Origin of the sequence: Paenibacillus sp. 2KB_22 (assembly GCF_052115745.1) — a bacterium.
Taxonomy (GTDB): Bacteria; Bacillota; Bacilli; order Paenibacillales; family Paenibacillaceae; genus Paenibacillus.
Map to the genome: position 1 here is coordinate 173,015 of NZ_JBFRHG010000004.1, position 57,671 is coordinate 230,685.

The window sequence follows — 57,671 nt, forward strand, 5'->3', positions numbered from 1 at the left end:
CGGGATTGCACACTTTCGGATGCGATATGGATTCCTGACACCGCATCTTCGAGCAACTTGCTGCCGGTTACACTACTGTCGGCCAGTTTGGCACTGATGACGGACCCATTTTGCAGATGAATGGCACTTACTGCTTCCTCTTCCAGATGGATTGTGCCGATGCTTCGCTCCTGAATATGGTCAGCATGAATGGCGTCTGCTTGAATATGCGCGGATTCCACGCTTTCGGATGCAATATGAATCCCCGATACCGTACCTTCGAGTAACTTGCTGCCGTTTATACTGCCGTCCGCCAGTTTGGCACTCGTTACAGATCCATTTTGCAAATGAACCGTACTTACGGACTCCTCATCCAGATGAATTGAGCCAATACTGTACTCTTGAATATGATCAGCCAGGATCGCTCCTTCTTGGATATGACGGGTTTGCACACTTTCGTTGGCAATGTGAGTAGCCGATACTGCACCTGCGGCTAATTTGCTGCCATCAACACTACCACTTGCTAGTTTGGATCGTGTTACAGATTCATCCTGCAAAATAATCGTACTTACCGCTTCTTCTTCCAGATGAGACGTTCCGATGCTGCGTTCATGGATATGATGAGGCAGAATTTCACCATCTTGAATATGACGGGAATGTACAGCTCCTTGCTGCAAGTGAACAGCACTTGTCGACTCTGCCTGAAGATGCAAACCACTGATCAAACCTGGCTGAAGATGCGCCGCTGTAATGGATAAAGGGGCAAGATGGTCTGTTTCGACAGATCCAGGTGCCAAGTGATGTGATGTGACCACCTGTTCAGCAATATGCTCCTCATGAATGATGTCTGCCTTCAGATGCTGTGAGCTTACAACTTGAGTTCCCAAATGTTCAGATTTCACGCTGCCTTCAGCCAGATGCACGGATTGTACAACGGATGGCTGCAAGTGCTCGCTACCTACAGCAGCCTGTTGCAGTTCTGTTCCGGATACCGAGTCTGCTGTCAGATGATCCGCACTTACGGACCCGTGCCGAAGTTTGTTGCCCGTAATACTGCCATCAGCGAATAGTTCCGGTGAGCGTATTTCTTCTGACAAATGTTCCAGGGAAACGGCATGCTGCTTCAGGTGATATCCGCGAATCGTTCCTGCTGGAATATGTTTGGCGTTAATACTTTCTGCCATAATTTTGGAAGAAGTCACGCTCCCGTCCGCCAGTTTAGCCGACGTAACAGCAAAATCTGCCAGTTTATCTGTGGCAACACTCTCTGGTGAGAGCTTGGGGGAGGTAACTGCATGATCTGTTAGATGAGGTGGAAAAATGGACCCACCAGCCAGCTGGGCTGAAGTTATACTACCAGGAGCCAATTTGTCTGTTGTGACTGCCGCCCGTGCAATAGCATCCGTTTCAACACTGCCTGGTTGAAGATGAGGTGCCCCTACAGCATGTTCCGTCAGGTGATCTGATTTCACTGCATAAGGTCTCAGGGCCTCGGAACCCACGCTCCCTGGAGCCAGATGTGTGCCTGTGACTCCACCACTTGCAAGATGTGAGGATATGACACTTCCCGGGGCAAGCGCCCTGCTATTAACCGATGCCGTTCCAAGCTTTTCTGTTGTCACACTTCCATCCGCGAGCTTAACGTCTGTAACCGCAGCATCCTGCAATTCATACGTACCTACGGCCGACTCTGCAAGATGCCGCTCACTCACCACGTCGTCAGCAAGAGCATCTCCAGACACGCTTCCGGTAGACAGATGAGTTGCCTCGATGCTTCCACTTGCAATGTGAATGGAGTGAATTGCGGAATTATCCACATGTACTGGCGTGATTCCCCGATTTGCAATGTGTTCCGCACGAATGGACCCTTTGGCAAGATGTTTACCCTGTACGGCTTCATCTGCAATTTTGGAAGAAATGACACTCTGATCCGCGATCTTGGAGGCCGTAATGGACTGCTCCAGCAACTTTGCTGTTCCAACAGACTGGTCTGCCAGTTTGCTGCTGGTTACTGCACCTTCCGTCAAATGTTCACTGCCCACTTCTCCATTGCCAATCTGCTCCTTGCCAACGGCATGAGCGCGAATCTGGCTTGAACCGATCGAACCGTCCAGTAGATGTCTTCCACTTAATGAACCCTCAGCTAAATGCCTTGTTTGTATGGACCCATCCTCAATCTGGTCACTTCCAATACTGCCATTGGATAGTTGTGAACGGCCAACAGCCCCTTCTGCAAGATGTGACTGTTTAACAGCACCTGCCTGAATATGGTGAGACTCGATGGACAGTTCTTCGATTTTGCTGCCTGTGACAGCAGCTTCACGAATTTTGGATGTAGTCACTGCATCGTCAGCCAGCTTGGAGGTATTCACAGCTCCTCCCGTGAGATGCCTTGTATCCACGCCACTAATCGCGATCTTGTCTCCAGTCACGGCATGATTCTTGATTAATTCTTCCGTTACCAGCATACGGCTGAGATGTCTTGTGCCGATAGAACCATCGGCAATTTTGGCCGAATCGATGACCTGGTTGCCAAGCTTCTGAGAAGTAATACTGCCATCTCTGATTTTCTCACCAGCAATGGAAGCATTTCGTATTTTTTGACCAGATACAGAGCCGTCAATCAGGTGCTCCTCAGATACAGACGCTTCCGCAAGTTTCGCGGAAACAATGGCCCCGTCTGCAATGTGAATACTGGTCACCGCATAATCCTGCAATGCTTCACTGCCGACCGCATCCGGTTTCAGCTTGGAGGCATCCACAGAGAAAGGAGCCAGTTTGCTCTCCGTAACAGCAAATTCACTCAAGTCGTCCGTGTAGATGTAATGTCCGGTATGACCCGGCATCTGGTTCTGATTCAGGATCTGCAGCCTATCCCTGTTTGTGATCTCCTGCTTGTTGATGTCCTGCTCTTCTACCAGAGCAGGCGGAGCCACGCTGCTAACCTGAATCTGCTTTTCCACGCTATCTTGCGTCTCAACTTCCTTACTTTCAGACGCTACGTGGTCCGTCTTGATTTTGGCTGCGATCTCTAGCTCTTCCAGCTCGTTCGTTGTAGCAGGTAGTTCCGTTGATTCGTATAGGAATTCTTCCGATGCCTGAACAGCCCTCGAATCCCTTTTATTCGTATTCAATCGTTCTTCCCTATTCACAGTGAAACCGGAATTCATCTTGTCTGCCCTGCGATCAGTCAGTTCCAATTCCTTGAATTTTGGGCTCACATGCCGCAGTTTCGGCGTCGGAACCTTCTTTTTGCCATTTTTACTCATGCAGCTTGCTCCTTCCTCAAACGTTCATCTCCGGCATCATATGCTTCCATATGGGCATCTGCCACTTCATTTATGACTTTTGCGGATGCCAAAGCACCAATGTATATGCACCAAGACAGGAAGGTTCGATGATCTTCATGGAAATAGGCGTGTCAGGGCAGCAGAGGAAAGGCGGCTGTCCACGCCCCCGTCCCAGTCATGTCATAGAATATTATGTCTATGTCGTGTCTGAGATCTGGCTGAAGTACATCTTTCACCGTCTTTTCGCCCCCTGCTGCGTCACTTTCCCATGACGTGCCCCGGCACGCATGTGGAAAACTTCCTTGCTTGGAACGAAAATTCGGCAAAACCTGCTTCCTTCGGAGTTTTCAGACATGACCTGAGCTAACGCTCGTGCATAGCGATGCACTTACACACCGGTCTGCGTTATCGCGATGTCTGAGCCATGCGGTGACAGGCCGGCATTCCATGAATGGACGATCCATGGTCGCGATAACATCGAAGGAGGAACGGTCATGCTCCAAGAAACGATCGGCATTATGTTCGATTCACGCATGTACCGGGGGATACCGGCCGGAAGGACCGGTCAGGAATCACTCGCGAATTATGAACAGGCAGCAGCCAGTTATGGATTAACCCCCTGCTTTTTGCGGCTGGAAGATATTGATTCCGATCAAAAAACATGTCTTGCCTATGTGAAAAAAGAAGGCAGATATGTTCGCGAGCGCATGCTATTGCCCTCCGTCATTCATAACCGATCACTTCAGCTTCGCCGGACGGAACAGCATCAGATCAGCAAGCTGATGTTGCAGGGTATCCAGGTATTCAACGTTCGTAACCGGTACCGTAAAGATCACATTCATGACATGCTTCATCAGGATCTCATCTTAAGAGAACACCTGCCCCATGCAGTTAAAGCTACGCCAGATTCTCTGGCCTATATGATGGAACATTATAATGACCTGGTCATCAAACCATGCAGCGGTAGCATCGGTCATGGTATAATGCGAGTCTTTGAGCGAGATGGACAGTGGAAACTAACCTGTGAGACGAAGGCTGCACGCAAAGGATGGGCTACCTTCCGACTGAGCAAAGGACAGCTTCCTTCCTCCACCCTAAGGCGGATCTTTCGTCATGCCTACCTCATTGAAGAGCGTATCCCACTGGTTCGTTATGAGGGCAGACCGGTCGATCTGCGGGTGTCCGTACAGCGTGGCAGCGATGGTTTGTGGGGAATTACAGGCATGTTTGCCAAAGCGGCTCCTGCTCATACGTTTGTCACCAACATCGCCCAGGGCGGTAAAGTCATGAAACTTGCAGAGGCCCTTGGTGGGGCAGTGGAATCCGAATTCGACCTAGCCCGACTGGAGCACAGGATTGAATTCGTTGCCCTCCGAATTGCCCAGATATTAGCGGCCAGTCTTCCACATCTGGCTGATCTGGGCCTTGATCTCGGGATAACGCGCAGTGGTCAGATCTATTTTATTGAATGCAATGGTCGTGATCAGCGTTACGGATTTCGCAAGGCGGGAATGTCGGAACACTGGAAGACAACGTACAGCAAACCCATGGCTTATGGGCGTCTGCTGCTGGAACAGAATTCGAGAATTCCGAGACAACCGCAGACATACGATAGGAGATCATATTGATTTCGTGTGCATTCTGTGTCAATATTATGCAGAACGGCCGGTCTTGCCGGCCTTGAAGTTCGCATTAACCCTAAGGGGGATATTCATGGCAAAAACGCTGTTGCGATTAATGACCGAGCTTTCTTCGCGCAAATGGATCTCCCGGACTGTGGGAGCCTTCTCCAAAAGCCGGGGAAGTAAGGCATTTATCCCTTATTTTGTCCGGACCTACGACATCCCTGTTCAGGAGGCCGAGAAAGATTGGAAGGAATACCGTTCACTGAACGATTTCTTTACCCGCAAGTTAAAGCCGGGCATGCGCCCGTTGGAACTTTCAGAGCATGCACTGATCAGCCCGGTAGATGCCAAGATTACGGCAGCCGGTCCAATATCTGCAGGGACACTCCTGAATGTTAAGGGACAAAATTATACACTTGCTGAATTATTAAACCATTCTCCCCATTTGGAGAAGTACAAGCACGGGTACGGATTCGTTCTCTATCTCAGCCCTCGCGACTATCACCGCATTCATGCACCTGTCAGCGGCCGCAAAATAGAGAGCGAACACATCAAGGGCAAAGTTTATCCCGTGAATGACTTTGGGCTGACCCATATGAAATCCGTGCTTAGTCGAAACGAACGGCTCATTACGTATATCGCACACGATTATGGTGAAGTGGCGGTTGTCAAAGTGGGTGCGATGAACGTGAGCAGCATACAATATGCTAACACGGACACAAGTACCTGGGCACAAGGCGATGATCTGGCCTATTTTGAATTCGGTTCCACTGTTGTTCTGCTCACGCAGAGTGGCACATTTGAACCAAAACCGGGTTTACAGCCAGGTGATTCGGTCAAAATGGGCGCATTGCTTGGACGTTTGAAACCGAAGAAATAATGGGTCCATACGCAAATAAAGAGGATGGCGCAGCACCTGTAACCAGGTATTGCGCCATCCTCTTTATGTCTTCATATTGATCCATGTATACATGCAATACGAAGCTTCGCTCCGTCGTTATTGGTCTACTGAGTTCTCCTCAAAACCACACATCTTGCAAGTCCTCTGCCGGTTTGAAGCGACGCAGACGGTTCCGGAAAATATTGCATCCCTTCGTAGAGCATCCCCGGTTGCGGACCCGACGTTTTCCGTTCATCACAAGTTCCCCCTTTTTGGTCATCTGGAATGCTAGATAATTACCCTTGCGTTCCAGACTTGAAACGTTGTCATGTTCTTCCCATCCGAATTTTAACGAATTTCGGACGGGCTTTTGCCTGTATACTGCTTGAACTGACGACTGAAGAAGAAAATATCCCGGTATCCCAGAGCATCAGCCACTTCGGTCACATTCATGCCGGTATGCACCAGCAGATGTTCCGCCCGTTCAATACGCATGCGGATAATATAAGATTGCACCGATGATCCAACCAATTCCTTGAACTTGATCGAGAAGTATCGAGGCGATAAGCCAGCCCGGGCCGCCAGATCTTCCACCCGATGTGTAATCCCTGGATGCTGACGCACATAATTGGCGACCTCCTGGATGACATCGGACAACTGGTTGCTTACCTTTTTCTCCACAGGTTCTTCTGTATCGGCGCGCAGTAAATGAATCATCAATTGCTTCAGAATCAATCGACTCTCTTCATCACGTCCGTACACATCCGATAAGAACAGTCTTACATAACGTGCCAGCAAGTGCTCAAACTCCACCGTTTCCTGTACCTCGCGATAAGACTGAGGCACATCAGTCACAGGTCCGTCCACATCAAAGTGAATATACGTGAGTACCAACGGTTTTTGTTTATTATGTGTTGCAGTAGGATGATCTCCTGGCCTGAACAAAAAACAACTACCCTTGCCAACTTCATACGACTGGTCATTCAGTACAAGCGTTCCTTCACCACTCCATACATAAAATAAATCATAGTTTTGCATCGGTTTTTCCCGCTTCTGCCACTTCCAGCCCGGTTCACAGACAATTTTGGCGACAGCGGGCAAAATAACAAATGATGACGGCGATGCCTGCAGCATGTCGCCACTCCCCCTTGATAGTTAATCTCTCTGCATATGGCATCATTCTGATCTGAATCTCACATCTTCAATCAAGGCCATATGTATTTCATCTATATAAGTTGAACTAAAGAATATTTACACTTGTCACTTCGATGACAGAACAACCTTCCGATCGCTGTTATCCCCAGATTTTTTTGATTCACTTTTACAAGGTGAAAATCTGGCGATAGCGTATGCTTCCGATGTAGCTTTCTTTCAGAAAGCTTTTAGGCGAGCGCTCCGCTTCTTCAGGTTATTTCTGCCCTCTACGTTTTCGTGTAAATGGTTAGTTCAACTTTTATAGTGTCATTCAATACAACTTGCTCATATATGATCTCTGCTCTTACAGGAGCGAAATGTCTTATCCCATTATACAGCGGAATTCACCGAAACGAAAATGTGCACTTCTCCCAGGCTAGCCGCATTCGCCGGATTCCCTCTGTCATCTCTTCTTTCTCCAGATGTGCAAAAGCAAAGCAGGCCGCCGGATGACCTGAAGTCAGCCGATATCGCTCTGCATCACGAAACAGTATGCCATCCTCCTGAGTGAGCTTTTTAAACCGCTGATAACTGTCTGCATCCCCATTCCAGGTAGCGTAGATATGCAGTCCTGCATCACCAAGCTGCATCTTGAATGCTTCCGGCAACTGTAGCTCCATCTCTCGGACAAAAAAATCATGCCGTTCCCCGTATAAACGGGTTAACCGCCGTAAGTGCCTCAGGTAACCTCCTCTGGTCATAAATTTGGCCAGTGCGCGCTGCTCTAACAGCGCAGGAGGTACCGGCTCATACAGCGCCTTGGCGGCGAGGAGAGGTTCCACCAGGCCAGGTGGCAGTACGGCATAGCCAAGTCGGAACGAAGCAACCATCGTTTGTGAGAATGAACCGACATAGATGACGCGTTGTTCACGATCAAGCACTTTGAGGGGTTCAATTGGTCTTCCACCCCATCGGAATTCACTGTCATAATCATCTTCAATAATGACCGCATTCCGCTTCGAGGCCCACGCAAGCAGGGCACGTCTTCTGTCCAACCCCAGCACGGCACCTGTTGGAAACTGCCGGGTAGGGGTGACAAATAACGTCTGTGCCTCCCAAGGCTGCGGAATAATGCCTGCAGCATCCACATCCGCCGGGATGATGTGCCCACCACAGGACTTGACGGCATGGGCAATACCCGGATAACCCGGATTCTCCAATACAACTGCTGCATTCTCCGTAATCAGCAGTTGAGACAGTAGGGTGATGCCTTGCATTGACCCACTGAACAATACAATCTGAGATGCTTCTGCCTGGATACCACGTGTCCATCTGAGATGGGAGGCGATGGCCTCACGCAGTTCCGGATCACCGGCTGCACCGCTAGATTCTCGCCAACCACTGCGATGAACAGCAGCGAGCGCACTCTTCCACTCCCCTAGCGGGAAATGTTCAGCAGGCATGCGCTGCATTTGAAAATCAATGACGGACGGCTTCGGTGAAGACATTGGAGTCCGCAGGACTTCATGTTGCGTATTCAATCTCTGTACCCGCTCGCCCCAGGGGGACAGATTGAGAACGGCTTCCTGTTTCTCATTTTCCTGGGCGGATAATGTTTCGGTTACAAAGGTACCTCTTCCCCGATGTGCATGAACATAACCATCCGCAAGCAGCATGTCGTATACCTGAGCTACCGAACCACGTGACATCTCATATTGCCTTGCCAACTCACGGGTGGAAGGAAGTCTCGTACCTCCCACCAATGTGCCTGCATGAATGGCATCACGTAACGCATGGTACAATGCCTCATACTTGTATCGATGCTGAAGTTCATAGGTATCCATCGGCAGCCACAATTCCATCATGCACCTCTCTCCATTCGTCTTCATTATGTGATCCTGACCAATTGGCCTACTAAAGTGAATCTAAATTGGATCTATTTCATTGTCAATGTATGAACTATTGTTATCCATAAGATATGGCGTTCTATTATACATTTCATTGATGGGGGAATACACATGAGACGGAAAGAATTCACAGTAGATGAAGAACAAGAGATTACGGCATTTCTGGATCAGTGCTCCTTCGGGTTTCTGGGAACGGTCAGTCCGGATGGACAACCACGGGTTACACCGCTGAATTTCGTTTATATGGACGGTTGCTTTTATTTCCACGGCAGTCTGGCTGGCGAGAAGATGAAACAGATCAAACAGGATTCCTCAGTCAGTTTCACGGTGGCTGAAGAATTCTCCCTGATTCCATCCTATTTCAGTGATCCTGAGCTTGCTTGTCCGGCGACTTCATTCTTCAAAAGTGTCATGGCCTTCGGTCAGGCAGAACTGGTTAAGGATCTGGACATTAAGGGTAAAGTGCTGCAACGATTCATGGAGAAACTTCAACCGCAAGGCGGATATGTACCGATTGACGCTACTGACTCGCGTTACACAGGTAACCTCAAAGCTGTAGCCGTAGTCCGTATTATTCCAGAACGGATCAGCGCCAAGTTTAAATTTGGACAAAACCTCTCCAGTGAACGATTCGATCATATAAGTGGTCAGTTGGAACAGCGCAATGAAGGAAGGGATACCGAAACGGCTGAAATGATGCGGAAATATTGTCCATTTCATCAGCAATAAATTTCATTTTATAAGTATTCCTCCAAGGTTGAATTCAACGATAACTCACGCCAAAACCCTCTGCAACAACGCGGTAAAGCGATATAACTGTCATATTGCGTAATTTCCGTGACGGGGGCATGTCAAGGTGATATAATGTTAGGCAGTTGAATCACAAAGACTTGGAAGGATGAAAAGAATGAATCCACTGGCTGAACAGTTGAACGAAAGTATTCAGACAGGCAGCAGTCACGTCTACTCCATGCTGTCACAGCTTGGCAAAGAAATTTATTTTCCTAAAGAGGGGATTTTGAGTCAATCTGCTGAAGCAGCAAGCTTGGCCAAGACCCATAATGCCACGATTGGTATCGCCCTGGAGGGTGGTGTGCCGATGCATCTTCAGGTTATTCAGGAGAAGTTGTCTGCATTCCAGCCAAAGGATCTGTATCCTTATGCTCCACCTGCAGGCAAACCTGAATTGCGGACCGTCTGGAGAGACAAGATGCTGAAGGAAACGCCTTCCCTGGAAGGCAAAACGTTCGGCAATCCGATTGTAACCAATGCATTAACCCATGGACTAAGTATCGTAGCCGACCTGTTCGCCGATGAAGGGGACGCTGTCATATATCCGGATAAAAACTGGGAAAATTACGAGCTGACCTTCGGAATTCGTCGTCATGGCCAGTTGGTTCATTATCCCCTGTTCGATGATCAGTTGAATTTCAACAGTGAAGGTCTGCTTCAGGCGTTGCTTGATCAAAAGGACAAAGGTAAAGCCATCGTGCTGCTCAACTTCCCGAATAACCCTACAGGTTATACGCCTGGTGCCGAAGAAGCAGATGCCATTGTAAACACGATTCGTCAGGCAGCTGAAGCTGGCGTTAACGTGGTTGCTGTAACAGATGATGCGTACTTCGGGCTGTTCTTCGAAGATTCCATTCATGAATCCCTGTTTGGCAAACTTGCCAATATTCATCCACGTGTGTTGACCGTTAAAGTGGATGGTGCAACCAAGGAAGAGTTCGTATGGGGCTTCCGCGTTGGATTCATTACGTATGCCCATGAAGATGCAGCCGTTCTGCACGCATTGGAACAAAAAACACTCGGTATTATCCGGGCAACGATCTCCAGTGGCCCGCATCCTTCCCAGACTTTTGTACTGGATGCGCTCAAGGCACCGGAGTTTGAAGCACAGAAGAAGGAGAAGTTCGAGATTATGAAAGGCCGCGCCAATAAAGTGAAGGCCATTCTCGATAGCGGCAAGTATGAAGATGCATGGGATTATTATCCGTTCAACTCCGGTTACTTCATGTGCCTGAAGCTGAAAGAAGTTGGCGCTGAAGAACTTCGAAGCCACTTACTTCACAAATACGGCGTGGGTACAATCGCGCTAGGTGAAGCGGATCTGCGAATCGCATTCTCCTGTATTGAAGAATCCGGATTGGAAGATCTGTATGAAACCATCTATCGTGGAGTTCAGGATCTGCGGACGACTTAGTTAAAACAGACCTGAACCCTGAATGATATAAGAACCCTCTGTATGCCGGGACGACGTTACATGTCTCCGAATATACAGAGGGTTCTTTTGGTTCTTTTTGTGTTTTACAACTCGCCAGATATCACTCGCCATACCCGGACAGCTGCCCAAAAGCTCGAATTTCCAGCTTTACCGGGCATCGGCCCAATCAGCCTAACCCCAAGGCACATAATATACGATGTACGCAAGGGCGTGCCAAACAACCACTTGAAAGGGGAATGACCATGTCTGGAGTTGAAGATACAAGAGGCGGTTATGGATGCGGCGGTTACGGAGGATTTACTAACACAGGTGCCATTCTCGTTCTGTTCATCTTGCTCGTTATTATCACGAAATCGTTCCTCTGTTAGTACTGAACACAAGCGTGGGAAGTAAGTGATCTGAGTACAACATGAAGACGGGTATTCCGGGACACAGCTCGGAATACCCGTCTTTATTGGTTGTTAATAATCACTGTCCATCTCGAACCACCATCTGGGCTGGCGAGAGGTAGGTTACGTGCGATCGATCGTTCACTCGTCTTCTTCTTCCTTCAACCACTTGTTGCCTTGCGAACGGCGCATGATCACAATCACCAGTATCCCCAAAATAAGGGCTACTCCGGTGACAGTCAGTCCACTCGCTCCGGCAGCCAGCATAGGCAGCCACATGAGCAACGCAGCCAGCGCATGTAGATGGAATATGAATCCCAACACCTGAGAACGACGACTCTCTCCCGAGATCGGATAGATCATGATCCAGAACGATTCACTATGACTGCGACGCAGCGCACCAAGCTGTACACCTGCAAGCAACAGGAAGAACAGATACACGCCTACACCAAAGTAGCTGCCTGCTGTCCACCAGGATAGTAACATGCCCAATACAACTAGGCGCAACACGATTGAGAACACTTCGGTTCGAATAAACGTTTTGGTTATTAAGTAACGGTAAGCTTTCCCCGCGTTCCATGGAAGACCGCTCCCCCATTTGCTGAGCCAACGACGCGAACTTACTTTCTGTCCGGATGAAGGTACATCCACGAACCAGCCGAGCGTCCGCATAACCCTGCCAGCCTGCCCCTGCTCCACCTGAATCAGTCGTTCCCACGCTACCCGATGTTTCACCGGTATACGCAAGGCGACGATATAGACGACAGCCAGTAACAGCAGGAACCATACGCTGCGCTGAGGTGGTTGCCACAGCCATGCACCAACCGCCAGCACTGCCAGAGCCCAACGCAAGAGACGATATCCTCTTGATGCTCCGACCTGAACCATTCTTAGCTCTTGCCATGCTCCATAACTGGACAGCCCTTTCCACAGCAGCAGGAATACGATGAACCAGCCAAATGGCCGTGCATCCAGATCTGCTCTAACATAGAGAGGCCACAGTGTAACAAACACAAGCAGCAGGCCCAGACTTTTATAGATGATGCCCCGGGCAAAGCTGTTCTTCAAATATTCCTGCATCCGGTATTCCTGTGGCCGCAGGAATACAATATCTGCCGGAAGCAGATATGTACGATAACTGCTAAACAGCACCAGTGGCGCCAGCAGCAACAATGCAATCCAGCGAATCGGGAATTCTGCGGGAATGTTCTGAACAAACGATGTATACCAGGCGGAGAACGCAATGACGAGAAATAAAAAGACCATAGCTACACCGCTCTGGATTACATATCCCAGATAAGGAAGAATTCCGTTCCAGAATCCTGTGCGTCTTTGCTTCCATAGCAGCTTGAGATCCATGCTCAATCCCTGCCTTGTACGAGGGAATAGAACATGTGCTCCAGCGTGGCATCCGATTCCCCGAATTGAAGGCGCAATTCATTCAATGTCCCTTGAGCAATAACCTGTCCACGATGTAGAACGATAAAACGGTCACAGTAATTTTCAATCGTGGACAGAATGTGTGAACTCAGCAGGATGGATGATCCCGAAGCTTTCATCTCAAGCATAAAATCAAGCAAGGAGCGAATACCCAGCGGGTCCAGCCCCAGGAAAGGCTCATCAATAATGTACAGTGGCGGTCCTGCCACAAAAGCACACATAATCATGACCTTTTGCCGCATGCCCTTGGACAAGTGAGTCGACAGACTTGTACTTTTTTCATTCATACGGAATAATTGCAGTAATTTCTCCGTACGTTGCTTGAAGTCAGCCTCCGACACATTGTACGCTCTTGCCGTAAACTCCAGGTGCTCCATTACCGTCATCTCATCATACAGTTCGGGTGATTCCGGTACGAATGCCATGGCCGATTGGTAGATCTGCGCATCCTCATCCCGTTTCTTGCCCATCACTCGTACTTCGCCTTGTTGAGGTGTCATCAAGCCGAGGATATGTTTCATGGTTGTACTTTTGCCAGCACCGTTTAAGCCGATTAGTCCGACCATCTCTCCACGTCCGACTTCCAGATCGATGCCATGAAGGACCGGCCGCTTGGCACTATAACCTCCGCTTAGCCCGCTGATTTGCAGAACAGGCGATTGAACGTTTTCCATCTATCCCTGCACCCCTTTCGTCAGATTCTATTCTTCGGAGCGTGGCGTTTTGTCTTTACTCCACTTGGGTGCTCCCTTGTTTTTACGATCCTGATCTCGCTCCGTGCGTCCTGCATTGCCAGTAGGTTTGCTACCCGATGGACGCGAATTGGAGATAGTAGCTCGGGTACCGCCATTGCGGCTGCCTTGACCTGGTTTGCGATCTCTGGATTGTCCTGGTTTTCTGGAGAACGAATGTCCCTCAGGACGCGTATCCGGACGCGGATCAGCCTCCAATACTTTACCGCCGAAGAGTACACGTTCTGACAGTTCGATTCCGAGCTCCCGAGCGAATTTGCGCATAATGAAAATCTGAGTTTCATCCACAATGGATAGTACAATACCCGAACGTCCCATTCGGCCTGTACGACCTGCACGGTGAACATAGTGCTCCGAGTCAAAGGCAGGGTCATAGTTAATGACCATTGGCAAGCCTTCGATATCCAGTCCTCTGGCAGCTACTTCGCTGGCAATCAGCAACTGAAGTTTGCCATTACGGAAGGCAGACAATACGTTACTTCGGGTCACTTTGTCAGCATCCCCATACAGCGCAGCAGCAGACAAGCCCAGATGATTCATTTTTGCTTCCACTTCACCAATATCTTCGGTTGCATTCACAAATACGATTGCGCGATCCGGATTGTACTGTCTAACCAGACGACGCAGCATATCAATTTTGTTACGGTTTTCTTCTACAAAATAATAATGCTCAAGCCCCGCAGCCGTAGCGCGATCTGGTTCAATTCCGATCTGAACAGGCTCTTTCATCTCACGCTTCGCGAGTCCAGCCGTATGCTCATCAATCGTTGCGGACAGGAAGATCAGCTGACGGTCCCGTAATGCGCTCTTGAGTACAAAGTTCACGTCACTTACACCGCCAAGTTGGAACACTTGGTCCGCTTCATCGATAACAATCGTGGAGACGTTGTGCATTTTCAGTTTTTTTAGTGTAATTAATTCCTTCAGTCGTCCCGGTGTGCCCACAACCAATTGTGGATGCTCACGCAGCTTCTCGATCTGACGTTTTGCCGCTGCGCCACCAATCAGACCCAATACACCAATTTTGCGTTCTTCCGCGTAGCGCTGTGCCTCACGTACAATCTGCATCGCCAGCTCTTGTGTAGGTGCAATAACGAGTTTCTGCGTACCTTTGATATCCATTTTGATGGATTGTAACATTGGCAGCAGATATGCCAGCGTTTTCCCTGTTCCCGTCTGGGATTTGGATACGACATCTCGGCCTTCCAAAATAACCGGTATGGTTTGAGCCTGTACAGGTGAAGGTTCGTTAATGCCATGTTTCGCCAGAACGGCCTCCAGATCCTGTTCCACGCCAATTGAAGCAAATGTTTGATTCGTCATGTATGTCCATCCTTTTAAATTATTCATTTTGATGCTAGCCCTGCTTGTACGGATATAACCGAAGCCTGTCATCACATTACCTTTCATTATATGCGAAAAAAGCCCGTGTACCAAATCTTATTCCAGAATTGAATGTACACACGCCAAAAAAAGAAAAGCCCCTCGGAGGAGCCTTTCTTTCATTCCGTATATGATGCCTCGTATCACATTTACTTCTGATTCATTACACCGTGCGACAATCGATCTGCAAGACGAGGAAATAGCTGGTACAACCATATGCCAGCAGAAGCAAGTCTTGGCAGATTCACTTCTTCCTTGCGCTTTTTCATTGCCCGAATCATATGACCCGCAACGTCTTCCGGTTTCAACATCATCCAACGTACATTGTTCACATAATTGCCAGATGGGTCAGCCCGATGGAAAAATGGTGTATCAATCGGACCTGGATTAATCGTTGTCACCATGACGCCAGTCTTGCGAAGCTCTTGACGCAGCGCATTACTAAATCCGAGTACAGCATGTTTCGTAGCTGTATAGGAAGCGGATTTGGCTGTACCGATTTTGCCAGCCATCGAGGCCACGTTCACAATCTGACCTTTGCCTCGTTCCAGCATTTGTGGAAGCACTGCTTTGGTGCAGCGGACAATGCCCATGTAATTAACGTCCATCATCTCATCGAATTCCTGTACAGACATCTCTGTCATCGCTGCGAATTTCCCGTAACCTGCGTTGTTCAACAAAATGTCGATTCGTCCGTATTTATGCAATACCGCCTCCACAGCTGCCTGAACCTGCTCACTATCCGTAACATCGAGCGTGAGTAATTCATGCGGCCCTTTCAGCGAGGCACCAATCTCTTCCAACTTGTCCCGCGAACGGGCAGCCAGAATCGGGATGGCTCCTTCTTCTATCAGCATCTGCGCACACAGCGCACCGATACCACTCGATGCACCTGTAATAAACACTACCTGATCTTTCAGCATACCCGATGTCCTCCCGTATTGAACACATATTGCCTCTTGAGGCATATGGCTCTATTCTACGAGATCATGACCTGAATATCCATCTCACCGATGCCATCCATCAGCAAAGGAATGCTCAGTGCTTTCGTTGCACTAAATGTAGTCAGATGTTCGGATTTCATCACTTGTGGAGGTGTAATATCGACCACAACACCCTGGTTCGACAGGATGGTGCTGGCATTACCACTGATCATATTACCCAGTTCCGAAATAGCACTTTTGCTCATTTCATCCATTTCTGTAATGACAAAACCGCCCATCATCGCAGATACAATTTTCAATGCAACTTGTTCATTGATTCCAAATACAATGTTTCCGCTAAGTTGCCCGGTCATTCCGATCACGATCCAGACATGGTCTGCAATGTACTCTACATTTTTCACGCCAAGACTCCCGGTGGAAGGCGAAACCTGGATGAGCTGTTCGAATACGTTCCGTGCCGATTCCAGGAAAGGATTAATCACTTCCGCTTTCACTGTCTATGTCCCCCTCACACTGGGTTATTGGTCACACACCAAAAGTCCCATATTCATTAAATTTATTATACTTTATCACGTACAAGAATTCATTAAGAATTCGTTAAATCATGTGTACTATAATTTATCGTCATCCGTGGGGCAAATGTTTATAGCTGATTCTAGCGAATAAACGGAGCTTTTCACTTCTTTTGAAGAAAGCATTTCGATCATCGTGCGTGGCAAAAGGCATTTAGGACTTTATTACTGCTTTCACTCAACTGTTAAAAAAATCAAATTCTTGTATTCGCGTTTTTTTCACAGTCTCTTGAACTACTTTTGCTCCTGACAATTACCTTCATTGCTCTGCTGTCCTGAATCACCTATAATTTATGATAACGGAACAATAACCAGTTACGGGATTTCATCGCATTACATCTACATATCGAAGATACTTTTCCTGCAAGGAGGTCACCTATGAACATAAGCCAACTGGAGACACTAATTACCATTTCCAAAACGATGAGCTTCCGCAAAGCGGGTGAACTTCTAAACTTGACTCAGCCTGCCGTCTCGGCCCAGATCAAAAGTCTGGAGGACGAATTCAGCACCGTTCTTGTGGATCGTAACCAACCCGTTACCCTTACAGACCGTGGACAGGTATTTCTGGAGCACGCTGAACGGATGCTCGACATCGTTGATGAGTTGAAACAAAAATTGTCTGATCTCGATGAAACGCCTCAGGGACGTATCGTGTTAGGCACAACGACTTCCATTGCTATTCAGATCTTGCCAAGGGTGTTATCCTATTTCCAAGATCAATTCCCGCTGATCAAAACCAGTATTCAATCCCTTCCTTCATCACAGATCTATACCCAGGTCGAAAATGGTCTGGTTGATATTGGTATCGGTTATCTCACCGAGCGTAATCCCAACCTGAATACATCTGTGCTGTACTATGACACATTTGAACTCGTGGTATCTCCTTCCCACCCACTGGCGAAGAAAAAACATGCTGCAGTGGATGTGCTCCGGAGCACACCCTTGATTCTGTTGTCCCCTGATACCGTAGGGCGAAGATTTACGGAAACCATCTTCAAGAAACATAATATTGAACCTAATATTGTAATGGAGTTATCCAGCAGCGAAGAGGTGAAACGGATGGTCGAGATTGATCTCGGGGCAGCTGTCATCTCCAAACAATCTGTTGCGCATGAGTTGCGTCAAGGTACATTGCGTATGATACCCTTAAGTGAGCTGGAGGTCAGTCATCCTGTTGGTGTCATCTATAAGTCCAGCCGATACCTCAACTCAGCGATGCAACAATTCATTAGTGATCTCAAAGGCATGCCGGAAACCCAATTCATCAGTTCAGAATGACAATGAGCCATGAGAAAGGAAGGATTCCATATGAAATTTGATCTTCATACACATCATTTTCGTTGTGGTCACGCAGACGGCAACATCCGCGATTATATAGAGGCAGGTATTAAGGCAGGGCTCCAGGCCATCGGTATCTCGGATCATACGCCATACTTTGGCAGTGAACTTGAGCAGGCATTTCCACGGATCGCAATGGGCAAGTCTGAATTGCAGCATTATGTGAAAGAAGTTCTTGCTCTGAAAGAAGAGTACGCTGGTAAAATCGATGTGTTACTCGGCATTGAATCGGATTACTTCCCTGTTCATGCAGATTTGTACCGTACTACACTAGGTCAGTATCCTTTTGACTATATTATTGGTTCAGTTCATCATACCGAAGATGTAAGCATCTTCAACAAAACGCGGTGGAACGGACTGAGCGATGCTCGCAAAGTTGAAGTGAAAGAAAGCTATTATTCATTAATCCGGCAATCGGCACGCAGCGGTATGTTCCAGATTCTTGGACACATTGATGCGATGAAGGGTAATTATCCACCATTCTCCGAAATTATCGCTGATCAGGCCATTGATGAAACGTTGCAGGTCATTGCAGAATCCAATGTAGCGATCGAAATTAACACATCTGGCAAAACCAAACTCAGCGGTGGCTGGTATCCCTCGGATGCCATTCTGGAACGCGCCCATCATTATGGGGTGAAGGTGACATTTGGGTCGGACGCTCATAAACCGCAGCGGGTTGCAGATGAGCTGGATGACGTTCGTACACGTCTGCTGGAGATCGGATTCACTGACTGGGTATACTTCAAGCAGAAACAGATGCAGGTTGTGCCACTGTAAAATAGAGCAAACACAAATCCCCCCACAGCGCGCTTGTTCGCGACGTGGGGGGATTTGTAGTGCCGTATATAAGAAAATATAATTATATTTTACACGATAACGGAGAGGACAGAAATAACGTGAAGAAGCGAAGTGTCCGCCTAAAAGCTTTCTGAAAGAAAGCTGCATCGAGAGCATCATACGCTATCAAGGGATTTTCTTTTTCAAAAGGAATCAAAGAATCTGGGGTTAACAGCGATCGGAAGGTTATTCTGTCATCGGAGTGACTGTGTAAATACTCCACAGTTAACTTATATGGACAAAAAAAATGAACCCGCTCGCGCGGGTCCCAACAGCATTATCTATTATCAAAAAGGGGGTCATGAGATAAGTTTACCCCCTGTCTGTTAGAGTTCAATTGCAGCTATATTTCATTTGTGTAACAAATGATTGAAGTTCGATTCATTCACGTTTTACTACTCTTACTCTATGTTATTGCGGCTTGTCAGATACCAGTGTGTGCAAGTCTTTCTCCTGAAGCGGGCGTACGTATTGTTCCCGATACATGCTATACACTTTGACATCCATCAGGGATTCTGATCCTTCGTCATCCTCATCATGCAGTCCGAACGAGGGAAGACTCCGCTCGTAAGTCATCCCTAGTTTGCTTAGCACCCGTTGTGACGGAACATTTGCCTCATAACAACGTGCCTCCACCCTCCACAGATGAAGATCATCAAATCCAAACTGCAGCAGCCGCTGTACCGCTTCGGTAGCCACACCTGTGCCCCAACAGGACCTGTTCAGGATGTAACCAATCTGTGCGGTACCATTCTGATCATTCCAGTGCTGGAATGAGGTAATCCCAATGACCTGTTCCTTGCCTCTCCAGCAGATCCCATAATGTAACGAATCCAGCTTGGCACTGCTGCTCCGTATCTGGTTCAATAACCGTCTCGCCCTGATCGGCGTGGGCTGGCTTCCCCTATTCACATATCGTATGACTTGAGGATCGGAAAAGAGTTCCGATAATGTGCTGTAATCACTTTGACGTAATGATCGCAGGACAAGACGCTCTGTCCACAAAGCCGGCAGACCTTGAACCAGCATTTTTCGGGTAAGCATGACTATCGCTCCTTTTGCCTAACGGGCTTGAGTCCGGTAAGACAAGCATGCTCTGAAGGTGATCCGGCGTAATAGCATATAAACTGATCCACGAACTTTAGTATTCGCATTATAGTATTAACATCATGCATCATTCAATTCCTAACGCTAAAGAGCCAAATGCTGACTACTCCTGCAACCCTCGGTAGATGCCCGTACGAATCTCACGGATATAGAAATCCAATGCAGGAACATTCGCGGACTGCGCAATCTGTACTTCCCGCTCAATATCATAAGGTACCCGCACAAATTGAACATTGAACGGGGTATTGATATCTTTGTTATCTTCACCCTCCAGAATACAGTAGGAAGCCTGGGGAAGATCGAGCGGATTACCGACACTACCTGCATTAAACAGTAATTTTCCATTCATATACTGCAAATATGCGTTATGCACATCCCCGTAACCTACAACATCTGCAACACCTTGCTCAGGCTCATCAGTCGGAGAATCAAACATCGCCAACCTCTTTTCCATCGCGTCCCACGGCTGCACACGATGGTACACACTTTGAGGTGAAGCATGGACCAGACGGATGGTGCGACCGCTCAGTTGAAACTGATAACTGAAGGGTAGGCTCGCCAAATACGCCAATCGTTCCTCACCCAACCGTTCTGCTTGCCACGTAAAGTTCTCGTTGTCCTGGTTAACCGCAACCAGTTCATCCCAGTTACCGCGGATGACAAGTTCGCACGCCGCTCTCACCTGATCCACAACCTGTACTGGTTCTGGTCCCTTGCCCACGAGGTCACCAAGACAAAAGATTCGCTCTACGCCGCGACTTCTGATATCTTCCAGCACCGCTTCCCAGGCAGTCATGTTGCCATGAATGTCGGATACAATCGCAATTCGTTCCATCTGGATAACCTCCATTCATGTTAAATCCTTTATGTTTTACGTTCATCTTATATTCTTTTATGTGGTTGATCCTTTGAGCTCAAAAACTGTTAATTCGGGTCTACACAGAAAACGAATGGGCAGTTGAGTCATGCCAAAACCACGATTCACATACACGGGCATCTGTGTCTGGGTGGTGTAATATACCCCCTGGACATTCGTGTAATACAACCCCTGAACATACTTGTGTGAACCTCGCGGAGTTGTCAGTGCCCCGATCCAGGGAAATCGTACCTGCCCACCATGGCTATGACCGGAAAGCTGCAATCCGAAACCATAGGGTGTGGCAATATCGGCATAATCCGGTTCATGCATAAGCAGCAATTTCCACACATCTTGATCCAATCCCTTGATGGCTTGGGCAGGATCAGGCCTGCCTGTAAGTGCGTCATCCAAACCAGCGATGGCTAGACGTTCGCCCCCTTGTTCGATCACTACATGTTCGTTCTGTAACAAAGTGAATCCAGCTTCACGGAACATGGTTGCCACTTCATTCTGCTGTCCGCCCCGATAATCATGATTCCCCAAAACCGCAAATTTGCCATACTTCGCTTGCATGGAGGCGAGTACCGGAATACATTCACGCATCGGCTCTGCTTCCCTCTCGACTATGTCTCCGGTAAAACAAATCAAGTCCGGTTGCTGCTCCTCAATCGTTGCTGCCAACTTCTTCATCTCTTTCGCCCCGGTATGAAAACCAAGATGGGCATCGCTGAACTGAACTACACGCAATCCGTCAAATGCTTTTGGGAACTTCGGAAGTTCCAGCTCCACTTGCTTGATTTCCAGACGACGCGGCTCCCAAAGCCAGGCATAACCTCCGGTGAGCAAGCTCGCACCCGCCGTCATCAAAATCATGCGCAATAAGAAACTTCGGCGAGAGGGATCATGATCCTTTTCCTCTCCAGGAAACACAGACTCTTCTGAACCTGTTGCCTTGTACGAGCGCTGGGACGGCGAGTTTTTGCTACCCTGACGCGGTGTCTCTGCCATATCTCCCCCTCCTTCTACGCTCCATATCCATCCCCTTAGTATATCATATTCTGCATGGGTAGCCCGGTTCCTCTGCTTCATCACAAAAAGAAGCCGGGATCTCCGGCATGTTACTGCACGGAATCACGACTTCTACTATGTTGCAGATTACACTTCTACACATGTTATGACGAGATTATACACCCAACCAGCGTTTGAACATATGCTTGGTTGTTTGTTTGTTCATTTCGGCAATGGAGGTTGTCAATGGAATGCCTTTCGGACAGGATTGCACGCAGTTCTGTGAGTTACCACAGCCCTCAATGCCTCCGTCTTCCATCAACGCTTCCAAACGTTCGTCGGCGTTCATCTCCCCTGTTGGGTGAGCATTGAACAGGCGCACTTGGGACAGTGCTGCTGGACCGATAAAGTCTGTTTTCTCATTGACGTTCGGGCATGCCTCAAGACATACACCACATGTCATGCATTTGGACAGCTCGTATGCCCACTGACGCTTCTTCTCAGGCATCCGTGGACCTGGACCGAGGTCATAGGTACCATCGATTGGAATCCATGCTTTTACGCGTTTCAGGGCGCTAAACATCCGGCTACGGTCGATGACCAGGTCACGAACCACCGGGAAGGTCTTCATCGGTTCGATACGAACGGGCTGTTCGAGCTTGTCGATCAGTGCTGCACATGCTTGACGTGGCTTGCCGTTGATAACCATGGAGCAGGCACCACAGACTTCTTCGAGACAGTTGGAATCCCAGCATACAGGAGCAATGGATTTGCCATCTGTATTGACCGGGTTCCGCTGAATCTCCATCAGGGCGCTGATCACATTCATGTTGGGACGGTACGGAAGCTCAAATTCTTCGTTGTACGAAGATGACTCCGGGCTGTCCTGACGGGTGATGATAAACTTGACGGTTTTGTTGGCTGTAGCTTGTTCCGCCATATCGTAGTCCCCTCCTCTGGTGACGATGATTGTATTGCTGATGCGCAAAGTTACTGGTTTGGTGCACGGGAGACGCTTCGTCAGCGGAATGCCCCTCTGATCGCTGTTGCTCCCCCATTTTACGGAATGAATCTGTATTGAATAAAATGGGGTATCAAAGGCGAGCGCTTCGCTTCTTCTGGGCATTTCCGCTTCCTCCGCTACGTCGTACACTGAGTCACTTTGCTGGAAACTGCACTCCTTTCATGCTGGATGGGCAGTATTCAAGTTCTGAAGCATCGCTAGGCGCTATGCTTCTTCTGAGCATTTCTGCTTCCTCCGCTACGTCGTGCAATGAGTCACTTTGCTGGAAACTGCACTCCATTCATGCTGGATGGGCAGTATTGAAGTGCTGAAGCATTGCTAGGCGCTTGCTTCTTCTGGGCATTTCCATCACTTTGATGGCAGTAACTTTGAAGAAGCTCTGCTTCTCCAAGTTCTCCTGCCTTCTCCGTATAGGTGCTTAACTATTCATTGCATGAATAGTACGGTACTTCTTAATCCTTGGAGTAATCCCGGATACGTGGTGGGATCAGGGATACATCTACCGGCTCGTACGAGATTTTCGGGCCTTCTTTCGACCAGCTTGCGATGGTCGTTTTCAGGAACTCTTCATCATTGCGTTCCGTGAATTCCGGCTTGTAATGCGCGCCGCGGCTTTCGTTACGGAGCAGAGCGCCGAGAGTCATTGCTTCTGCCAGTTCAATCATGTTCCACAATTGACGGGTAAACGCTGCACCCGGATTGTTCCAACCGGAGCTATCATACATGTTGATTTTGCCATAACGCTCTTTCAATTCCTTGATCTTGCCAATCGTGGCTTCAAGCTTGTCGTTGTAGCGTACAACCGTCATGTTGGCTGTCATCCACTCTCCAAGCTCTTTATGAATAACATAGGCATTTTCTGTACCTTGCATTTTCATGATGCCTTCGTATTTATCGCTTTGTTGTTTGGTGTGTTTCTCAAATACGGAAGAAGGGATATCTGCGGACGATTTTTTGAGTCCTTTGATATATTCAGCCGCCTTTGGTCCAGCCACCATACCACCATAGATCGCGGATACCAATGAGTTAGCACCCAGACGGTTTGCACCATGGTATTGATATTCACATTCACCAGCTGCGAACAGCCCCGGAATGTTGGTCATTTGGTTGTAATCTACCCACATGCCGCCCATGGAATAATGGACTGCCGGGAAGATTTTCATTGGGATTTTACGCGGGTCATCGCCCATGAACTTCTCATAGATCTCAATGATTCCGCCCAGTTTAACGTCCAGTTCCTTCGGATCTTTATGAGACAAATCGAGATAAACCATGTTCTCGCCGTTCACGCCCAGCCCCATATCCACGCAGACGCTGAAGATCTCACGTGTTGCAATATCACGCGGAACCAAGTTTCCGTAGGAAGGATATTTTTCTTCGAGGAAGTACCAAGGCTTGCCGTCTTTGTACGTCCAGATCCGTCCACCTTCACCACGCGCGGATTCAGACATGAGACGCAGCTTGTCATCCCCTGGAATGGCTGTTGGGTGAATCTGAATGAACTCCCCGTTTGCGTAATTTACACCTTGTTGATACACGGCACTTGCCGCTGTACCTGTGTTAATGACCGAGTTCGTCGTTTTACCGAAGATGATTCCGGGACCACCACTCGCCAGAATAACCGCTTCTGCCGGGAAGGTCTGTACCTTCATCGTTTTCAGATCCTGAGCTACGATCCCGCGACATACGCCTTCATCATCCAAAACCGCCTGCAGGAATTCCCAGTTCTCATATTTCGTAACCAGGCCCGCTGCTTCCCAGCGACGTACCTGTTCGTCTAATGCATAGAGCAATTGTTGTCCTGTTGTCGCTCCGGCAAATGCCGTACGGTGATGCTTCGTTCCTCCGAAACGACGGAAATCAAGCAAACCTTCCGGTGTACGGTTGAACATTACGCCCATACGGTCCATCAGGTGAATGATGCCAGGTGCTGCTTCGCACATTGCTTTAACCGGAGGTTGGTTCGCAAGGAAGTCACCGCCGTATACCGTATCGTCAAAGTGTACCCATGGGGAGTCACCCTCACCCTTGGTATTCACCGCTCCGTTAATGCCGCCTTGTGCGCATACAGAGTGGGATCGTTTAACAGGAACCAGTGAAAATAAATGAACATGGACTCCGGCTTCAGCCGATTTGATCGCCGCCATCAAGCCCGCGAGACCGCCGCCCACAATAATTACATTCGTTGATGCCATTGATGTTCACTCCCTTATAAGTCAGCATTTAAACACTAAATGCTTAGATTAGAACTGTTTTTACTACGTCAACCATTGAAGTTACTGCTTGGAAATCCATGCTCCGGAAAGCGAACAAGGAAGCAATAAACATAATGGAGATAATACCGAACAAGCTCATGCATACATAAGAGGACACACGCTGCGCACGCGGACCCACGGTAATCCCCCAGCTAACAAGAAACGACCACAGACCGTTGGCAAAGTGATAGGATGCCGCAACTACACTGATCAGATATAGAATAAATGTTACCGGATTCATCACAATATCGTGAATAACACCGCCCAGTTGTTCGTGGGTGACTGTACCCAGCGCAACCTGTACCCGCGTCTCCCATACATGCCAGATAACGAATACAAACGTAATGACACCACTGACCCGCTGTAACGTATAACGCCAGTTGCGTTCATTGCCAAAACGTCCCACGTTAGGCTTGGCCTGATATGCAATATACAGACCGTATACACCGTGATAGAACAACGGTAACCAGATAAGGAGCGTTTCCAAAACAATAACCAGTGGCAGACTGTTCAAGAATGCAACAGCACCGTCAAAAGCTTCTTTGCCGCCTTCAACTGCCGAGAAGTTCGTCACCAAATGCTCAACAAAAAACAAACTGAGCGGAATGACGCCAAGCAAGGAGTGCAGCTTTCTGGAGTAAAACCCTTTCATAAAATGTCGATCCCCTTTCGCTAAATACAACGTTTTCATAAATAATTTCACTTATCATGACACGAATCCTTTTCCATGAAAAGGTTCGACAAATTGTTCCGTTTTCCCCAGGTGTGAACAACTTGTGTCACGGTTCATGTTACTCCTTTTTTTCTTATAAGGGAATTGCAATATAATTATTAAATGTTATAACCTATAGGTATAAGCAGTGAAACATTGGGTTTACAGGCCATACAACATGAAAAACGATTAATCAAGGGCAAGAATCACACTCATGGAAAAGAGGTCATCGTTCATGTTCGAGGAGTTAAATGCATTTGCAGCGGTTGTGGAGCAGTCCAGCCTGAACCGTGCATCCAAGTTACTGAACTTGTCTCAACCCGCACTCTCACGCAAAATTTCCAAATTGGAGGATGAACTCGGGGTTGCTCTCTTCCACCGCCGTGGCAAACGACTGGAGTTAACCAGTGTGGGCCAGTTCGCCTATACCTTCGCGGTAGAGCAGAAACAGCAGCAGCAGAAATTTCTCACCATGCTCGCCCAGTATAAAGACGAAGAACAGAGCACCATTACACTCGGAGCCAGTCTGACGACGCTTCAAACCACGTTGCCACCTCTCGTCAATGCCTTTATGGAGAAACATCCAAATGCCGAACTGAAACTGTTGACGGGAAAAACACATGAAATTGTCTCGTTTGTGCGTGACAAAAAAGCCGATGTGGGCATTGTCGCCTCTTCCATCAGTGAAGTGGGACTTAACTGTGTGCCGCTCTTTGACGATCACCTGGAACTGGTTGTGCCGCTCACACACCCCTTGTCCGGTAAGGAAGCCGGGATGGAGCATCTGCAGGATCTGCCGATGATCACGTTCTCCAAAGGTACCTGGTATCGCAAATTAACGGACGACCTCTTCCAGCGCTGTGCCGTAATGCCGGATATTCGTATGGAGATTGATTCCTTCGAAGCGATCATCCGACTTCTGCCTTCCGCCAAAGCCGCTGCGCTATTGCCCAAGTCATATCTTCGTCCACAATTGCTCGCGGACAATGATCTTGTTTCTGTTCATTTGCCACAATTACAGCAGACCCGAAGAACAACCTGCATGATCTATGGGGATAAAGAGGGCCTCAGCGAGACCTCCAGACAATGGGTCAAGGAGACGGTTGCACTCTTTACAGCAAAGGCGCCATTGCCCTCACGGAGGACTACGACGCCTTAGCTTTGATCTGAATGAGCCAGGCTCCAACGTCTGGCTTCCATTTTAACTCATGATGATTATCAGCTCTCCTGGCTAATAACCTCTTCTTCAAATCGGTCGATATCTGCATTATTACCAATAATGACCATGATATCCCCCATCTGAAGCGAGTCTAGTGCTGTCGGAGCAATAATGACCCCGGCTTCTTTCTGTAACGCCACAATGCTGCAACCAAAGCGTACGCGTGCATTCAGGGTTGATAATGTTTTGTTGTGCAGACAGGCGGGAACCTTCATCTCAACAATACTGTAATCATTGGATAATTCGATGTAATCCAGCAAGTTCGGGGTAACCAGCTGGTGAGCAACCCGAATGCCCATATCCCGCTCAGGATAAACAACACGATCAATCCCCAGCTTATCCAGTGCTCTTCCGTGAAGAACGGAGATGGCCTTGGCTACGACCGTCTTGACGCCCAGCTCTTTTAACAGGATCGCGGTGAGAATGCTCGTCTGAATATCATCCCCGATGGCTACGATACCACAATCAAAATTGCGAATACCCAGAGAGCGCAACACTTCCTCATCTGTGGCATCGGCTACAACGGCATGGGTAACCAATTCACTCATGTCTTCGACGACTTCTTCATTTTTATCGATTCCGAGCACCTCGTAGCCGAGTTCCATTAATTCCTGTGCTAGACTGGAGCCAAAACGCCCAAGCCCAATCACCGCAAACTGCTGAGTTTTCATTGTTCTTCACGAACCCCTTATCCAAATCAAATTCATAACTCACTAAATTTTATCCAATAATCATTTTGCCTTCCGGATACCTGTATAACTCCTTACCCTTTTTCTGCCCAAGTGCATACGCTAATGTAATAGGTCCAAGCCTTCCTGCAAACATCGTAAAACAGATCAGGAGCTTGCCCAATGTGGTCAGCTTCAGCGTCAGTCCGAGCGATAATCCCACGGTGCCAAAGGCCGATGTCGTTTCAAAAAGGATCATCATAAAACTGGCTTCTTCTGTGGTGCTCAGCACCATCGTTACGGCTATGATGAACAAGAGCGCCAGTAATGTAATGGTAAGTGCCTTGAAAATCCGTTCCTGTACGAGACGATAGCGGAAAAACACGATATCTTCACGTCCACGCATCATCGCGATGACGGCACCAGCCATAATCATAAATGTCGTTGTTTTGATCCCGCCTCCGGTAGAGCCCGGTGATGCCCCAATGAACATCAGGATGATCATAAAGAACTGCGTTGCCTGTCTGAGTCCGGCAATATCTACCGTATTAGCTCCTGCTGTTCGCGGCGTAACGGATTGGAAGAATGAACCGAGAATTTTGCCACCCCAGTTCAGGCCACCCAGTGTCCGCGGATTGCTGAATTCGAATACGAAAATGACAAGTGCACCAAACACAATCAACAATCCAGTCATTAACAGGACAACTTTGGAGTGCAGGGACAGCTTTCGCGTTTTGCGGTAATCCACCAGGTCTGACAGCACTACAAAACCGATACCGCCAGAGACAATCAGGAACATCGCTGTAAAATTCACCAGCGGGTCATATACAAACCCAGTCAAACTGCGAAAATCCCCGAACATATCAAATCCGGCATTGTTGAACATAGAGATGGCATGCCAATATCCATAATAGATCGCCTGTCCGACCGGCATGTCAAATGACCAGCGAATTGCAAACAATGTGCCGCATATGCCTTCGATAATAAGCGAGTAGATCACAACTTTGCGAATTAGCCGGACAATGCCCTCCATCGTGCTCTGATTCATCGCTTCCTGCAGAATCAACCGTTCTCTAAGCGAAATCCGCCGTTTGAACGCAATGGCAACCAATGTAGACATCGTCATGAAGCCCAGTCCGCCAATCTGAATCAGAATCGCAATGACAACCTGACCCAGCACCGAGAAATGAGTGCCTGTATCCACCACAACCAAACCAGTGACACAAACGGCCGAAGTTGCTGTAAAGAGCGCATCAATAAACGCAAGACTGTCGCCGCTACGGCTGGATGCCGGAAGCATCAAGAGCAGTGTGCCTACCAATATGATGCCAGCAAACCCTAAGACAAGAATACGGGGTGGCGATAATCGTATCCATTGAACATTCAGTTTCACTTGAGTATCTTCCACCTCTTCTACAATGAAAATAACTCCACACCCGTGGAGCCTTCTTCATATGAAATGCTGTTACCAAACGTTAAACATGTATGATCCAGATCAAAACGACATATATAATGAAGTTGGAATATATTCTATTCGTTCCCTTGTTGGGCGAAAGACATGCGAATCATTGCACATTTGCTTCAAAATTATAAGCGCTGCGACGTTTACAGACAAAACGTTTTTTGTGTAAATAGCATCGAATTCAGCCAAAAAGGGAAAAACTCAGATATGGCGACGGGTGGATCAGATTCTTTCGATCCTTTTCATTCATTTTCAAGGATTTACACCTGTTTTCGTTGCATCATTGGCATTCCGTGCTTGGCCTGTGCTATGTTAACTTTAATATCCATATTAGTGCGTGTTCAAAAAGGGCGGTTTTCAGTACCAAGAAGATGGGATGAAGCTAGAAACTTTTTGAACAACCTCTATTAAATAAGGAGGAACAACATTACATGAATCCCTTAGGGCAGCCTCTGCTATTCAAGGCTAACTTCAAGCGTCTGGGGTTGTTTGCGGCGATTGGCCTGATTCTATTTTTTGTATTTCAGATCTTTCCTGCTACCTCATCGCAAACAACCGAAATTTCGTCCACGTCCTTCATAAGCAAGGAGCAGGCGACGCAAGCCGCACGATCATTCGCAGCTTCTGTGGATGACTATACTTTGCCAAATGATGGTGGAAAACCCTTGGTAACCTACCAGACACATTCCGATATCTACGGGTATATGGCCAAAACCAAACAACTTGATACCTATAACCAGAAATGGGAAACAAGCTATCCTTACGATGTATACCGCGTTCGTTTGCCTGATCAGGACAGAGGCGGTTATCTTCATGTTGACGTACATATGAAAACAGGAAAAGTGGTCGGCTTCAAACGGGAACTGCCTTCTTCCCTCTACACCGCCATTGAGGCGGAGCAGAGCACCGGGAAAGTGACCACATCGCAAGTACTTGCCGAAGGCAATATGTCACTGGACGAGAAAGAACAGTTGGCGGCTGGGGTTCTGACCGAATTCGGTTATGAAGTGCCCACACTTCAACTGGATACTCGCGATGGTGAAGCGGGACTGAAGTATACAGATCCTGCAAAAGCCATCGGAGACTCCAAGCTTGAACTGAATTTTACGTTTGAAGATGGTGCCGTACGATCATTCGATCCTGGCTTCTCGGTCCCTGAATCCCATACCGACTATGTAAAAGCTCAAACGCGCCAAGCCAACTGGATGACTTATGGCGGTTATGCATTCCTGACCTTTGTTCTGGGCGTGCTGGCAATCATCTATAGCATTCTGACCCGAGCACATACGTCTTTCAAACGCGGGATCATTCTCTCACTGGTGTATTTCGCAGCTTCGGTTATTGGTACGCTGAACATGATTCCACTCTTTCAGGCACAAGGGCTCTCCAGCTTCATGTTAGCGTTCCTGATGTTATTGCAGACAGGTATTACGCTGGTCATGAGTGCAACCATCTATCTGTCCCTCGTTGCCGGTGACGGCATGTGGCGTAAAATAGGTCTGAATCCTTGGCCTCGTGCCACCGAACCGGGATACGGAAAATATGTACTTCACAGTATGTTTGCTGGTTACTTGTGGGCATTTATTCTGCTGGGTGTGCAATCCATCCTGTTCTTCATTCTGGAACGAAGCATCGGCACATGGTCAACGACCTCGGCAGATCAATCTACATTTAATATGACTTATGCCTGGCTCTTTCCGATCATGGCCTGGATGGCCGGTATTGGTGAAGAAGCCGTCTATCGACTGTTCGGTATTCGTATGATGCAAAAAATTGTGCGTAACACGTTTATTGCCTGTCTGATCCCAACGATCATTTGGGCACTTGGACATACTTTATATCCGATCTACCCGGTCATCACCCGGCCCATTGAGCTGATGGTCATTGGATTGCTGTTCAGTCTGATCATGCTGCGTCACGGCTTCATTGCCGTTGTATTCGCCCATGTAATCTTCGACAGCTTACTGATGGGACTCAGCCTGGTCTTTATGGGAGATGCCCTGAATATGGCTGCCGGACTCTTCTGGATTGTACTCCCGGCCATCGTTGGATATGTGATCTACAAATTCAATCCAAAACAAAAAGAGAAGCCGTATATTACGACTCCTCATCCCGAAGTGCAGCAATAATCTGATTTGCCAGCTTGTCACCAATAGATAGAGGCCGGAAGTCTTCGACGCTGGCCTCTTTTATTTTGCGCAAAGAGCCAAAATGCTTCAACAGCAGTTTACGCCGCTTTTCTCCGATCCCAGGAATGGCATCCAAACGTGATGTCACCATCGATTTGCCACGCTGTTCCCGGTGGAACGAGATCGCAAAACGATGGACCTCTTCCTGTATCCGCTGCAACAGGTAGAATTCCTGACTATCCCGTGGCAGGGAGATGACTTCCGGTGGATTACCGATCATCAACTGTGAAGTCTTATGCTTCGCATCCTTGACCAGACCGCATACCGGAATAAACAGCCCCAGCTCATTTTCCAAAATATCGACCGCAGCCGAGATCTGTCCTTTACCACCATCGACCACAATCAGGTCAGGCTGGGTCAGGTTTTCTTTTAATACCCGCTCGTAACGGCGACGGATGACTTCTCTCATGGTTTCATAATCATCCGGTCCTTCAACCGAACGGACCTTGTATTTCCGATATTCCTTCTTATCCGGTTTACCATCAGTAAATACGATCATGGCAGATACCGGGTTCGTACCCTGGATGTTCGAGTTATCAAACGCTTCAATACGGTGAAGCTGATCCAGTCCAATAAAACGTCCCAGTCCTTCAGCAGCCTTGGATGTCCGTTCTTCATTTCGCTCAATCAGGCGGAACTTCTCTTCCAGTGCTACACGTGCATTATCCACAGCCATGGTGATCATCTGGCGTTTCAATCCACGTTGCGGGATAAGCACTTTGATCTCCAACCACTCCTGTAAAGCAGCAGCAACCTGAGTGGGGTCTTCCAGACCTGCTGGGAGCTTTTCAGTTGAAGCGGTTGTATCCATTGTGGGAACATCCTCTTGCATACTGTCAGGCTGTTCAACTTCTGACTCAGCGGAACTTCCATAAGTTGCCCGGGTCTCAGCAACCAGTGGCTGGTTAGCGGTACTTTGCTCCACTTGTTGCGTCTGTTCGAACTCTACCGTAACGGCGGCAGGCACCGATCCATCAGCGTCAGATACCATATCCGTACTGTCATCACCAGTCGACATATCTTTGGGCATTTCCGGCAACAAAATTTCTTGTGGCAATGCCGGATTATCACTGTAATATTGCGTAACGTAGGACATGAAGTCACTGTACGCCTCACCGTAAAACGGGAAGGTGGATACGTGACGTTCAATCATTTTACCCTGACGCATGTATAGGATCTGGACGCACATCCAGCCTTTATCAATGGCAAAACCAAATACATCACGGTCTCTGGCATCGGCCATCGTAATTTTCTGTTTTTCCATCATCGCATCGATGGCAATTACCTGGTCGCGCAGTTCCTTGGCACGTTCAAAATAAAGATCCTCCGCGGCCTCCTGCATCTTACGCTGCAAGTCCTTCTTAATCTCTTCGTGACCACCGCTCAGAAATGAACCAATCTCTTGTGAAATCTGGTCGTACTGCTCCTTCTCCACTTCCTTCACACAAGGGGCAAGACATTGTCCCATGTGATAGTACAGGCACACTTCTTTGGGCATTACACCACATTTGCGCAGTGGATACATACGATCGAGCAATTTTTTCGTTTGGTGTGCCGCATACGAGTTCGGATAAGGTCCGAAGTATTTGGCTTTATCTTTCAGCACACGCCGGGTTACTTCCAGACGGGGGTGCTTTTCATTTGTAATTTTAAGATACGGAAAAGTCTTGTCATCCTTAAGCAACACGTTATAACGCGGCATATGTTTCTTAATCAGGTTACACTCCAGAATGAGTGCCTCCATGTTGCTGCCCGTCACGATATATTCGAAATCACGGATTTCGGACACCAGACGCTGGGTCTTTCCGTTATGAATGCCGATAAAATAAGAGCGTACACGGTTCTTCAGCACTTTGGCCTTACCTACATAGATAATCGTGCCTTCACTGTTCTTCATCAGGTAACATCCAGACATATCTGGCAGCAAAGCGAGCTTGTGGCGAATCTGCTCCAATGCCTTCTCCTGATCCTGCAAATCATTCATGAATTGATCCATAATTCGGTGAATCCTCCTTCCCGAAAAAGCTGAAATCCTCACGTTACAAATAATTCACACAAACGCTACGATAACAGAACAACCTTCCAATCGCTGTTATCCCCAGATTTTTTGATTCCCTTTTCCAAAGGGAAAATCCGGTGATAAAGGCGAACGCTTTGCTTTTTCAGGTTATTTCTGTTCTCTCCGCTAAAGTGCAAATAATTAGTCTACATATTACAGTTGAACTTCGGATGAAACTTGCAATGGCTATTGCTTTGCCAAGATCATTTCTGTCCTCTCCGTTAACATGTAAATTTCCAGTTTCATTTTATATAAATAGTATACTTTATATTGTCCTATATAAAGGTATTCGACGCAAAACGCCCCCGGTATGTAAACCGGAGGCGTATGTGAAAGCCTGTAACTTATTGGTGTTTTTCGATAATTCCTTTGAGCGCATCTTTCGAGTTCAGACCAACCACTTTATCTACCGGTTGACCATCTTTGAAGAAGATCAAAGTTGGAATGCTCATTACGCCAAAGCGGGAAGCAGATTCCGGGTTTTCATCCACGTTAACTTTAGCAATTTTCACTGCATCGCCAACTTCTGTGGACAGCTCTTCCAGGATTGGAGCGAGCATTTTACAAGGACCACACCAAGGCGCCCAGAAATCAACAAGAACCGTTCCTTCGCCTTCTACTTCAGCGTTGAAGGATTGATCGGATACGTTAACAATAGCCATGAAATTGTCCTCCTTATATATACTTACGGTTTTATTTTAACCTGTAACGTCGTGAACGACACTTCCAGTATAACACAGGTACATTAAACTTGTGAATTGAACGCTGCAATGTTCATCTTCCCAACATCAAATCTTCACAATTACAGGATGTGGCATACCCACTGCAAAATCTTTACAAACGCTTTCTTTTCCAAGTATACTAAAATTACTCCGGGTTTGCAGCCGCTTCAGGCCAAGCTGTCATTCCCCATAAGGAGGCAATAACATGGATGCAAATGTGCGGATCAGCGACCCGCGTGAACATGTGAACGAGGAACCCCGCAACGATCTGTTTGATCTGATCGCGGGTGTCGCCGGCATGGCCGGCCTGATGACAGTAATCTTTTTCGGTATGGTTATCTTCAAATTCCTCACCGAATAGGTTACTCAGGCTCACGCAGGACCAGAAAAGCCCGGTTTTCGCGACAATGCGAAAGCCAGGCTTTTTTTGGGACTACTTATAATGTAAAAAGTACATTTTGCCGATCAGACCAAAAGAATTACCGGTTAACGTTTGCCGCGCTGATTCTCACCCCGAACAGAGATGACATCCACGAATGGACGAATCCGGTCCATGAGACGCTGGCCTTTATTCATTTCCTCGCCGTCCCGATTGGTGAAGCTAAGATGTTTCTCAAGCCCATCCAGATTGTAATTGGACGTATAGAACGTTGGTTTGCGATTCATCCGATAGTTCAGAATGGACCCCATCACATGATCCCGAACCCAAGGGTTCAGATTCTCAGCACCGATATCATCAAAGATGAGTAGATCACAACTTTTCAGAACATCCGTCATTTCCTTCAGCTTCTGCCCTTCACTGATCATGGATTTCAGATCCTCCACAAAGTCAGGCATGTAAATAATGACACCCGTGTGGCCTGCCACCGCCAGTTCATGCAGCAGATAACACATCAGAAACGTCTTACCCGTCCCGAATGTCCCTTCCAGGAATAGTCCTTGCGGAGATAATCCGTTCTCCTTGGTCTCCCTAATATAACGAAGCACCTGATTCACTGCCGGAGCACGCATCCGATCCTTGCCCATGATCTCCACGTCGTTGTATCCGGCACTGAGCGCACGCTCGTCCACATAGAAACTGCGAATGCGTTGCTTAATGATATGTTCATTTTGCCGGGCGACATGTTTGGAACAAGGTGCTTTTATATCTATGATTTCGGGTTTACCGTTAAAATGTTCTACTTCCAGTTTGCAAAAGTGGCCCTGAAAATCGTTAGGACAGTTGTCGAGTCCCGGACAATTCGCACAGTTCTTTGAGTCTTTGGCGTACTGAAACAGCTTGCTCAGATCGGTCATGAGCTGTGCATCTTGCAGTTCAGGATGACCTGCGCGGAATTCGCGTACGTACGGATTTTCCATCAATTCCGCCGCAATCCGCCGCGATTGCTCACGAAAGGCAGGGTTCAGCTGCTGAAGCAGTCCTCCCAAGGATTCCATGGCTTCAAGCCCCCTTAATGTTTCAATATAGAATGAACAATTGAAGTGTTCCCCTAGCCATGTTGATGGCATAGGAACTTTCGATCGTTTGCAATTCTACTGTTCATTCTATAGAAAAACAACCAATAACTCAACAGATACATCTGGTAAATAGCGTAACCCTTCCACCACCATACATAATGCCTGGTTCATCGTATACTTGCAGTCCTGTACCTTTTAGTGCGAGTTTAAAAGTCTGTTTTTCAACCTCGATTAGCGGCGCAAGCCGACAGTGATGATCTCGCATGAACCTGTCTGTATGTTCCATTCCTTACTGGCAAATGATAATGTCGATGCCTCCTCTATGCTGCGGGCATGAAGCATCTCACCCTCTTCCTCCAGTATGTTGCTCTTGTATGCCGTTTCGAATGGCTGTGGATTTGCTTGCGATGTTGCGAGCTTCAACGTGGCAGAGTCAGTGGTCATATTGAACCAGCGGAGCATCACATCACCGGAGTCTTCATTCACCTTGAGTGAAGAAAAAGCCAAGCCGTCTCCTTGCCATGCCCATGGTGTGCTGCTAGGTGTCAGATAACCCGGGTGTACTTCAGTCTGTGCCAAAGTCCACGGAACTTGGAACTGGTAGGCCTCCATATATGCACCTGACGCTGCACCATTGCCATCGTGAGGGATAATCTCGATCTGAAATGTATGTTCACCAAGGCATTGTGCTTCCGGTGTCGGGAACAATCCCCAGTCTCCGAGTTCGCCCACAGCACGAAGCAACGTAACGGCGATGGAGTTGCGTCCATCCTGAAGAACTTCATATTCGTTCAGACCCAGATTGGCCACGACCAATCCCGCATCTTTTTCACTCACATCCACAAAACTCTGTTGATGTTGTGTATTGCTTGGATTTTGCCACTCCGGTGCGGGTGTGTTATCACGTGTCGCAATTTCAAACATGGAGTCCACATGATGAACAGCAGATACAAGATCTGTTGGGAAAAGGGCGCGTACCCGATGATCCTTCGCCTGATTGTTGAAGGTGGTCTCCATTTGCACTCCTTTTCCACTACGGCTTAGTGATATGACCGTACGGATCTGGAGGGGAATCATTTTAGTTGAACGCTGGGCTGTGCGATGTGGATAATAAATCAGTTCTCTCTGTTCCTTATCCAGCGTCTCATCCGCTGACTCCGGTATTTCCCAATGATGAATGACTTCGAACGAGGCCGAGTAGGATGTATCCTCAAGAATCCGAATCTCTGCCTGAAGCGCTTCTGTGGTCAACGCTACTTCGTTCTCTGGCTGTTTGAACATGTATTCATTACCGATATCGCCCACATTTTCGTACACGCCAAGGTCTTTGTAAGTCCGGCCTGTCCTTTTATCCGTGAGAGTGAATGAACCATTGTCTGCAATGGTGACGATCATATGTTGATTTTCCATGCCACGTTCACCACGCAACAAGGTAGTCGTTTGTGATGGAATACCACTCGTTGCGGCATCCGTAAAGTTGACCAATGCATAGGTCTTCAGGCCAAATGCAGCTACATTCTCTGTTTCAAAACGAATACGAACACGCCGACAGCTATACGGCTGGCGGAAGCGATCATCCGGCAGATCATAGCCAAATTGCAGACCCAGATCTTCCACCGTACATGGAATCTGCGTACCTTCTTCATCTACAAGGATACGATCTGACAGGTCAACAGCGTTCATCTGCACCGCCATCTCTTCCAGCGTATATCCTTCCCGGAAATACAACCGAGCCGCGTCCAGTTTTATCTGAACCACACCGCTACGTTCCCAGCCCGTTGTATTAAACACCACAACAGGCCTAGCACCCTCACCGTAACGCTCAAATATGGAGGTATCCACGGCTGCGGCAATCTGGTTGGTGCTGTCCTCAATTAATGCTTCTGCCACATGGCGACTCTTATCAAATCGCGTCACCATCTCGCGATGCACCTCATCCACACTGCATCCACAGATGCTGTCATGCGGGTGATTCTGCATGAGCGTTTTCCAGGCATATGTGAGCTGATCATGTGGATAGGCATGCCCAAGCAGATAGGCATAGGATGCCAAGGGTTCAGCCACCTTTTCCAGCATGGTCTGGCCCAGCTGGTTCATCTGTTTCAGATATACACGAGCCGAGGCAGTGTTCACCAGGGTCCCCCAGCCATCGGTACGCTGGCTGCGCAGTTCTCCTTTAACCGTGGACAACTCATGTTCAGCCGATGCTCTCAGGGCAGTCAGATAATCTGGAAAGTTCGAGTGAACGAACTCGATATCGGGATATAATTGCTCAGCCATACGGATTGCTTCTGGCAGGTCTCGCTGAATCGGCTGGTGGTCACATCCGTTCATGTATAACAACTCATTCGTGGATGCATATTTCTCCGCGTCGGCAAGCTTGGTTTCCCAGAACTTTCGGGCCGAAGCCTCGTCTACCGGAACTTCATTCCCGTTGGAATACCAGTTGGCAAACAATACGCCGAGCACTTTCGATCCGTCTGGCCCTTCCCACATCAGCTCCGAGAAGCTTGATTCATATCCGGCATCCGATACCGTATTATTGAAGCCCGTAGGCTTCACACCACGGCCAAAGAACACATTATCAATGCCCGATTGCTGCATCAGCTGCGGGGTCTGTCCGACCAATCCAAATGTATCGGGAAAGTAACCAATTTTTGAAGGGGTACCGTAACGCTTGGCGTCCTTATGGCCAACCTGCATGTTGCGCACATTGGCTTCTCCACTCGTCAGAAAGGCATCCTGCAAAATGTACCATGGTCCAATCACAATCCGTCCATTGCGGATATGCTTCTCCAGTCGTTCCTTCTGCTCCGGGCGAACCTGAAGATAGTCATCGATGATTATCGTTTGTCCATCCAAATAAAAGCTTTTGTACTCTGATCCCTCATCCAGCTGATCCAATAGTGAATCCACGAGCTGAATGAGACGCATATGGTGCTTCTCATACGGCAAGTACCATTCCCGATCCCAGTGGGTATGCGAAATAATGTGTGCTCTTTTCGACTTGTTTGTCCGTTTGGTCATTGTGTTACGCCACCTCTTTCCTCTTGTTGTATAATCTCAACCTCATCCGGGCGATATACGGCATTCAACTTTCCGGAAGCATCTGTGGCAAACAGCACCGAACGATTTTTCTCCAATTGGAACGAGTACGATAGACCCGTGCGTTGATCTCTCACATGAACTTCATGGTTCAAGGCAAACTCCGATACAAATACATACAGATTGCCTTTTGGAAAACTCAGCTTCCGTCCGTAGATTCCTGCGATATCCCCACCGGATATCCATTCCAGCTCCTGTTCGACGCCCGAAATTTCAGTGGCATAATGATACAATTCAGCAAGTGGTTCATCCCGTCCATTTAACTCGAGCGGTAGTGGGGTCCAGATTAATTTCCCTTTTCCCAAAGGCAGAACGGTTACTTCATCTGGTGTACTCTTATTCCCATGAAGCAAAGTCTCCTTCGCCACCTCGGCGATACGACGCCGTCCATAGGTCACCCGGTGATTCACGCCATTAATATTCAGCAGTTCTTCCCGCTGCACGTTACCCAGACTGCGTTTGCCTACGATATGATCTGCCCGGTCAGTTGCCTTCCAGTATGCATCCAGCCCCAGTGGTCCAGTGATGAGCAGACTTGTACCTTCCTTCTCCGCAAACGTGAGCAATTGATGCAGTGCGTCGCTGTCCATATTATGCGGACTCGGCACGATAATCAGCTTCGGTGGCTGCTGCTCCAACGCTTCCAGATGATATTCGGATAACGCACGGAATGGCAGTTTCAGATCATAGGACATTACACGGGTCAGCTTTGTTGTGGCATCATAGGCCAAGGCACGGTTGGAGAAGTCATTGGAATACGGGAACACCACTGCAATATCCTCCAGCTCGCGGTCTTCAAAGAGATCACGAATGCCATGCATGAATCGTCCAAAATCATAAGACACATCTGCCTCCGGCTTCTCCGTGCCATCTGCACGCAGCGCCCCGATATGAGACTCATTGGCATTATCCATATAGAAGTTGGTGTTCCAGATCCACTGCACTGCTCCTGCACCGCCTGTCGAGAAAGCATAGGCGTACTTGCGTTCGAGAATGCCGCGAAGCTCCTCTTCCGTACGTTTGGCTCGTCCATCCGGGGTTTCCACATACATGATGCCCGTCTCCTGAATGAGATTGGGCTTATGTGGCGTTTTGGCGAAAATGCCGTCCCAGATCAGATCATCGTTTAACCACCAGGAATGCACCGTTGTATAGTCCACTTCACGTTCATAGAAGAACGGCGAAGGACGCTGCGCACCAAGGGCTTCGTCCTGTCCCACGGTGACCAGATGGTCGGGTACCAGATCCTTGATCGTACCTACAAGCTCTCTTGCCCAAACATTGTGCATCTCCATGGAGAAGAGACAATAGTCGAGCCAGCGCGTTCCTTTTTTGGCCTTGTGCATATCCTGTACATCAAAATTAATCTCTTCCGGCTCAGGGATGACCGCGGCTGCAAAGTTGGGAAGCTGCTTCGGTGACATGTTCCATGCCTCCTGCAACGTTTCTATCGTCTCATGACGCTGCTGAAGCCACTCGACAAAGGCTTTCTGTTCATACGTATCCCTCGCCGAGCGTGGGCCAGCCGAGAAGATGCGCACCGGATCAAACATCGATGGCTCATTAATCAGATCCCAATCCACATGTGTTGTATGTGTGTGACGACTGACGATGCTGCGGATGAAACGTTTCTGTGCTTCCACACTCTGCGGGTCCAGATACGGATTCGTTCCCTCCCATGTCTCCGGTGTAAAGGAGAAGAAGGTAAACGTGACCTGTAAGCCGTGGCGTTTCGCCGTTAACAGGAAAGCATCAATGGCACGCAGTACATCCTCTGCCATATGACCGTCCACCTGCATCATGTTGCGATAGGCCGTCCAGATTCCCGTCCGAATCCAGTTGATCCCTGCTTTCGCCATCTGAGCCATGTCTCGATCCCAGACATCCGCGTTCGGCAAAAACAGAAATTTCCGTGCCACATCCGAGGTCATATAGGTCATACCTACAACAGGGAGAGGTCGTCCGTCTTTTACAAAATAATCTCTGCTGCGGGTGATTACTTCCCCTTCAGCCAGCAATTCGGCATCCTGTCCCCAGAAGCCTTGGCGCAATGTCCGAACTTCCCCATCAGGTGCCTGTGCACGGCACACAATCCGATACAATCCACTTTCAATGGAAACCGGGAGAAGTATGCGTTCGAAACGCTGTTCACCCGAAAGTTCCATCTCCAGTCGATGGCTCCATACCTTTTCTGCCATGCCATTAGTGCGATTCTCATGCTCCACTGTTATGTCGAATGTCCACAGCTCAGACGCTGTACATCTGTTGCCTGCTCGCTGTAAAATCTGGCCTTGAAGTGTGAGTACTGCCCGCTCATCTGGCTCATACGAAGCATAATTCGTTTTCAGGGATAACTCGGTTACACCTTGCGCACAGAATTGTGCCCATTTCACCATCTCGTCTGCGCCATCCTGCTCCCAAAACGAGGTGGTCAACGGCAGATGTACGAACATCCAGCGCGAACCAACGAAAGTCCCGCGGGAGTTTTCCCATAGGACGATTGGAGCAGCAATGCTTCGATCATCTTTGTTGATCCCGCGAAGCAAAGAGTGAATCTGTGTACTCATCGTGCCTGCTGAACCCATCTGGTGCGGCAAATCACTGTTTTTGGTCGTATGCGGAACCAGATTCCATGTATCTGAAATCTCGAAAAGTCCTTCTTTGCCGGCCAGAAGCGGGATCTGTTCAGATGAAGTGAACGATTGCACACCGGCAGCAGATACGTTCAACGCCTCATGAATGTAGAGTTCCTGATGATACGCGGTCTGCTCGGACTCGACGACCCATGCGCCATTCTCATATCGAACTGGACGTTTAAAGGGTGCGCCCCCCACACTGATCAAGCTTCCGCCCTGATGCAAGTAAGCCGCAATCTCCGTCCAGGCGGACTTGGGGAAATAGGGTGCATGCAGATTCACCAGACATCCTTCACCTGCTGTGGCTTTCAACACCTCTGCAAGTTCTTCAGCGTTTACAACAGTAATCTCTTCGACTGCTTCCCATGTATTCAGAGCCTGTTCAGTTGGAAAAGTCCCATCCACTGGAAACGCTGGGTCAGCGAAGATAATCAGCTTTTGATCCTTAGGTTGGATACTCATAACAGGCCATCCTTCATGGATTTATAGACCAACTGGGAGAACAAGCTGTTGGACCATGCAAACCATTTTCGTGTAAAAATCGTTGGATCATCGGCGTGGAAGCCTTCATGCATATACCCGGTATCTGCATCTGTCGCTTCGAGCATGCGGATAATCTCCAGTTTCTCTTCGGCAGAATTCGCAGTCAGTCCCTGCATAGATAAACCCATATGCCAGATATAATTCGGCGGGGTGTGCGGGCTACCGATTCCTTTGGCAACCTTGCCCTCATAATAGAACGGGTTCTCTTTGCTCAGAGCGAAGCGGCGCGTATTCTGGTAGATCGGATCATCCGCTGTGACGTAACCCAGATATGGAATGGACATGAGTCCCGGTGTACCGGCATCGTCCATGAGACAGTGGTTGCCATAACCGTCCGTCTCGTACGCATAGATCGGTCCAAATTCCGGATGACGATAAATTCCATACAGCTGAATGCCGTGATCCACGTCCTGCTCCAGATCCTTCAATTCCTGCAAAAGTTCCATATCCCGGAACACCCACTCGGCAAATTCCTGCATTTGGCGCAAAGCGACCACTGCGAACATGTTGCCTGGAATGTTGTAGTGGAAATCACACGCATCATCACTGGAACGGAAACCGGACCAGATCATACCCGTGTAGTTGACCGGCATACCTTTTCCGTGATTGCGCAGGGAGTCTGTCGGGATGCCGTTATTGCGAGTGAAGCGATATGGAGATTGTTCCATGTGATGCTGTTCGACTTTGAACAGATCCACGATTTTACGCATCGCTGCCTTGAAACTGGAGTCAAAAATGTCGGTCAGCTCGGTTTCCTTCCAATATAAATAGGCGAGCCGCACAACGAAACATAATGAATCGATCTCGAATTTGCGTTCCCACACCCAAGGTGACATGTCGGTTTCGTCCGTGGTGTTCCAGTGCCAGTCATTGGCCGTCTCATTGAAAGCATTGGCATACGGATCGATGTGAACATACTGGATATGACGTTTAATCAGCCCGCCAATGATGCGTTGCAGGTCCTCGTCTTCTTTTGCAAACGGAATGTAGTGTACGACCTGCTCCACCGAATCACGCAGCCAGGAAGCCGGAATATCTCCTGTGATGACAAAAGTGGTACCGTCCTCCATCAACTTGGTGGTTGTTTCAATGGTATTGGGGAAGCAGTTTTTGAATAATTGTAGCAGCTTTGGCCTGTGAGCCAGTTTCTGTTCTGCTTCTTCGAGCACGGCCTGAATGGATTGTGGCAAAGCAACAGGCGGCATGGGTATTTTGGGTAATCTAAACTGTTCCATGGATGAGTGCAACTCCTTAAACAAATTGAATGGTGTAGCTATAGAAGATGAAACAAAAAATTTACACGGGACCACTGCGCGGTCAGAAATATCCTCCGATCGCTGTTATCCCCAGATTTCTTCGATTCCCTTCTCTACAGGGGAAATATGGGGATAGCGTATGCTTCCGATGTAGCTTTCTTTCAGAAAGCTTTTAGGCGAACGCTGACGCTTCTTCTGGTTATTTCTGTCCTCTCCGTTAACGTGTGAATAAAGAGCTGGACATGCATAGCTCAAAAATATTTCAAAAAGGTTTACCGCAGTAGCACGGTTTGTATTTGGTAGGGTTTAAAAGATAGTGTAATCTGGCCGTTCGTGTGGGCCAGTGGTTTGATTGGTTCTTCCAGTGCGTTGGAGTGATATGCTTGCTCGAACGCATGTGGCCACTGCAATGTGATGTTTTCGCGTTTGCCTGAAGATTCATAAAAACGCAGCACGGTGCCGTGTCCATCCTCTGCCATTTTGATGGTATCCAGAATGACGTGATTGCTGCTCAAGTTAATCCAGGAGCCTGTTGCTGGACGTAAGTGTGCGGCAGTTGCCGTTGTATCTGCGGTTGGATATACTTCAGCCCCTGCGCTTTGTTCTAATTGATCCCTCTGTTGCATCTGTTCCATCGTTTGTACTTGCTGTGCCTGTTGTTTTTGCTCTACTTGTTGCACGACCACTTCCGTGTTCAGTTCAGCTGCCTGACGTACGGTGTGTGCGTTTCTCCAGTCTCCGTCGTGCGGGTACAGGGAATATGTGAATTCATGTTCTCCCAGATCAGCCGTACGGTCAGGCCATTTTGGTGCTCGCAGCAAGGACAAACGAATGGTACTTCCCTGCACGTCATACCCGTACTTGCAGTCGTTGAGCAAACTCACGCCGTATCCATATTCGGATACATCTGCGAAGCGATGTCCGCAGACCTCATACTGGGCTTGTTCCCAGCTTGTGTTGCGATGTGTTGGACGTTCGAGTGTGCCAAACGGAATCTCGAATGTGGCCTTGGAGGTCACCACATCCATCGGGAAGCCAACTTTCAGAAGTTTGTGATCTTCATTCCAGTCCACCTGTGTCTGGAAGTCAATTCGCCGTGAGTCGTGATATAAGACGATATCTTGTGTGATCACCGATTGATGTAGCTTCCACCGGAAGCGCAGGACATCCTTTGTTGTACCCGCCAGCACCAGCTTTTTCTCCAACAGTTCCACTTCGCCAGCAATCTGTTCCTCATAACGACTGTCGATATCCCATGCGTCCCAGAGCGTTGGGCGATCGTGGAAGAAGTGAAGTTGATTGCCACGTTCACCCGGCTTCAGCATCTCGCGCTCCGCGGTCTTATCCCACAGACGGGTGATCTCCCCGCGTTCGTTGAACTGTATATGATAAAGAGCGGTATCCCATGTATCAATAAAGGTTGGTTGTGCGGCAAGGGTGGTCATTTCCCGTACATTCGTTTCCCTTGTATTTTCCGGTACCAGCCAAATCGTCTTATATCCAAACGCCGGAATGTCTGTCACGAGAATAGACATACTGCCATCCTCCCGATCCATCCGCAAGCGCTGGCCTTTTTCATCGATGCCGTAGCGATCCAAGCCATCCTGCACAGGAAGCTGAACAACTGCACTGCGTTTCCAGCCCAGGCTGTTGAATACAACATAGGCTAATGAACCTTCCGGTCCCTCTGTGTTGATACCGTTAGTCAATGCTGCAATGCCTTGATCCAGTCCGGTTCTGCCCAATTCAAATACCTGTACATATTCTTCATTCGAAGTGACGTAGGATTCCGTAATCGCCGATCCCGGTATAATATCGTGGAATTGATTCAGCAAAATCAATTTCCAGCCGTCATGCAGTGCTGAACGCATTTCAGCTTCGGTATTCGCCTCCATATCTGGCAGAGCGAGTGTGTTCCACAGCTCAGCTTCTCGATACAGAACCTCCGCTTTCCGATTGTTGCGCTTATTGCGCGCATGTGTCGTGTAGGTTCCCCGATGTAATTCCAGATATAGATCACCATGCCACTTCGGAAGTACAGGTTGTTCCTTTTCAACTCCGGCAAAGAAAGCTCCAGCTGTGCTGTATCGACTGGCGGGCTGCCCAACCATCAGGTCTGCACGATCGACATACTCCAGCATCTCGCGTGTTACCCCGCCTCCGCCATCTCCGTGTCCGTATAGAAGCATGTGCTCCGGATGCGCTGCTTTCTCCCGGTAGGACTGCCAATGGTCGTGAATGTCTTTTGGCAGGGTGTTCTCATTAACACCATGATTGAGGTAAGACAGGATCGGTGTGCCGTCAATGCCCACCCAGTGGAAGAGATCATATGGAAACACATTTGTGTCGTTCCATCCGAGCTTCGTGGTCATGAAATACTCCACATTGCCATGTTTCAAAATCTGTGGCAGGGAGGCACAATACCCAAACGTATCCGGCAACCATTCAATCTGTGATGTTTTGCCAAACTCCTCCATATAGAAACGCTGACCATATAACATCTGGCGAATCAGGGACTCCCCGCTCGGGATGTTCAGATCCGGCTCAACCCACATGCCGCCCACAAGCTCCCAGCGACCTTCTACAATCCGCTGCTTCACCCGCGCGTACAGCTCAGGGTCATGCTCTTTCAAAAATGCATATAACAAGGGTTGGCTCTGCGAATACACATAGTCAGGATATTCATTCATGAGAGCATCCACGGTGGAGAAGGTACGGCTAGTCTTACGTACGGTCTCGCGCACAGGCCACAGCCAGGCAATATCAATATGGGATTGTCCCACCATATGCTCCAGACCTTCCGCGTTTCCGCCAATCTCACGCACATGATGCTTCAGATTATTCTCAATCTGACGAATACCCTCTCCCTGCTCAATCTCTTCTGCTGACATGCCTACAAATTGATCCATCGCACGATACACCAGTTCTAACAGGCGAACCCGCCGAAAGTCACTTTCCGGTAGCAACACAGCCGAATCACGCACAATAATGACGGTATACATCAGACTACGAACCGCTTCATTTGGTCTCACCAGCAGGCTCGTAATTGATGTGATCGGCGGCTGAATAACCGCCTGTTGATTCAAGGGGTCCACAGGTTCAGGTACCGGATCAAACATCTCAATCTCAAGTTCCGGAGCGTTTCCGACTTTGGATGGATCAAGCGTGACGTAGGTATGATTGCGGTCAAGGCCCTGATAAGAGTGCCCATTTACCCGAAGCAAACCTTCTCCGCCTGTCTCAAATACAAGCCCATAAGGTGCTTGCTGCCATGTAGCAGGGATCTCCAAACGTGTTCTAAAAAAATAAGTCGTTCCCTGTTTGCTCGGAAAACGCTCAAAATCTTGCCCTTCGGGGTACTCACCATGATCCTTATACTGTCCTGGCACATTATAATAAGCGCGGGTAATGTCCCAGCTACGCAGCTGTAATTGCTCCAGCCACTGATGTTCGGACAACTCGCGAATAAATCGTCTGATACGTTCCAATGTCTTACGCCTCCCTTACGGTCAGTTCGGCCATTTGCGTATCGTTAACGCAGCTGCCGATATGAATATGGAATTGTCCCGGTTCAACGACAGGCTTCAAGTCACGACCAATATACTGCAACTGCTCCGCTCCAATTTGGAATTCCACGGTTTGTGTCTCTCCAGGCTCCAGGTTCACTTTTGCAAACCCCTTCAGTTCCTTGGCCGGGCGAGTCAGTGAACTGACCACGTCAGAGATGTACATCTGTACAACTTCTGCACCTGCATAAGGGCCGGTGTTGGTCACATTCACAGATACCGTGACTGAATCACCCGCTGTCATGGATGCATCACTCAGCTGTGGTTCACTGTACTCAAATGTGGTATAACTCAGTCCGTATCCAAATGCATAACGTGGCTCCAAATCCTCTTCGAGGTAACGCTTGCCTCGGGAACGCTTGCCGTTGTAATAGATCGGTAATTGGCCGACATGCTTCGGAATGGAGATCGTCAATTTTCCTGACGGATTCACATCACCGAATAGAATATCTGCAATGGCATGCCCGCCCTCTTGACCCGGATACCATGCCTCCAGAATCGCATCGGCATGTTCATCCACCCAAGGCTCAGTGATGGGACGACCATTAATGTAGACAACGACAAGCTTTTTGCCGAGCTTGTGAATCTCCTGAATGAGTTCCAACTGTACTCCGGCAAGCCCCAACGTCATCCGGTCGATCCCTTCACCGCACTCCATATCGTTCCATGAGTGATCCGATACATTGGAAGCGCCTGTCTTCAGATCGATTGTTCCTTCTCCAAAGTCACGCGCACTGGAGCCGCCAACCACCATAATCACCGTATCCGCTTGACTGGCAACTTCGATTGCACGCTCAAATCCTTCTTTTGAATCACCTTTGATTCGGCATCCTGGTGCATAGAGAACCTGATCTACACTGCTGTCACCAGTCAAAAAACCAACAGAACTCTTCTCCGTTTGCACATCCATACGATTAGCCAGCTTACCGCGAATCCCGTCCAGTACCGTCGCCACTTTCGACTTCGGTTGCGGAGACGTGTAATCACCCAGCTGATTGTAAGCCTGGTCTGCATTGGGGCCAATGACGGCAATCCTACCCAAATTTCCTATCGATAAAGGAAGTGTGTCGGCCTCATTTTTGAGAAGCACAGCCCCTTCCGCAGCCAACTGGCGTGCCAGTTGAATATGCTGCTCACTGCCAATCACTTCTGCTGCCTGATCAGCATCCACATAAGGCTGTTCGAATAAGCCCAGTCTGAACTTCAACGCTAACACGCGAGAGACAGCCTGATCCAGAACCTGCACATCAAGCTTGCCTTCTGTCACCGCCTGCACCAGATATTGCCCGAACATCTCACCGGACATTTCCATATCAATGCCTGCCTCAATCGCCTGCACCGATGCTTCCAGTCCATTCGCCGCGACATCATGCCCACTTGCCAACATGTTGATCGCGCCACAATCCGTAATAACCAAACCATCAAAGCCCCAATCTTTACGTAAAACATCTTCCAGCAATTCTGTATTCACGGTGCAAGGCGTGCCATCAATTTCGTTGTACGCTGGCATGATAGACGCCGCGCCAGCTTCCACCGCTTTGCGGAATGGATACAAATCCACTTCCAGCAGTTCACGCCAGCCCATATGTACAGGCCCAGCATTACGTCCGCCTTCCGAGCTGCCATAACCAACAAAATGTTTCAGCGTTGCTGCTACTGTATCTCCACGGTCAAGACTTTCACCCTGAAGTCCTTCCACGGAAGCAACTGCCAGCTCTCCAATGAGAAACGGATCTTCACCGAAACATTCCTCCGTACGCCCCCAGCGCGGATCACGAACAACATCCAGTACTGGCGAATAGGTAACCGCACCACCTTGGGCACGTGTCTCCCGCGCTACTGCCTGGCACATCTCCCGGTATAGATCCACATTCCAGGTACTCCCCAGCAAAAGGGGAACGGGATAGACCGTTCCGTCAATGGCCATATGACCATGTGAGCACTCCTCCCCAATCAGGATGGGAATCCCCAGTCTGGAATGCTCTACCGCATAACGTTGAATCAGGTTAACCGCCTCAGCGCCTTCTCTGGCAGAGAGTCCATTTTCCAGCGTAACGCCAGTCCAGGGATCTGCCCGAAGTGCACCATAGAGGGAGCCAATGCCCCCATTCTCTACTTGCTGCTTAAAGGATTCATTTAATGTAATGTTTCCCTGATCATTCGTATAGGTCTGCCAGCCAAATGGCTGTGTAAGTTGGCCTACCTTTTCTTCCGTAGTCATCAGGCTCAGCAAGTGTTGTACCCGTTCCTCTACGGATTTGCTTTGGTCCTTGTAATTCATCAATCTGCATCTCTCCAATCCTATAGCAAGATCCGGTTATTCTTTGACTGCGCCCACCGTCAGACCCTGTACAAAATAACGCTGGAAGAACGGATAAGCGAATATAATTGGCAACGTGGCAAGTACAACCATCGCCATTCGGGATGTATCTTGCGGAATGGACTGCATGGCTGCCAGACTCATCGAACTGTTAGCAGAGTTCTGCTGGATAAACTGAATGCTCGACTCAATCCGCATCAACATCGATTGCAGCGGCACCAGATTGGGATTATCGATGTACAACAGCGCATTGAACCAATCATTCCAGTAACCAAGTGTACTGAACAACCCGATGGTTGCCAGTCCCGGCAAGGAGAGTGGAATTACGATTTTCATAAAGGTATAGAACTCACCGGCGCCATCAATTTTCGCCGATTCAATGACTGCATCCGGTACACTTGTGGAGTAGAATGTACGCAGGATCATAATATAGAAGGCATTCATCGCCAGCGGCAGAATCAATGCCCATAACGTATCTTTTAATCCAAGCAGCTGGGATACGACCATATAGGTTGGAATCATCCCGCCGTTGAATAACATGGTCAGAATCGCAAAGATGGAGAAAAATCTCCGATATCTGAAGCTCTTGCGGGAAATCGCATACGCATACAACGACATGAGAATCAGACTGATGATGGTACCAAGTACCGTCACCAAAATGGTAACTCCATACGCCCGCAGCAGCGTGTCCCCGCTCTGCCAGACAAACTGATATGCCGCAAGACTCCATTCTGCCGGAATCAGACGATACCCATCACGGGCCAGTGCTTTCTCGTCCGTAAACGAGATAATGACTACAAATATAAAAGGAAATACACAGATCAGAGCGAATAGACCGGCGATGATGTTCATGATCACGTTCCAGCCGCTGGATACGTGGTGGAAGTCACGTTTTTTAACAAGCCCTGCTTGAGCCATAGTGGTTCACTCCTTTCCCTTGTCCTAGAATAGACTGCTGTCTTTATCGATTTTGCGGACCACATAGTTGGAGATTATAACAAGCACAAAGCCCACGACGGATTGATACAATCCCGCTGCTGTACTCATGCCAATCTCACCACTCGTTTTCAAACCACGATATACATACGTATCAATAACATTCGTAACGGAATAGAGCGTACCTGAATCCCTTGGCACCTGATAGAACAGTCCAAAGTCGGCGTAGAAAATGCGGCCTACGGCCAGCAAGGTCATAATCGTAATGATGGGTGACAGCAATGGAATCGTAATGTTACGAATCTGCTGCCACTTGCTTGCTCCATCGATCATGGCTGCTTCATAGAGCGATTTATCAATCCCCAGAATGGAAGCCAGATAAACAACGCTGCTATAACCGATCGTTTTCCATAACGCTACGAATACGAGGATATACGGCCAATATTTCGCCTCGGAGTACCACTGAATCGGTTCCATCCCGAACCAGCCGATAATCTGATTCAACATCCCGCGGTCCATGCTCAAGAAGCTGAAAGCGAAGTAACCAACGATAACCCAGGATAGAAAATACGGCAGAAACATGCCGGTTTGATACAGTTTGGCGAGTCGTTTGTTAACCAGTTCCGAGAGCAGGATTGCCAGTGCCACAGCGAATACCAGTCCCAGGAAGATAATGGCGATGTTATAAAAGAGGGTGTTGCGTGTAATGAGCCATGCATCACTTGTGCTGAACAGGAATTTGAAATTGTCCCAGCCTACCCATTCGCTCTTCATCAGACTTGCCCAGAACCCTTCACGGCTGAACCGATATTCCTTAAAGGCAGCCACTGTACCCACAAGAGGCAAGTAGGAGAAGAAGAAGAACCAGATGGCGCCTGGCAGCACCATGAACAGCATGACCCGGTTTCTAATCAGGTTTTTCAAAAATGTAGTCATTGTGGAGTTCCTCCTTCAGGCTTGAATGAAAAAGGACCGGACGCGATAAGCAGCCGCCCGATCCTTACGATGTACTGTTACTTGTTTTCTGCTCTCCAGGCATCCAGCTGGCTTTGGGCTTCCGCCATTACTTTCTCCAGTCCGGCTTGATTGAACTTCTCAATCACTTGATCCAGATTGGCTGCCGGGTCCAGTGTACCTGTCATCAGTGCTGCCCAATACTGCTCTTTCACGTTCTGTACCGCCGTCAGTTCGGCAGATACATTGCTTGAATCAAAGTTAAAGCTGAGGATCGGGGAATTGGTACCTTCAGCGTTAAACTTCTTGAACTCATCCCATTTGTTGTCCGGGTCATTGCTGTTCAGATAGAGCAGCATGTTATTCCCAAGGGAGTATGAAGGCATATCGTAGTTTTTCGATTCAGGCAGATTTTCCATGTGCGTGTCATCTACTTTTTTGTAGTGTGTACCCTCGATACCGGAGTCCACCATATTGCGCAGCACAGGATCTGTATTCAGCAGGTTCAGGAACTCCATCGCTTTCTCTGGATATTCCGAGTTGGCCGAGATGGCCATAATGGAACCTTGTACAGATGTATTCGTTATAATCGGTTCACTTGCAGGTGTTGAAACAACTTGATAACCGTAACTTGCAGACCATTGGTTGTCCGCGAGCGGCTGTGTCTGTGCACGATCCAGGAACCAGTTGCCCGATGTTGTCAGGTCGTTCGTGGAACCTGTTGTAGCTGCTTCAGCCGATACATAACCGGCTTTGTAATATTTGTGCATCGTCGTAAGTGCTTCTTTCATTTCAGGTGTTTCCAAGATGTTCACGAGTTTATAGTCCGTTGTATCCAGCTTGATTGCCATCGGCAGATTCTGAATGACATAGTCATACGGCACGTAAGGAACATAGTTTTTATCCATGGCAAAAGGTGTTACACTTGCCTCGTTTTCCTTGATCGTTTTCAGTAAAGGCTCCAGACTGTCTAACGTACGGACACCAGAGGTGTCCAGCTTGTATTTATCAACCAGCATTTGGTTAAAGCGCCATACCTCTTGTTGAGGCAGCTCTTTGTTGGCTGGAATTCCGTAATTGTGTCCGTCTACCTTCGAACCACTGAGGAATGCAGGATCAATGGTCTTGGTGAGATCCTGACCGTATTCAGCAAGCAGGTCATCCAGTTCAAGGAATGCTCCTTTTCTTGCATTTTGTACATAATCGAATCCACCGGAAGAGGTGAACAGAATGTCCATTGGCTCACCGGATGCTACGTTAACCTGCATCTTCTGCGGGTAGTCACCCCAGTCAACCATTTTCATTGTTACCGTGGCATTAATTTTCTCTTTGGTATACTTGCTGACTTCTTCCATCACTTTGTTGACGTCTTTCTGAGGGGTACCGATGGTATACCAGATCAACTCTACCGCGTCATCTCCTGCTCCCCCGGATTCTGAAGCATCTTTGCTTCCTCCACAGGCACTAAGAACAAGTGTAACGGCCATTAACAATGCAAGAACGAGTGAGAAGCGTTTTCTTTGTTTACTCATTTCTTTGATCCTCCCTTTTCGTGTTCCCTTAGGCTCTACTTACTAACTGCTTTAACCTTATCGAATGAAAGCATTTACAAAAAGAAGATAAACTTAAGTTTTCGAGGTACAAATTAAAGAGAAATCGTCCTTGGACAACTATTTTGTACCTGTTTAAATAAATCGCTTACATGAAAGAGACATGCCGGGTAACGTATGGCATGCTCTTCATGCTGCCATTCCTGTTCCCGATATGTCTCTTGGATCTCCGTTCGCACAGTTGGATCTACTGGTCACCGAATTAACCAAACACCTTGAAATCCGTCGGTGAAATTCCCACATACTTGCGGAACTGTTTATAGAAATACCCTGTCTCCCAGTACCCCACATTTCGGGCGATCTCATGTACCTTCAGATTGGTATTGCGCAGCTGTTCCTTCGCACGTTCAATCCGGTATTTATTGATGTATTCGGCAAATGTCTCCCCGGTCTCCTTATGGAACAATTGTCCCAAATACACCGGATGCAGATGATAGTGGGCACCCAGCAGCTTCAGGGAAAGTTCTTCTGCGTAGTGTTTGTCGATATGCTGAAGGACTTGGTTCACAATTGGATTCTTCAGATCCTGCAATAGGGATTGGATCGTCTGCGCCGCAACTTGCTGAAGCGCCCGCACGAGTTCATCAAAAGTGCCACTGTCCAATACAAGTTGAAGCCCTTGTTGGTATATGGCAGACTCATCCGAGTGTTTGATGCTTTCCAGTTCCATTTTGAAGCGAATCACCACTTCCAATGCGGTATTCTGTAGCTCCCCAGGCGTAAGTCCATTGCGATGCTGTTCAAAATCCATACGAATCCGGTCCGCAAGTTGTTCTGTATTCCGGGACAGAATCAGTTTCGCGTAATCCCTCCAGTCAATGAAAAAGGACGCTGCCGAGTTGCCGCAACGATCCAGAATGGCATGGTCGATGACTTTCAGATCGGGATAGATCATCACGTATTGGAGCGCCTTTTTTGCCTCTTCATAACTGGCCGGCGCATGGTATATCCCCTTCATCAACCTCCCCGCACCAATACGTACCGCAGGATGTGTTACTGAGATGGCATCGGATAAAGCCTGAAGACCATCCATTAACTTCTGTTCCTCATCCTCGTTACCGTCGACATTGGCAACAATGACGAGATCACCATCGATGTCATGAAAGACATTCAGATGGGACTTGTCCTTCAGCATCTCCTCCACACGTTCAAACATGCCGAATGTTTGCCCTTTGTCTTTGTCACGCAATATAGCGACAGCCACATCCGAGGCTTCCAGAGAAAGGTTCATAAACCGGGCACGTTCCTCAAATTCGGTAGCTGCAATCTGTCCCGTAAGCCATCGATGAAGAATGTTATCTTTCAGAATCTGAATGCCATAAGCATCATCGGCTTGAGGTGCCACTGTATGATCCAGCTTGGACGCTGTGTTGCTCAGCGTGGATTCCAATTCTTCCACATTAATCGGTTTGAGCAGATAGTTTTCGATCCCCAGCTGCATGCCTTCCTTCAGATATTCGAACTCATTGAAACCACTCAGGATAATGACTTTCATCTCAGGTTGCAATCGCCTTGCTTCCCGAATCAGGTCAAGACCATTCATGAGTGGCATGGAAATATCCGTGATCAGGATGTCCACAGGCTGCGAGGAGAGCGCTTGTAACGCTGCCTGCCCATTACCTGCATGGCTCACAATTTCCATACCAAATGAAGACCAATCCACAATATCGTATAACCCTTCAATGATGAACGGTTCATCGTCCACAATAAACACCTTGTACATGTTAAACACCCGTCCCTTCTGTATGTGGATAACGCACCCTGATCCGTGTTCCCTCACCGAGGGTGCTCTCTATGGTGATACCGAACTCCGGCCCATACAGGAAGCGCAATCGACTATGAACACTGCGCAGTCCGAACATCTGACCAGACTCTTCTGGACGTTCCAGTTCTTCAAGGATTTCCGTCAGGCGTGCAGGATCAATGCCTTTGCCATTATCTTTGACCTCCACCTGCACCACATTATCCGTCTCTTCCACTACAATCGATAATCGGTTATCCGAACGTTCCGTCTGAATGCCGTGCACGACATAATTCTCAATAATGGGTTGCAGTGAAAGTTTGACCACAGGGTGTTGATAATAAGCAGCATCCATCTGGATCGTATATATGAAAATATCCTTGTAGCGAATTCGGAATAACTCCAGATACAAGCGGCAAGCTTCCATCTCATCCTTCAGCGTGTAATTCTTCTTCTGCTGTACCAGACTCTTGAACAATACGGATAGGCTATAGATCATCTCGCCTACATCTCTCGCCCCCTGGGATATGGCCCTCATCCGAATCACTTCAAGCGTATTGTAGAGAAAGTGAGGATTGATACGCGCCTGTAACGCGACCAGTTCGGTCTCCTTCTGTTTGATCTCGGCTTTGTAGACGCGTTCAATGTACAGATTCAGCTCATCCAGCATGTCGTTGAAGCTATGCGAGATCTGCCCCAGTTCATCATCGCGCGGATCGTCGATGCGAGCCGTCAGGTTGCCGTATTTTACTTTTTGGGTAAAGCGAATGATTCGACGGGTTCGTTTGGCAAAGTTAATAATGAAAAACGCCGGAACCAACACGGCAAACAGAATACAGACGATACTGATGGAGATGATGGTATTGCGAATCCCCGCATAGGTCTCGGCCATCTCTTCCACCGGAACGGTACCCATGACCACATAACCCTGATCCGCGGAGACAAACTTGTTCACATACATGTTCTGCTCCTTTTTCATCGAATCCATATCCGTCTGATCAAACAGGGAATCGGCCACATTCACGTAAGGGTACTTTTTCCCGTAATACTGATTGTTAGAGTCGAACAAGACTGTTCCTTTGGCCGATAACACCACGATTTCTCCCTTCAGATTACTCTCGTAGTTATCCAGTGCATTCCCGATTCCCTCCGAGTCAAAAAACACCAGAAACTGTCCCAGATTTCGAAGCGTCTGTGCATTATTAATCGGTACGCGGATCGAATAAAGCGCAGGGTCCCATTGATTAATCTCTTTGCGAATCCAGTAATTGGGTGCACTGATATTGGGCGTTTCCATCGCCATCACGTCCGGAATATAGGAATGAGCCACATTGGCGTCCAGCTTGCGGAACTGCTTGTGTTGATTAAAGGTAGACAGATCCTGCTGCTCGGCGCTATACAACATGAGTTGGTTAATCTGCGAATTGCGATCCATAATGTTCTGAAAATGTTTTAACACATCGGCCGAATAGTCGTCCTGATTGGCGTAATATCCATTCGTCATGTGCTGAACATATTCAGCGTAGGAGTGGTTCATCAGGTAGGTAATGTTGGCGGACAGCGCCTCATTCTGATGCATGTCCCTCACCATGTTTTGCACCGATTCATACTGCTGATGAATGTAACGATCCACATGTTCCATCGCTGCTTTCTGTATCGCCAGTTCCCGGCGAATCGTGGAGTCGGACACCGACAGGAAGATGATATAAGACAATGTAATGATCGTGACAATCGATATCATCGAGAAGATCAGCAGCATTTTCATAAACATATTATTTTTGAAGAAATTATTGTAAACGCTAACAATTTTCAAGTCGCATGTTCCCTCCGATGCTGTCTTTTAAGTGTGGTGTATGCTTTCGAAGTAGTTCTCTTACAGAAAACTTGTAGCTTCGCTTTTTCAGGTTTTTTCTGCCCTCTCCGTTATCGTGTAAGTGAGCGTTCAACTTATATAGAATTATATCATCAGGCTTCTGACATTAACTTGTCACCTGCAACTTTTCTTTAGTTTGTACTAGCGATTCTTTAATTTCACCCTATTTAAAAACGCTTTCATCCACTATCGTTAACCATAAGTTTAGCTTTGTGTAAAAGAATGCCAACCATTCATCCACTTGAAGGAGGAACATCATGACACGCAAACTGAAACCAAAAGGCCTCATTCCCAAGGTAACTGCCATGGTATTGACTACGGCATTGCTTGGACAAGTTGTTGCATCATCCGTTTATGCAGGAGACACGCTCCCTTACACAGGTGAAAGCGCCAAAGGGGTGAATCAGCCCTATCAGCACGGGTATACCTCATCCCAGATTCTGAACTGGACACCTGAAAGTGACATCCATGGTGATCTGCTTCGTGCCCATGTCCCCTTGCAGCCCCGTAATGAACCGTTCGCTGCCACGCAGGCTTATCCTGAGCTTAATCCAGACACCCAGCTATTTACGATGAGTGGTGATTACGGCAATGCATTCTTCGATAGCACACCTTATACCAATGAATTCAGCCAATATCTCTTTAATTATTGGCAGTATACAGACTACTACAGCTATTGGCATGGCATGGCTTCTGCCGGAGTGCCGGAGGAGTTATACGACCCCAGTAAGGAATGGACGGAGAAATACTTCGAGTTTGGCATTTTGAATATTCCGAATCCGGCCTATACCAATGCAGCCCACAAAAATGGCGTCAAATCTATTGCCAACATCTTTTTCTCGGACAATGACCGTGGCCCTCAGACCTACAAGCAAATGCTGATCCAGGATGAAAACGGTAATTTCCCTGTTGCCGAAAAACTGGCGGAGATGGCAGAGTACTACAACTACGATGGATACTTCTTCAATCAGGAAGAAGTTGCCCGGGGTGTAGCCCCTGAGGATATCGCTTCCTACAAGAAATTCATGAAATATCTAAGAGATAAAGGCCTGTACGTTCAGTGGTATGATTCCACCATCAATACAACAGGCAAGATTCAATACCAGAACCAATTTAACGGCCTTAATAGCCCCTTTGTACAGGATTCCGTTCTCGGCAGAGTCTCGGATTCCATCTTCCTGAATTATGTATGGAACCACAAGATGCTCCGCGATTCCCGTGATCATGCCCTTAGCCTGGGACTGGATCCACTGGAAACCGTATTTGCTGGTGTCGAAGGTGGACATGACAAATTCGGCCGCTGGAAGCAATCCTATGACCTGCGCCATAACCTGGATGAGAACGGTCAACCGATGAACAGCATCGCGACACTGGGTGCAGATTTCACTCACAATGCCCTGGATGAAGAGATGGGCGATGGGAGTACGAATCATCGTGCGGAGGATCAGTACCAATGGATGACCTTTGTGCGCGATCGTGCCTGGTGGTCTGGTCCAAATCAAGACCCTACGGATGCGCGTCGTAATGCTTCTGCCGATCTGTCGGATGTGTATGCTTCCGGCGCAAACTGGGATGGGATTGCCGCATATCTTACCGAGCGATCCGTCATCAACGGCTCGAATTTTGCGACAAACTTCAATACGGGTCACGGCCTAAAATATTATGAAGACGGCGCTGTCTCGAACG

Annotated in this window: 40 protein-coding genes (2 of these 40 running past the window's edge); 11 read left to right on the forward strand and 29 right to left on the reverse strand. The window is 48.2% G+C overall.

Annotated elements, in window-relative coordinates; translation table 11 throughout:
* Positions 1-3,248: the 5' portion of a WIAG-tail domain gene (locus AB4111_RS23180; protein ID WP_442033406.1), read on the reverse strand. 1,987 nt of this gene lie to the left of the window's left edge; 3,248 of the gene's 5,235 nt are visible here — the first part of the coding sequence; it begins with the start codon at positions 3,246-3,248; its stop codon lies beyond the left edge, outside the window.
* Positions 3,249-3,763: 515 nt separating this feature from the next.
* Here AB4111_RS23180 and AB4111_RS23185 point away from each other — a divergent pair.
* Together AB4111_RS23185 and asd are read left to right on the forward strand one after the other, a co-directional pair.
* A complete protein-coding gene (locus AB4111_RS23185; protein ID WP_442033407.1) occupies positions 3,764-4,897 on the forward strand; it encodes a YheC/YheD family endospore coat-associated protein in 1,134 nt (377 codons plus the stop codon).
* 85 nt (positions 4,898-4,982) lie between these two features.
* On the forward strand, positions 4,983-5,774 hold the full coding sequence (asd, locus tag AB4111_RS23190; protein WP_442033408.1) for an archaetidylserine decarboxylase: 792 nt from the start codon (positions 4,983-4,985) through the stop codon (positions 5,772-5,774).
* A gap of 348 nt (positions 5,775-6,122) precedes the next feature.
* Here the strand turns inward: asd and AB4111_RS23195 are convergent, their stop codons facing one another.
* Positions 6,123-6,908, reverse strand: a complete 786-nt coding sequence (locus tag AB4111_RS23195) for an AraC family transcriptional regulator (protein ID WP_105601246.1) — start codon at positions 6,906-6,908, stop codon at positions 6,123-6,125.
* 404 nt (positions 6,909-7,312) lie between these two features.
* Positions 7,313-8,773: a MocR-like pyridoxine biosynthesis transcription factor PdxR gene (gene pdxR, locus AB4111_RS23200; protein ID WP_442033409.1), complete on the reverse strand. Its 1,461-nt coding sequence runs from the start codon at positions 8,771-8,773 to the stop codon at positions 7,313-7,315.
* 153 nt (positions 8,774-8,926) lie between these two features.
* On the opposite strand from pdxR, the gene AB4111_RS23205 reads away from it, so the two are divergent.
* From AB4111_RS23205 to AB4111_RS23215, 3 genes are all read left to right on the forward strand, one after another.
* Positions 8,927-9,544 (forward strand): pyridoxamine 5'-phosphate oxidase family protein, encoded by a 618-nt coding sequence (locus AB4111_RS23205; protein WP_442033410.1) that lies wholly within the window; start codon positions 8,927-8,929, stop codon positions 9,542-9,544.
* Positions 9,545-9,722: 178 nt separating this feature from the next.
* Complete coding sequence (locus tag AB4111_RS23210; RefSeq protein ID WP_442033411.1) at positions 9,723-11,021, forward strand: aminotransferase class I/II-fold pyridoxal phosphate-dependent enzyme; 1,299 nt, start codon at positions 9,723-9,725, stop codon at positions 11,019-11,021.
* A gap of 263 nt (positions 11,022-11,284) precedes the next feature.
* On the forward strand, positions 11,285-11,410 hold the full coding sequence (locus tag AB4111_RS23215) for a YjcZ family sporulation protein (RefSeq protein WP_206759599.1): 126 nt from the start codon (positions 11,285-11,287) through the stop codon (positions 11,408-11,410).
* 162 nt (positions 11,411-11,572) lie between these two features.
* Here the strand turns inward: AB4111_RS23215 and AB4111_RS23220 are convergent, their stop codons facing one another.
* The 5 genes from AB4111_RS23220 to AB4111_RS23240 all read right to left on the reverse strand — a co-directional run bounded on the left by AB4111_RS23220 (position 11,573) and on the right by AB4111_RS23240 (position 16,444).
* Positions 11,573-12,790 (reverse strand): ABC transporter permease, encoded by a 1,218-nt coding sequence (locus AB4111_RS23220; RefSeq protein ID WP_442033412.1) that lies wholly within the window; start codon positions 12,788-12,790, stop codon positions 11,573-11,575.
* Between the two features lie 2 nt (positions 12,791-12,792).
* Positions 12,793-13,545 carry an ABC transporter ATP-binding protein gene (locus AB4111_RS23225; RefSeq protein WP_253440582.1) on the reverse strand — a complete coding sequence of 251 codons (753 nt, stop codon included), beginning with the start codon at positions 13,543-13,545 and terminating at the stop codon, positions 12,793-12,795.
* 27 nt (positions 13,546-13,572) lie between these two features.
* On the reverse strand, positions 13,573-14,946 hold the full coding sequence (locus AB4111_RS23230) for a DEAD/DEAH box helicase (protein WP_442033413.1): 1,374 nt from the start codon (positions 14,944-14,946) through the stop codon (positions 13,573-13,575).
* Positions 14,947-15,155: 209 nt separating this feature from the next.
* On the reverse strand, positions 15,156-15,929 hold the full coding sequence (locus tag AB4111_RS23235; RefSeq protein ID WP_253440586.1) for an SDR family NAD(P)-dependent oxidoreductase: 774 nt from the start codon (positions 15,927-15,929) through the stop codon (positions 15,156-15,158).
* Positions 15,930-15,985: 56 nt separating this feature from the next.
* Positions 15,986-16,444: a chemotaxis protein CheX gene (locus AB4111_RS23240; protein WP_036605799.1), complete on the reverse strand. Its 459-nt coding sequence runs from the start codon at positions 16,442-16,444 to the stop codon at positions 15,986-15,988.
* A 456-nt stretch (positions 16,445-16,900) separates the two neighbouring features.
* Here AB4111_RS23240 and AB4111_RS23245 point away from each other — a divergent pair, with 456 nt between their 5' ends.
* Together AB4111_RS23245 and AB4111_RS23250 are read left to right on the forward strand one after the other, a co-directional pair.
* Positions 16,901-17,803, forward strand: a complete 903-nt coding sequence (locus AB4111_RS23245; RefSeq protein WP_036605798.1) for a LysR family transcriptional regulator — start codon at positions 16,901-16,903, stop codon at positions 17,801-17,803.
* A gap of 30 nt (positions 17,804-17,833) precedes the next feature.
* A complete protein-coding gene (locus AB4111_RS23250) occupies positions 17,834-18,643 on the forward strand; it encodes a histidinol-phosphatase (RefSeq protein ID WP_442033414.1) in 810 nt (269 codons plus the stop codon).
* 471 nt (positions 18,644-19,114) lie between these two features.
* On the opposite strand, the gene AB4111_RS23255 is transcribed toward AB4111_RS23250, so the two are convergent.
* The 6 genes from AB4111_RS23255 to AB4111_RS23280 form a co-directional block, all read right to left on the reverse strand.
* A complete protein-coding gene (locus tag AB4111_RS23255) occupies positions 19,115-19,747 on the reverse strand; it encodes a GNAT family N-acetyltransferase (RefSeq protein WP_442033415.1) in 633 nt (210 codons plus the stop codon).
* A gap of 166 nt (positions 19,748-19,913) precedes the next feature.
* Positions 19,914-20,645, reverse strand: a complete 732-nt coding sequence (locus AB4111_RS23260) for a metallophosphoesterase family protein (protein ID WP_442033416.1) — start codon at positions 20,643-20,645, stop codon at positions 19,914-19,916.
* 57 nt (positions 20,646-20,702) lie between these two features.
* The gene (locus AB4111_RS23265; RefSeq protein WP_442033417.1) at positions 20,703-21,677 is read right to left on the reverse strand and encodes a metallophosphoesterase; all 975 of its coding nucleotides are present in this window, start codon (positions 21,675-21,677) and stop codon (positions 20,703-20,705) included.
* 175 nt (positions 21,678-21,852) lie between these two features.
* The gene (gene sdhB / locus AB4111_RS23270) at positions 21,853-22,617 is read right to left on the reverse strand and encodes a succinate dehydrogenase iron-sulfur subunit (protein ID WP_253440596.1); all 765 of its coding nucleotides are present in this window, start codon (positions 22,615-22,617) and stop codon (positions 21,853-21,855) included.
* Between the two features lie 536 nt (positions 22,618-23,153).
* Positions 23,154-24,896 (reverse strand): succinate dehydrogenase flavoprotein subunit, encoded by a 1,743-nt coding sequence (sdhA, locus tag AB4111_RS23275; RefSeq protein ID WP_253440597.1) that lies wholly within the window; start codon positions 24,894-24,896, stop codon positions 23,154-23,156.
* Between the two features lie 43 nt (positions 24,897-24,939).
* The gene (locus AB4111_RS23280) at positions 24,940-25,608 is read right to left on the reverse strand and encodes a succinate dehydrogenase cytochrome b558 subunit (RefSeq protein WP_253440598.1); all 669 of its coding nucleotides are present in this window, start codon (positions 25,606-25,608) and stop codon (positions 24,940-24,942) included.
* A gap of 295 nt (positions 25,609-25,903) precedes the next feature.
* Between AB4111_RS23280 and AB4111_RS23285 the strand changes: the two genes are divergently transcribed.
* A complete protein-coding gene (locus AB4111_RS23285; RefSeq protein WP_339237432.1) occupies positions 25,904-26,827 on the forward strand; it encodes a LysR family transcriptional regulator in 924 nt (307 codons plus the stop codon).
* Between the two features lie 59 nt (positions 26,828-26,886).
* On the opposite strand, the gene AB4111_RS23290 is transcribed toward AB4111_RS23285, so the two are convergent.
* Both AB4111_RS23290 and AB4111_RS23295 read right to left on the reverse strand, forming a co-directional pair.
* Positions 26,887-27,558: a potassium channel family protein gene (locus AB4111_RS23290; protein ID WP_091020848.1), complete on the reverse strand. Its 672-nt coding sequence runs from the start codon at positions 27,556-27,558 to the stop codon at positions 26,887-26,889.
* A gap of 49 nt (positions 27,559-27,607) precedes the next feature.
* On the reverse strand, positions 27,608-28,948 hold the full coding sequence (locus tag AB4111_RS23295) for a TrkH family potassium uptake protein (RefSeq protein ID WP_442033418.1): 1,341 nt from the start codon (positions 28,946-28,948) through the stop codon (positions 27,608-27,610).
* A gap of 500 nt (positions 28,949-29,448) precedes the next feature.
* Here AB4111_RS23295 and AB4111_RS23300 point away from each other — a divergent pair, with 500 nt between their 5' ends.
* The gene (locus tag AB4111_RS23300; protein WP_442033419.1) at positions 29,449-31,146 is read left to right on the forward strand and encodes a CPBP family intramembrane glutamic endopeptidase; all 1,698 of its coding nucleotides are present in this window, start codon (positions 29,449-29,451) and stop codon (positions 31,144-31,146) included.
* Here the strand turns inward: AB4111_RS23300 and uvrC are convergent.
* Positions 31,115-33,202 (reverse strand): excinuclease ABC subunit UvrC, encoded by a 2,088-nt coding sequence (uvrC, locus tag AB4111_RS23305; RefSeq protein WP_442033420.1) that lies wholly within the window; start codon positions 33,200-33,202, stop codon positions 31,115-31,117. The two genes, AB4111_RS23300 and uvrC, sit on opposite strands and share 32 nt — an antisense overlap.
* A gap of 407 nt (positions 33,203-33,609) precedes the next feature.
* Complete coding sequence (gene trxA / locus AB4111_RS23310) at positions 33,610-33,927, reverse strand: thioredoxin (protein ID WP_036605788.1); 318 nt, start codon at positions 33,925-33,927, stop codon at positions 33,610-33,612.
* 265 nt (positions 33,928-34,192) lie between these two features.
* On the opposite strand from trxA, the gene AB4111_RS23315 reads away from it, so the two are divergent.
* Entirely contained in the window at positions 34,193-34,348 is a 156-nt protein-coding gene (locus AB4111_RS23315; protein ID WP_017692450.1) for a hypothetical protein, read from the forward strand.
* 125 nt (positions 34,349-34,473) lie between these two features.
* Here the strand turns inward: AB4111_RS23315 and dnaI are convergent, their stop codons facing one another.
* The 11 genes from dnaI to AB4111_RS23370 all read right to left on the reverse strand — a co-directional run bounded on the left by dnaI (position 34,474) and on the right by AB4111_RS23370 (position 55,925).
* Positions 34,474-35,424 carry a primosomal protein DnaI gene (dnaI, locus tag AB4111_RS23320; protein WP_253440604.1) on the reverse strand — a complete coding sequence of 317 codons (951 nt, stop codon included), beginning with the start codon at positions 35,422-35,424 and terminating at the stop codon, positions 34,474-34,476.
* Between the two features lie 252 nt (positions 35,425-35,676).
* Positions 35,677-38,472 carry an alpha-mannosidase gene (locus tag AB4111_RS23325; RefSeq protein WP_442033421.1) on the reverse strand — a complete coding sequence of 932 codons (2,796 nt, stop codon included), beginning with the start codon at positions 38,470-38,472 and terminating at the stop codon, positions 35,677-35,679.
* Complete coding sequence (locus AB4111_RS23330) at positions 38,469-41,648, reverse strand: beta-galactosidase (protein ID WP_442033422.1); 3,180 nt, start codon at positions 41,646-41,648, stop codon at positions 38,469-38,471. Before AB4111_RS23330 ends, AB4111_RS23325 begins: the two co-directional genes overlap by 4 nt.
* A complete protein-coding gene (locus AB4111_RS23335; protein ID WP_442033423.1) occupies positions 41,645-42,964 on the reverse strand; it encodes a glycoside hydrolase family 125 protein in 1,320 nt (439 codons plus the stop codon). The genes AB4111_RS23330 and AB4111_RS23335 overlap by 4 nt, the downstream gene beginning before the upstream one ends.
* A gap of 293 nt (positions 42,965-43,257) precedes the next feature.
* A complete protein-coding gene (locus tag AB4111_RS23340; protein ID WP_442033424.1) occupies positions 43,258-46,473 on the reverse strand; it encodes an alpha-mannosidase in 3,216 nt (1,071 codons plus the stop codon).
* A gap of 4 nt (positions 46,474-46,477) precedes the next feature.
* The gene (locus tag AB4111_RS23345; RefSeq protein ID WP_442033497.1) at positions 46,478-48,832 is read right to left on the reverse strand and encodes a glycoside hydrolase family 3 N-terminal domain-containing protein; all 2,355 of its coding nucleotides are present in this window, start codon (positions 48,830-48,832) and stop codon (positions 46,478-46,480) included.
* Positions 48,833-48,868: 36 nt separating this feature from the next.
* The gene (locus AB4111_RS23350; protein WP_062837930.1) at positions 48,869-49,789 is read right to left on the reverse strand and encodes a carbohydrate ABC transporter permease; all 921 of its coding nucleotides are present in this window, start codon (positions 49,787-49,789) and stop codon (positions 48,869-48,871) included.
* Between the two features lie 24 nt (positions 49,790-49,813).
* Positions 49,814-50,743 carry an ABC transporter permease gene (locus tag AB4111_RS23355; RefSeq protein WP_307542345.1) on the reverse strand — a complete coding sequence of 310 codons (930 nt, stop codon included), beginning with the start codon at positions 50,741-50,743 and terminating at the stop codon, positions 49,814-49,816.
* A 77-nt stretch (positions 50,744-50,820) separates the two neighbouring features.
* Positions 50,821-52,293: an ABC transporter substrate-binding protein gene (locus tag AB4111_RS23360; RefSeq protein ID WP_307542343.1), complete on the reverse strand. Its 1,473-nt coding sequence runs from the start codon at positions 52,291-52,293 to the stop codon at positions 50,821-50,823.
* Between the two features lie 280 nt (positions 52,294-52,573).
* The gene (locus AB4111_RS23365) at positions 52,574-54,094 is read right to left on the reverse strand and encodes a response regulator (RefSeq protein WP_442033425.1); all 1,521 of its coding nucleotides are present in this window, start codon (positions 54,092-54,094) and stop codon (positions 52,574-52,576) included.
* Between the two features lies 1 nt (position 54,095).
* Positions 54,096-55,925 (reverse strand): sensor histidine kinase, encoded by a 1,830-nt coding sequence (locus AB4111_RS23370; RefSeq protein WP_442033426.1) that lies wholly within the window; start codon positions 55,923-55,925, stop codon positions 54,096-54,098.
* A 317-nt stretch (positions 55,926-56,242) separates the two neighbouring features.
* Here AB4111_RS23370 and AB4111_RS23375 point away from each other — a divergent pair, with 317 nt between their 5' ends.
* Positions 56,243-57,671 carry the 5' portion of an endo-beta-N-acetylglucosaminidase gene (locus tag AB4111_RS23375; protein ID WP_442033427.1) on the forward strand. It continues 1,388 nt past the right edge of the window, so the window shows 1,429 of its 2,817 coding nt (coding positions 1-1,429); it begins with the start codon at positions 56,243-56,245; its stop codon lies off the right edge, out of view.

What these genes read in the sequence shown, in the direction of transcription:
- AB4111_RS23185 (WP_442033407.1), top strand. Translation starts at nt 3,764, where the DNA reads ATGCTCCAAGAAACGATCGGCATTATGTTCGATTCACGCATGTACCGG.
- asd (WP_442033408.1), top strand. Translation starts at nt 4,983, where the DNA reads ATGGCAAAAACGCTGTTGCGATTAATGACCGAGCTTTCTTCGCGCAAA.
- AB4111_RS23195 (WP_105601246.1), bottom strand. Translation starts at nt 6,908, where the DNA reads ATGCTGCAGGCATCGCCGTCATCATTTGTTATTTTGCCCGCTGTCGCC.
- pdxR (WP_442033409.1), bottom strand. Translation starts at nt 8,773, where the DNA reads ATGATGGAATTGTGGCTGCCGATGGATACCTATGAACTTCAGCATCGA.
- AB4111_RS23205 (WP_442033410.1), top strand. Translation starts at nt 8,927, where the DNA reads ATGAGACGGAAAGAATTCACAGTAGATGAAGAACAAGAGATTACGGCA.
- AB4111_RS23210 (WP_442033411.1), top strand. Translation starts at nt 9,723, where the DNA reads ATGAATCCACTGGCTGAACAGTTGAACGAAAGTATTCAGACAGGCAGC.
- AB4111_RS23215 (WP_206759599.1), top strand. Translation starts at nt 11,285, where the DNA reads ATGTCTGGAGTTGAAGATACAAGAGGCGGTTATGGATGCGGCGGTTAC.
- AB4111_RS23220 (WP_442033412.1), bottom strand. Translation starts at nt 12,790, where the DNA reads ATGGATCTCAAGCTGCTATGGAAGCAAAGACGCACAGGATTCTGGAAC.
- AB4111_RS23225 (WP_253440582.1), bottom strand. Translation starts at nt 13,545, where the DNA reads ATGGAAAACGTTCAATCGCCTGTTCTGCAAATCAGCGGGCTAAGCGGA.
- AB4111_RS23230 (WP_442033413.1), bottom strand. Translation starts at nt 14,946, where the DNA reads ATGACGAATCAAACATTTGCTTCAATTGGCGTGGAACAGGATCTGGAG.
- AB4111_RS23235 (WP_253440586.1), bottom strand. Translation starts at nt 15,929, where the DNA reads ATGCTGAAAGATCAGGTAGTGTTTATTACAGGTGCATCGAGTGGTATC.
- AB4111_RS23245 (WP_036605798.1), top strand. Translation starts at nt 16,901, where the DNA reads ATGAACATAAGCCAACTGGAGACACTAATTACCATTTCCAAAACGATG.
- AB4111_RS23250 (WP_442033414.1), top strand. Translation starts at nt 17,834, where the DNA reads ATGAAATTTGATCTTCATACACATCATTTTCGTTGTGGTCACGCAGAC.
- AB4111_RS23255 (WP_442033415.1), bottom strand. Translation starts at nt 19,747, where the DNA reads ATGCTTACCCGAAAAATGCTGGTTCAAGGTCTGCCGGCTTTGTGGACA.
- AB4111_RS23260 (WP_442033416.1), bottom strand. Translation starts at nt 20,645, where the DNA reads ATGGAACGAATTGCGATTGTATCCGACATTCATGGCAACATGACTGCC.
- AB4111_RS23265 (WP_442033417.1), bottom strand. Translation starts at nt 21,677, where the DNA reads ATGGCAGAGACACCGCGTCAGGGTAGCAAAAACTCGCCGTCCCAGCGC.
- sdhB (WP_253440596.1), bottom strand. Translation starts at nt 22,617, where the DNA reads ATGGCGGAACAAGCTACAGCCAACAAAACCGTCAAGTTTATCATCACC.
- sdhA (WP_253440597.1), bottom strand. Translation starts at nt 24,896, where the DNA reads ATGGCATCAACGAATGTAATTATTGTGGGCGGCGGTCTCGCGGGCTTG.
- AB4111_RS23280 (WP_253440598.1), bottom strand. Translation starts at nt 25,608, where the DNA reads ATGAAAGGGTTTTACTCCAGAAAGCTGCACTCCTTGCTTGGCGTCATT.
- AB4111_RS23285 (WP_339237432.1), top strand. Translation starts at nt 25,904, where the DNA reads ATGTTCGAGGAGTTAAATGCATTTGCAGCGGTTGTGGAGCAGTCCAGC.
- AB4111_RS23290 (WP_091020848.1), bottom strand. Translation starts at nt 27,558, where the DNA reads ATGAAAACTCAGCAGTTTGCGGTGATTGGGCTTGGGCGTTTTGGCTCC.
- AB4111_RS23300 (WP_442033419.1), top strand. Translation starts at nt 29,449, where the DNA reads ATGAATCCCTTAGGGCAGCCTCTGCTATTCAAGGCTAACTTCAAGCGT.
- uvrC (WP_442033420.1), bottom strand. Translation starts at nt 33,202, where the DNA reads ATGGATCAATTCATGAATGATTTGCAGGATCAGGAGAAGGCATTGGAG.
- trxA (WP_036605788.1), bottom strand. Translation starts at nt 33,927, where the DNA reads ATGGCTATTGTTAACGTATCCGATCAATCCTTCAACGCTGAAGTAGAA.
- AB4111_RS23315 (WP_017692450.1), top strand. Translation starts at nt 34,193, where the DNA reads ATGGATGCAAATGTGCGGATCAGCGACCCGCGTGAACATGTGAACGAG.
- dnaI (WP_253440604.1), bottom strand. Translation starts at nt 35,424, where the DNA reads ATGGAATCCTTGGGAGGACTGCTTCAGCAGCTGAACCCTGCCTTTCGT.
- AB4111_RS23325 (WP_442033421.1), bottom strand. Translation starts at nt 38,472, where the DNA reads ATGACCAAACGGACAAACAAGTCGAAAAGAGCACACATTATTTCGCAT.
- AB4111_RS23330 (WP_442033422.1), bottom strand. Translation starts at nt 41,648, where the DNA reads ATGAGTATCCAACCTAAGGATCAAAAGCTGATTATCTTCGCTGACCCA.
- AB4111_RS23335 (WP_442033423.1), bottom strand. Translation starts at nt 42,964, where the DNA reads ATGGAACAGTTTAGATTACCCAAAATACCCATGCCGCCTGTTGCTTTG.
- AB4111_RS23345 (WP_442033497.1), bottom strand. Translation starts at nt 48,832, where the DNA reads ATGAATTACAAGGACCAAAGCAAATCCGTAGAGGAACGGGTACAACAC.
- AB4111_RS23350 (WP_062837930.1), bottom strand. Translation starts at nt 49,789, where the DNA reads ATGGCTCAAGCAGGGCTTGTTAAAAAACGTGACTTCCACCACGTATCC.
- AB4111_RS23355 (WP_307542345.1), bottom strand. Translation starts at nt 50,743, where the DNA reads ATGACTACATTTTTGAAAAACCTGATTAGAAACCGGGTCATGCTGTTC.
- AB4111_RS23360 (WP_307542343.1), bottom strand. Translation starts at nt 52,293, where the DNA reads ATGAGTAAACAAAGAAAACGCTTCTCACTCGTTCTTGCATTGTTAATG.
- AB4111_RS23365 (WP_442033425.1), bottom strand. Translation starts at nt 54,094, where the DNA reads ATGTACAAGGTGTTTATTGTGGACGATGAACCGTTCATCATTGAAGGG.